Source organism: Microbacterium sp. NPDC086615 (genome assembly GCF_040686055.1).
GTDB lineage: Bacteria > Actinomycetota > Actinomycetes > Actinomycetales > Microbacteriaceae > Microbacterium.
The window spans coordinates 11,025-66,468 of the sequence record NZ_JBFBJJ010000003.1; the positions used below are offsets into that span (position 1 = coordinate 11,025).

The window sequence follows — 55,444 nt, forward strand, 5'->3', positions numbered from 1 at the left end:
GGTTCCGCCGAAGGCGCGGCGGAGGTCCTGGATCAGTTCGCCGGCGGGGTCGGCGTGCAGCACGCTCAGGTACGCCAGGCCCAGGGGCGCGAGGCCCGACACGAGAGCCTCGTAGGTCGCGCGGGTCTCGGCGTCGTCGGTCTCCCAAACATCCTGAATGTTGTGGGCCGGAGAGATCCGGATGCCGACGCGCTCCGCGCCGATCTCCATGGCGACAGGCGACGGTGCCGCGTGGACCTCGACCGCAGCTCACGTTCTCGTGTAGGAACGTGTACGGGGCCGGTACGCGTGCGCGCCGGCTCTTCGGCTCCGCGCCGATGCGTCCTCGGGGTGACTGCATCAACGGGAGCGTGAACACAGGGGGTGTGATGTCAGTAGAGATTGTTCCGTTTCGGCGCAGTATCCGACGCGATGGATTCCGGTGCGGCAAGCCCGATCTCGACGAATGGATCGACAGGTACGCCGGGCAGTCCGAACGGAGCGACACGACACGCACATTTCTCGCGCTCGCAGACGATGACGAGCTTGTCGGGTACTACGCGACCAAAGCGTACGAACTGGACCTCGACGACGCCGCGTCCGTGTACGGCGTCGGTCGGCGGCGCTACCCCGTTCCCGCGATGCTCATCGCGCGTCTCGCCGTGCACGAGGCCGTGCAAGGGAAGGGCATCGGGAGTCTGCTCTTGTTCGATGCTCTACAACGGCTTGTCGACGTCTCTCGTTCCATCGGATTCGAGGTCGTCGTGGTCGACGCGATCGATCACGACGCGTCCGTGTTCTATCGCCGGTACGGCTTCACGGCCTTCGAGGACGACGATCTGCACCTGTTCTTGACGACGAAGCAACTGAAGTTGACTTTCGACAACACGTGATGCACGCTGTACATACCAAGTGAGTACAAACCGTAAGGCTTATCGTGGACATCCAAGAGACGGGTCGCTCTGAGCGACTGAACATGCGCATCTCGCCGGAAGCGCTCGAGCTGCTGCGGGCGGCTGCCGCCAAACAGCAGCAGGATCTCTCCGCCTTCGTGTTGGGAACCGCGATGGAGCGTGCGCGTGCTGTGCTTCTCGAAGATCACGTCCTGCGTTTGAGTCCGCATGCCGTGCTGCAGCTCGAGAAGGCGTTGGATGAAGAAGCCGTGGTCGTGCCCCAGTTGGCTGAGCTTGTCCGCCGCGTGCGCGGCAACCGTTCTGACGCATCCTCACAGACCACGAACGACACGCTCGCGACACGCTGATCGGTGATCGTCCAGACCAGGGGTGATGTGAGAGCCCGCGGGCTGCCCACCATTCGGTCGTGAAAGCGGGGCCTCACGCGGATGTCGTCGACATCGGCGCGAGGCCCCGCTTCGCATCACGCCTGCAGCACCGGGTAATCCGTGTATCCGCGCTCGCCGCCGCCGTACACCGTGGCCTGGTCGACCTCGTTCTCCTCGGCGCCCTGCTCCCAGCGCGTGACGAGGTCGGGGTTGGCGATCGCGGGGCGGCCGACGGCGATGAGATCGGCGATGTCGTCCTCCACGACCGACACCGCTTCTTCGCGCGTGGTGACTTTCGAGAAGCCCGAGTTGACGATGAAGGTTCCGCCGAAGGCGCGGCGGAGGTCCTGGATCAGTTCGCCGGCGGGGTCGGCGTGCAGCACGCTCAGGTACGCCAGGCCCAGGGGCGCGAGGCCGGTCACGAGGGCCTCGTAGGTGGCGCGGGTCTCGGTGTCGTCGGTCTCCCAAACATCCTGGATGTTGTGGGCGGGAGAGATCCGGATGCCGACGCGCTCCGCGCCGATCTCCGCGGCCACGGCCCGCGCGACCTCGATGACGAAGCGGGCGCGGGCCTCGGGTGATCCGCCGTAGGCGTCGGTGCGCTGGTTGGAGGCGGGGGAGAGGAACTCGTGCAGCAGGTAGCCGTTGGCGCTGTGGAGCTCGACGCCGTCGAGTCCGGCATCCACGGCGCGGCGGGCGGCGGCGACGAACTCGTCGCGGACGGTGGCGAGCTCCGACGTCTCGAGCGCGTGCGGCACGGCGTAGTCGACCTTGGTGCCGTCGGCGAGACGGGTCTCGCCCTGGATCGCGATCGCCGAGGGGGCAACGATACGGTCGGTGCCGGTGATGTCGGGGTGCGTGACGCGTCCGCCGTTCATGAGCTGCATGAAGACGGTGCCGCCCTCGGCGTGCACGGCATCCGCGACCTTCGCCCACCCAGCAGCCTGCGCGTCGGTCACGATACCCGGCTGGCCCGGGTACGCCCGCGACTCGGCGCTCGGGAAGACACCCTCGGTGACCAGCAGGCCGATGCCCGCGCGCTGCGCGTAGTACTTTGCGACGATCGGGCCGGGGACGCCGTCGGCTCCTGCGCGGAGGCGGGTCATCGGCGCGAGCGAGACGCGGTTGCGGACCGCGGTGCTGCCGACGGTGGTGGGGCTGAAGAGGCTCATCGAGGAGTCCTTTCGTGGAGGGGGCAGTGCCACGCGGGTGCAACTCGGGGTGCTCGGTGAGCATTCCGCGGATGCACGTCTTCTCAGCCGCCATCGTGTTCACTGACGCCGTTCCTTCGCCACCTCCTGGGGGCGGGGGTGTTCCGGATCCTCGGGTCTCGGCACGTTTCCGGTGCGTAAATTCCGCGCCGAGCCATCGAACGCGGCATGCCGACGTGCGAGCATAGGTAATCGATTACCAGGAGGCGTTGTCATGCGAGTAGCAGTGGGCCAGGTCGAGCCGGCATTCGGTGATGTCGACGCGAACGTCGCTCTCACCGAGTCGGTCATTCGGGAGGCGGCCGCGAAGGGTGCCGACGTCGTCGTGCTGCCCGAGTTGGTCTCGTCGGGATACATGATGGCGTCGCGCGACGAAGCGTTCGGACTTGCCGAGGTCGCAGGTGCAGGCCCCGCCACGATCGCCTGGAAGAGTCTCGCTACCGAGCTCGGAGTGATCGTCGTCGCGGGCTTCCCCGAACGGCAGGGTTCACGGTTGTTCAACGCGGCGATCCTCTGCCTTCCCGACGGGCAGCACACGGTCTATCGCAAAGTTCACCTCTGGGACGAGGAGGCCCTCTTCTTCGAGCCCGGCGACCTGGGCTTTCCGATCGTCGATACCCGATTCGGTCGGCTGGGCATGATGATCTGCTACGACGGATGGTTCCCCGAAAGCTATCGCGCGCTCGCGCTCCAGGGTGCCGATCTGGTGTGCGTGCCGACCAACTGGGTGCCCATCCCCGGTCAAGCGGAGGGGCAGCCCGGCATGGCCACCATCCTCACGATGGGGGCGGCGCACGCGAACGGCATCGTCGTGGCCGCGGCCGACCGCGTCGGGGTCGAGCGCGGGCAGGAGTTCATCGGCCAGAGCCTCATCGTCAGCCACACGGGTTGGCCCGTGGCCGGCCCCGCTCCGGCGACCGGGTCCGCGCTGCTCGTCGCCGACATCGACCTCGCGGCAACGCGGCGTAGTCGCGCGTGGGGCGCGTTCAACAACCCGGTGCGCGACCGGCGTCCCGAGGCCTATCGGCTCGATCCCGTTCGATGACCCGGTCCTCGACTCCTGACGTCGTCGGGCTGACGCGAGATCTCATCCGCCTCGACACGGTCGACGGCAACGAGGACGCTGCCCTGTCCGTGCTCGCGCCGATCCTCTCCGACGCGGGACTCGACCTCGCGTGGGTGCCGTGGCATCCGGGGCGCTCCAACCTCGTCGCGACATGGCGCGGAGGAGGACCCCTGACCCTCAGCGGTCATCTCGACACGGTTCCGACGGGAGCGGCTCCGTGGGCCAGGAGCCCGTTCGGGGGAGAGGTCGACGGCGACCGGCTCTTCGGGCGGGGCGCCAGTGACATGAAAGGCGGGGTGGCGGCGATGACCGTCGCCGCGGCTCGCGCAGCTCGCGAGGGATCCGCGCCTTTCCGGCTCGTCTTCACATCGGCTGAAGAGACCGGATGCCACGGCGCCGCCGCCGTGGCCGCGCACGTCCCACTGCCGGAGAACGGCATCCTCGTCGTGGGGGAATCCACCGGAAACGAGGTGCGCTTCGGCCACAAGGGCGCGAGCTGGCTGCGACTCGACACGCGAGGACGAGCTGCGCACGGGTCGCGCCCGGAACTCGGGATGAACGCCATCGATGCCCTCGCCGACGCCGTGCATGCTCTGCGGGACGCGCCGCGGGGCGCGCGGCATCCGCACCTCGGCACGCGGACGACCAACGTCGGCACGATCGCCGGGGGCACCCAGACCAATCTCGTGCCCGACGCCGCGACCATGACCGTGGACGTGCGCGCCGTTCCCGGCGCCGGCGCCGAAGAGATCGTCGCGCTCCTGGCCGACCACGGCAGCGTCACCCGCGCCCTCGATGTGCCTTCGGTGTGGAGCGAGCCCGACTCGGCGGTGTCGCGGAAGGTGCTCGACATCGTGGCATCCGTACGCGGAGAACCCTCCGACGCCGGTGGCGTGAGCTACTTCACCGACGCGGCCGTGCTGGACCCGACCCGATCGCGCTCATACATCATCGGGCCGGGCGATGCCGATCAACCCCACACCACCGACGAGTCCGTGTCGGTGCGACGGCTCGAGGAGGCGGTCGAGGTGTACCACGCCCTCATCGCCGCGCGGTGGGGCTGAGCACTTCGGCTGAAGGGTCAGGCGCTGCCGCGGACGATCAACTCGACCGGGAGGAGGGTCTCGTCGGGTGCCGGCTGATCGTTGATGAGGGCGAGAAGCGTGGCGACCGACGTGGAGACGATCTCGGCAACAGGCTGTCGCACGGTGGTCAGAGTCGGCCGGCACGCCGTGGCGATCGAGATGTCGTCGAAGCCGGTGATCGCGAGGTCGCCGGGCACCGTTCGGCCGAGGTCCGATGCCGCGTCGAGGGCACCGAGAGCGATGAGATCGTTGGCGCACACCAGCGCGTCGATCTCACCGTCGCGCGACAGCAGTTCGAACGCTGCCGCCCGGCCCGATTCGCGGCTGAAGTCGCCATCGGCGACTCGGCGTGTGGCGGAGGCGTCGTGCGCCTGAGCCCACGTCGTGAAACCCTCGAGGCGGCGTCCACCCGACCAGTTCGTCGGGTCGGCACCGACGAACGCGAGACGCCGACGGCCGCTCGCGGTCAGGTGGCGGATCACCGCATCGATCCCCGTGGAGTCGTCGATACCGACGAACGGGGCCGCCACGGTCGGCACACGTTGATCGATCTGGACCAGGGGCACCGCCTCGCGCGCGGCCTCGAGCGCGGGGGCCGACGCCGTCTGCGAGCACGGGACGACGAGGATGCCATCGACCTGGCGCTCGATCAGAACGTCGAGGCGGCTGCTCTCGGTGTCGACGTCGTCGTCGGAGCTGCACAGGAACAGGGCGAGTGCGTGCGCCTGCAGGGCCCTCTCGACGCCGCTGACGACCTGGGGGAAGAAGGGATTGTCGATGCGCGGCACGACCATCCCGACCACGCCCGTGCGTGCCCGGCGCAGGGCGCGTGCGACCGAGTGCGGACGGTAGCCCAGCTGAGCCGCGACCGCCGCCACGCGCTCGCGGTGCTCGGGTTTGACGGCCCGTGCCCCCGACAGAGCGCGGGACACCGTGGCGACCGAGACACCCGCGGCGTCGGCTACGTCTCGTACCGTCGGACGCCGCGTCATGCCCCCCAGCCTATGACCGCGCACGCGTCGACATGCGGCGTCGCCGAGGCACGATGCTCGTCCGGCGCCAGGGCGTGCTCGCCGACTCCCACAGCGAGATCAGCAGGAACGCGAGCAGCCCGATCGAGGCGAGAACGATGATGGCCGCGTAGACGCCCGGGGTGTTGAAGCGACCCTGCATGGTCGAGAGATACACGCCGAGGCCTCCGGTCGTGGATGCCAACGACTCCGCCAGAATCGCGCCGGTCACCGAGAAGGTGGCCGACATCTTCAAGGCCGAGAACAGCGGCGTGTAGGTCGCGGGCAGCGTGATGACGACGAAGGTGCGCCAGGGCGACGCCCCCATCGCCCGAGCGAGGTTCTTCGTGTCGGGATCCACGGAGCGCAGTCCGTCGAGCACGTTCACGAGCACCGGGAAGAAGACGATCATCGCCACGACGACGAGCTTGGGTGCGAGTCCGAAGCCCAGCCAGATCACCAGGGCCGCACCGATCGCCACGACGGGGATCGCCTGGCTCACGATCATGATCGGGTACAGCAGCCGGAACAGCAGCGGTGACGCCGCCATGACCAGGGCCAGCGCGAAACCCAGCACCGCGCCGATGACGAAGCCCAGGGCGAACACCTGGCCGGTCGCGACGATGCCTCGGCTGATGGCATCCCTGTCCTCCGCGATCGCGGCGAAGGCGGCCCACGGTGAGGGCAGGACATACTGCGGGATCGCGAAGACCTGGACCGCGAGCGCCCAGACCGCGATGAGGGCCACGACCGACACGAGGGGAGTGACCAGGGTCACCCATCGGCGCGGCCCGGCGGGAGAGAGGGCATCGATGCTCATGCGGGAGACCGCCTTTCGTCGAGGGTGCCGGAGGCGCGCCCGTAGATGAGGTCGACCGCCCGCTTCTTCAGCGCCGTGAACCGCTCGGTCGTCAACACGTCGACGTCGCGCGGGCGGGGGAGATCGACCGTGAGGATCTCGCTGATCCGCCCCGGGCGCGGCGACATCACCACCACGCGATCGGCGAGGAAGATCGCCTCGTCGATGTCGTGCGTGATGAAGAGGACCGTCGAGCCGGTTTCCGTCCACACGCGCAGGAGCCACTGCTGCATGTCGAGGCGGGTCTGGCTGTCGAGCGCGCCGAACGGCTCATCGAGCAGCATCACGTCTTTCGCGAAGGCGAGGGTGCGCATCAGCGCCACGCGTTGCCGCATCCCTCCGCTCATCGCGTGGGGGAAGTGGTCGAGGAAGTCGCCGAGACCGTAGTGCGTCGCCATCTCGGCCGCCCGTTGCTTCGTCTCGCGCGTCACGCGGCCGGTGAGACGGGCTCCCAGAGTGATGTTCTCGAGGGCGCTCAGCGACGGGACCAGCAGATCCTTCTGCAGCATGTAGCCCACCTGCCCGGGCCGCCCGGTGGTGTCGCGACCGTCGATGCTCACCGACCCCCGCGTGGGTCGGAGGATGCCCGAGACGATGTTGAACAGCGTCGACTTTCCGCATCCGCTCGGCCCGATGACCGAGACGAACTCCCCCGGGGCGACGGTGAGATCGGTCGGGGCGAGCGCCTCGGTGGAACCGAAGCGCTGCGCCACGTCGCGGAGGACGATCTTCGCTTCGCTCATGAGATCACCGTCACCCTCGTCGGGCCGAACCACACGACATCCTCCCGCTTCACCCCGTAGAGGTGATTCCCGATGAAGGGCTCGACGGCCCACGCGCCCGTCATCACCGTCTCGTTGTAGGCGTCGATGTAGCCGTCGTCGTACGACGAGTCGTGCGAGAGCGAGTGGCCGATGTTCTGCAGCCGGTCGAGCAGCAGGAGATCGGTCTCGGCCAACAGCGCGTGGAAATGCGCGAACCAGTCGCACGCGCGCATTCCGGGACGGGCGGCAGCCAGGACGGAGGCGTGGATCCGCTCCACCGTCTCGAGGGCGCGCCGCTGCGGGACGTTGTCACCCCGGATGAGTGTGCGGGTGCAGTCGCCCCACCATCCGTCGGGTGTGACGGGGTGGACGTCGATCGTGCCCAGGTCGATGTTCCACAGCGGTCGCTCCGACGGCACGTCGGTGGGGAAGCAGCTGAGGGTGCCGACGCCGAAACCGACCACCGTCGGTGTCCATGTGCCGACTCCACCCAGCTCGATGACCCGCCGGTCGACCCGATCGCGCACCTCGCGCTCGGAGGCGCCGGGTTCGACCTCGCGCGCGAACTCCTCCGCAACCTGGATGGCCAGGCGCTGTGCCCGCACCAAGCCTTCGGGCGGTTCGTCCGACACCGTGCGCGGCGACGTCATGAGGTCTGCTCCGCGGCATCCTCGTCGGTGAGCCAGGCGGCGAGCTGGTTCCACAGCACCGCGTACCCCGGCCATTCGACGAAAGCCGTCGTCAACCAGTGCGGTCCCATGTCGGTGGCGACCGCCCCGACGCGCCCCGCTCCGTGGTGCCCCACCACGACGAGCGGGTGCTCGCCGACGGTGGCAACGACCTCGGCCCCGGCCGCGGGAACGAGCCGCTGGAACCCCAGGATGCCCGGCCATTCGCCCCCCAGGCCGCGCGTCACGGCGTGGTCGCCGTCGGAGAGCGGGGTGATCGCCTCGGGAGTCTCTTCGCGGTCGTCGCCCACCTCCATCACGACCGGGAGGACCTCGGCCAGCGCGGTCGCGCGGTAGTTCGCCTTGGCCTCGATGCCCTGGAACGACAGATATCCACCGACCATGAGCAAGGACCCTCCGCGCGCGACCCACGCGGCCAGCGAGGTGAGGCGGTTGGCGGGAGCCGGCCGGCCGCCGGTGAACACCGCGTTGGTCAGGAGCAGGGTGTTGGCGCCGATGTCGCTCAGCACCACCAGGTCGTACGGAGCGAGCTCTTCCTCGGTGTACGGGAACTTCTCGGCGGCGACGTGGTTGGGCTGGAACTCCACCGTCCATCCGCCCGCCTCGAGGGCGTGAATGAACGGCCAGGCACCCTCTTCGTAGGCCGAGGTGTGGAACGTGTCGAATCCCTTGGTGTGGACGGACGTCGTGCTCCACGACTCGCCGGCCAGCAGAATCCTTCCGCGGCTCACTGGCCGAGCCCCGCGTTCGTGTAGAGGTCGGAGACCGGGATGGCCTTGTCGATCAGCCCGTACTTCACGGCGACGTCGACCAGCGACTGCCAGGTGTCGGCCGACTGGGCGAGATCGTCGGCCGTGACATCGGTGCCCTCGTCGCCGAACAGCGCCGACGTCGCCTGCCACTGCAGGGTGGTGAACTCCTTCGTCTGCGCGTCGGGGTATGCCGTCATGAAGATGTCGACGGCTTCGTCGGGGTTCTGACGAGCCCAGTTGAGGCCCTCGATCGTGGCCGTCATGAATGCCGACGCCTGGTCGGGGTGCGACTGCAGCCACTGCGAGTTGCCAGCCAGCATGAGCACGGGAGCGTCGGGAGCGCCGTAGTCGCGGGAGTACGAGATGGAGTAGTCCTTGCCTAGCGACTGCAGCTCGCTGCCCTCGGCGTTGGTGATGCCGGTGATGGCATCGACTTTGCCGTCCACCAGCAGCGGCACGGTGCTCGAATCGGCCGTGACGAGGGTGACGTCGTTGATCGTCTTGCCCACGGAGCCGAGCATGATCGACAGCTGCGCGTTCGACCACGCGTCGTTGTACGTCCCGATGAGCTTGCCCGGCAGGTCGCTCGGGGCGATCGGCTCACCCGAGGTCGTCATGAGACCCCAGTTGTTGTTCTTGCCGTAGGTGCCGATGCCGACCACCGGCACCCCCTGCGAACGTGCCGTGACGATGTCGACGCTGGTCGTGAAGGCCAGATCGGCCTGCTGGGTGCCGAGGTACTGCATCGTGGCCGACGTGTTCGGCGGCGTGATGATGTCGACATCGAGGCCGGCATCTTTGTAGAAGCCCTTCTCCTTCGCGACGAGCCAGGGGATCCAGAAGCCGTCGGCGACCGGCCACTCCTGGACGAAACGGACGGTCGTCAGTGAGCCGTCGCTCGATTGCTCGGCGGCGCTTTCGCCGGCGCAGGCGGCGAGGCTGAGGGCGATCGCGGTGCCGCAGGCGGCGGCGACGACGCGACGGACGTGACGTGCTGCTGTGCTCATGGTGGTGTCCTTCGGGAGTCGGGTAATCGATTACCAAAGTATCCGCACGTCATCGCGATCTGTATAGCCCTCGTGTTACCGTCCCGTTAAAGATGAGGCGACTGTCGACCGACCGGAGACCCGCGCGATGACCGAGAACCCCCTCGCCCACCGGCTCGACTACACGCTCGACGAGCTCGACGACGCCGCGCTCGCGGCATCCCCTCTCGCTCTTCTCCAGCGGTGGCTGACCGACGCGGCCGACCTGCCCGAGCCGAACGCGATGGTCGTCTCGACGGTGGATGCCACGGGCTCGCCGACCTCGCGCACCGTGCTGCTGCGCGGGATCGACGACGACGGCGCCCTGTGGTTCTTCACCAACCGTCTCTCGCGCAAGGGCCGCGCGCTCGCGGAGAATCCGCGCGTCTCGATCCTGTTCCCCTGGTACGCGCTGCAGCGGCAGGTGATCGTGCTGGGCACCGCGACGCCGCTTCCGCCCGAGCGCGACGATGCGTACTTCGCCTCGCGTCCGCGCGGTTCGCAGCTGTCGGCGTGGGCGAGCCACCAGTCGGAGGCCGTGGCATCCCGAGCCGCCCTCGAGGAGCAGATGGCCGAGGTCACCGCGCGCTTCCCCGACGACCAGCCGGTGCCGAGGCCGCCGCACTGGGGCGGATACCGGGTGGATGCCACGGAGTTCGAGTTCTGGCAGGGCCGCCCGTCGCGACTGCACGACCGGATCGTGTTCCAGCGCGAGGGCGACGGCTGGGCGGGGATGCGGCGGCAGCCGTAGCGAGCCGGGCGGCCGCGGCCGCTCGTCAGATGAGTCGCGGTCCGCTCGACGACCGACGAACGAGCGTGGTGTCGAGGTAGTGGGCCAGCGGCGGGTCGTCGCCGTCGAGCATGCGGAGCAGGACGTGGGCGGCGGTTCGCCCCTTGAGGGTGAAAGGTTGCCGGATCGTCGTGAGTCCGGCGGTGTGTGCGCCGGCGACGTCGTCGAAGCCGGTGATCGAGAGGTGGCGCGGAACTTGGATGTGGTGCCGCTTCGCCCACTCGAGGGCGCCGAGCGCGTAGGTGTCGGCGATGCACGCGATGGCCGTCATGCGCGGGTCGCGGCGGAGAAGCTCGGCGGCGGCGTCTGCTCCGGAGGCGCTCGTCGTCTCCCATCTCTCCTCGACGGTGACAGGACGCCCGAGCCCCTGTTCGAGGCCCCGAATGCGATCGCGGGGGATCGTGAACCGCGAGCGGAGGACGCGATCCGGCGATGCCGGACCGTTGTGAGGCGCGGTGCCGAGCCGAGACGTGATGAAACCCACGTGGACGTGGCCGAGCTCGGCCAGGTGAGAGCCGATCAGGCGCATGGCCGCACTCTCGTCGAGCCCGATCCAGGGGACCGACGAAACGGGGCCGGGTTGATCGACCAGCACCGCCGGCGTGCCCCGCCGCTGGAGAAGACCGAGCGTGCGCTCGCCGAGCGGGAGGGAGTGGAACACGATCCCGTCGACCGCAGCGTGATCGATCGGTGCTCGCTGTCGCTTCTCGGGCGTGCCGGCGGGGAGGAGGACGAGATGGCTGCCGGTCTCGGACAGGGTTTCGGCGACTCCCGCGAGGAAGCCCGCAGAGGCCGGGTCGGTGAAGACGAACGGAAGGTCGTCGGTGAACACGACGCCGATCCCGCCCGTGCGCTGGCGGCGCAGGCTCCGCGCGAGCGGGTCGGGGCCGGGGTAGCCGAGCTCATCGGCGAGCGCCAGCACTCGCTCCCGCACCGCAGCAGACAACTTCTCGGGGCGGTTGTAGGCGTTCGAAACCGTTGAGACGGACACACCCGCCTCGGCGGCGAGCCGCGCCATCGTGATGTGCGAGCGAGACACCTGTCCAGGGTAGTAAATCGTTTGACTTCTGGATTCCGTCGGAGGACCCCGCCTTCCGGCGTCCGCTCCCGCGAGCGGCTCGAGGATGGGAAGCGATGCGCCCGATCCATGACGAGGAGAGACCGATGACCAAGGACACGACGTCCCTTCGACGGACCGAGGATGCGAGCCCGGAGCTGCCGCTCGCGCCCGAGCGTGACGGCTACGGCCCGCTGCCACGCGGAATCAACCACATCGGCATCACGGTGCCGGATGTGGAGGCGGCCACGATCTTTCTGCGGGCGGCGTTCGACGGCAGGGTCGCCTACGAGGGACTCACTCCGTCCGATCCCCCTCGTGAAGGGCCGGACACCGAGCGGCAACTCGGTCTGCCGTCGGGAGCGAAGATCGTTCGTCAGCGCATGGTGCAGATCGGTGTCGGTCCGGGACTCGAGGTGTTCGAGATCGTGGACTCCGCCCCGCGGCCCCCGGCGAAGCTGAGCGACCTCGGCCTGAACCACGTGTCCGTGTACGTCGACGACATCGACAGCGCCTTGAAGAGGGCGATCGCGGCCGGCGGCGAGGCCCTCTCGGAGCCGCACGAGAACTCTTCGCACGAAGACACGGAGGGCAACGCGAGCGTCTACGTCCGCGCGCCGTGGGGAACCCTGTTCGAGCTGCAGTCGATCCCGAACGGGCACTGGTACGACGAGACCGCCGAGGCGCGGGTGTGGACTCCGCCGGCCCGATGAACCGCATAGCCCACCGCATCGATGTCGACACCACGGTCTGCATCTCCGTCGCGGCCCGTCCCACGAGCATCGGCACCCGCTTCCACAACTACCTCTACGCGGAACTCGGCCTGAACTTCCTCTACAAGTCGTTCCGCACGACCGACATCGTCGGCGCCATCGCGGGTGTTCGCGCACTCGGCATCCGCGGCTGCTCCGTCTCGATGCCCCACAAAGAATCCGTCATCCCCCTGGTCGACGCGCTCGAGCCGTCGGCGGCGGCGATCGGGAGCGTCAACACGATCGTCAACGACGACGGGGTGCTCACCGCCTCCAACACCGACTACCTCGCCCTCGACGAGCTCATCGGGGAGCGGGGGATCGACCTCGCGCGCCCGGTGATCCTGCACGGGTCCGGCGGCATGGCCAAGGCCATCGCTGCCGTCCTCCACGCTCGCGGGGCGACCGACGTGACCGTCCTCTCACGGAACACCGTCACCGGCACGGCGCTCGCCGATCAGTACGGCTTCACCGCGGCATCCGAACTCCTCGCCCCGACCGGGGCGACCCTCATCAACGCCACGCCCATCGGCATGCGAGGGCCGCAGGCGAACGACCTGTCCTTCCCGCTCGAGCACATCCAGGTGGCACCGGCGGTCATGGACGTGGTCGCCTTCCCGGCGGAAACTCCGCTGCTCTCGGCAGCACGCGAAGCCGGCGCGACGGTGGTCGGAGGCGACGCCGTGATCGCCCTGCAGGCAGCCCGACAGTTCGTCGCCTACACGGGCGTCACCCCGACGTCCGATCAGATCGCGCGGGCATCGCGGTACTCACGGGAGGTGTGAGGGGGCTTCACCCTCATAGGCTCACCGCATGACCACCCTCCGCGAGGTCGCGCCCGGCGTGCTGGTCCGCACGAGCCGGGTCATGCAGACGAACACGACGGTGGTCGTGGCATCCGGACGCGCCCTGCTCATCGACCCCGCGTGGCTGCCCGACGAGCTCGCCGCGCTCGCCGACGAACTGCGCGATCGCGAGATCACCGTCGCCGAGGGCTTCGCGACCCACGCTCATCACGACCATGTGCTGTGGCATCCGGGATTGGGCAACGTGCCGCGCTTGGCATCGTCCCGCACCGCCAAGCTCGCCCGCACCGAGCGCGACGACCTCGTCGCGGCGCTCGGGCCGGAGTTCACCCCCGACCTCATCGACCTCATGGGGAGAGTGGATGCCGGCACCCCGGCGTTCGACGTCGAGCTCATCGTGCACGACGGACACGCCCCCGGGCACACGGCGGTGTGGCTCCCCGAGCCGCGCGTGCTGGTCGCGGGTGACATGCTCAGCGACGTCGAGCTTCCGCTGCCCTTCTGGCCGCACGACGTCGCCGCGTACGAGCGCGCGCTCGATCTGCTCGAGCCGTACGCCGACGCGGCGCGCGTCGTGATCCCGGGGCACGGGAACGTCGGCACCGACGCGCGTGCCCGCCTCGACGCCGACCGGCGGTATCTCGCCGACGTCCGCCGGACCGGCCGGTCGGACGACCCGCGGCGGACGAACGCGGGGATGGATGCCGAGTACGAGCTGTTGCGCGAGATCCTCGGGGCGTAAGCCTCGCCGTTGTCCAGGGGCGGCTCCGCGGCCGCCACGAATGCGACACTGACGGGGCGAGGCGAAACGAGGAGCGCGATGGCGAAGAAAGACCCGAGGAAACCCGCGTTCGACGAGAAAGCGTTCGTCGACGCGTCGTCGGAAGCGCGGTCGCGCTACGGGCGGTTCAACCTCGCAATCGTCGGCAGCTCCGGCGTGGGGAAGTCCTCGCTCGTCAACGCCGTCTTCGGGCGCGACTGGGCGAAGGTCGGGAAGGGCCTCCCGGTCACGCGGGGCGTGCAGTTCTACCACGACGAGTCCCTCGGGATCTGGGACGTCGAGGGCTTCGAGATCGGCTCACCCGTCCCGCCCGACCAGCAGCTGCGCGGTCACCTCGACGCGATCGCGGCGCACCCGGGCGACCACCAGATCTCGGTCGTCTGGTACTGCGTGAAAGCCAACGACGACCGGCTCACGCCCGCCGACATCGCGATGATCCGTGAGCTCGACGCGCGGGGGCTCCCCGTCATCCTCGTGCTCACCAAGGTCGACTGGATCAAGAACCCCATCACCGGGCAGCGCGGGATCGCGAAAGACCTCCAGGCGTTCGTCGACTGGTTGCACGAACCCGTGGATGCCACCGGCCAGCCGCTGCACGTGCCGTATCGCCGCGTGATCCTGACCTCCACCCGCGACCGGCACGGGAAGGGCAAGGGGCACGGCCTCGGTGACCTTGTCACGGAGACCCTGGCGCTCGCCCCCGAGAGCGACAAGGACGCCTTTCGCATCGCGCAGCGTCTCAACCTCCCCTGGAAGCGCGAGATGGCGCGGCCCGTCATCGCCGCCGCCACCGCGGCCGCCGCGGGAGCGGCGTCGGTTCCCCTCCCTGTCACGGACGCTGTCACGCTGGCGCCGATCCAGCTGACGATGATGGGGCGGATCGCGACGATCTACGACCTCGAGTTCAAGACGATGCTCTCGGCCGGTGCGCTCGCGCAGTTCGGCGTACAGGTCGCCGGGCGCGCGCTGGCGACGAGCTTCCTCAAGCTCATCCCGGGCGCCGGTGTCGTCGTGAACGCGGGGGTGGCCGGCGCGCTCACCGCGGCGACGGGAGAGAGCTGGATGAAGCTGTGCGAACTCATCCACACGGGCAAGATCGACGTCGCGAAGCTCGATAAGGAGTGGGCGAAGTACGCGCCGCACTTCGCCGACGTCGTCCGCAAGCTGATCGAGCAGCGGGCGGTCCGGCGGTAGCCGCGCGCCCGACCGTGTCGCGGGCGGAGGCCGGCGGCATCCGTCCCGCCCTGGTCGGGCGTCGAATTCGCCCTCGCTGGGAGAGTCGTCGCACCGGCCCCGGGTCTTTTGCGGCGTGCCACGCTGGGAGGAGCGAAGGGACCATCATGACCGAATCCGCCCCGTCCGATCGGCTGCGTGCAGCGCTCGCGCACCCGGACGCGTCCGCGCGCCTCGAAGCCGCGCTCGCCGCCGGCACACGACCCGATGACAGCTACATCGTCGAGCTCGTGGCGCGGTGCGCGGTCGAGCCGGACTTCTTCGTCCGCGACATGCTGACCTGGGCCCTCACCCGGCACGACCCGTCGCGCGCGGTCGAGGTGCTGCTGCCCGAGGTGACGTCCGAGATTCCGCAGGCGCGGAGCCAGGCGCTGCACACCCTCTCGAAGATCGGCGACCCGATCGCGTTCTCGGTCATCACGCCCGCGGTGCTGCGCGATCCGCACCCCGAGGTGGCGCGGGCGGCCTGGCGGACGGCATCCGGTCTCGTTCCCGAAGGAGCGCAGGAAGACCTCGCCGACGAGCTCGCCACCCAGTTCGGGCGCGGCGACCACGAGACCCAGCGGAGCTTGAGCCGTGCGTTCGCGGCCATCGGTTTCCGCGCAGAGGGGGCCATCGAGCGCGCGACGGTGTCTCCGTACGACGTCATCAGCGCGCACGCACGGGCGACGGCGATCGTGATGGGCGACCCCGACACCGACTTCGCCGAGGCGGCCGTCGAGGCGCGGCGCGTGGTCGCGAAGCGGGCGCTTCCGCGGGACTGAGCCGCGCTCTCGCGTGCGGCGGCGCGTGCGCGAGCGGGTCGAGGCCTCGAGCCCCGGGTACCTCAGGCGCGGAGCGGGTGTGCAGCGCGGGCAGAGCTGTGCAGGATGAACCAGGTCAGGCCGAGCATCGCGAAGATGCCCAGCAGAAGGGTTGCGGCGATCCCGAGATCGTTCGGCAGCGTCGTCACGGCGAGCACCGCCGCTGTGGCGGCACCCGCCCCGGCGACCGCGAGGCCCACCCATCGCACGACCGGCGACGCGACGAAGACGGCGACCACGAGGAGCACGCTGAGCAGGATCTCCGTGATCCCGGCGGCGAGCATCGGCGGCGACGCGAGGCCGAATCCCGTGAGAGCGACACCCACCGCCGCGAAGACCGCGGCGAAGAAGGGGGTGAGGATTCGCGTCCGGCGCGCGAGCTTCTCGGGCGGCATGGGTGCAGCGTTTCCGCTCATGGGTCGTCCTCGGGGTGAAGTTCGTCGGATGCCGAGTGGTCAGGCTATCCCGGAGCGCGGGCGCGCGTCAGACGCGCGGCACCCCCGCGGCCCCCGCGCGGAGGAGCGCGACGCCGCTCGCCGTGAGCCCCACGACGTCGGCGGTCTTGATGCCGCCGAGGCCCGTGGCATCCGGTCGTCCTTGCCTTGGGGGGGAGGAGATTCGGGGAGGGGAGGGGGGATGCCGCGGCGCTCGTCCTCCCGTGCCGGTTTCTCCTCCGCTCGCCACCGCCTTCCTCCGCCCGGCGCGTGACCGGGGGAGGGCGAGGGGCGAGGGGAGGAGGGATGCGGCGGGTTCGTCCTCCGCGGGCCCCTGGTCCTCCGCTCGGCACCGCCTTCCTTCGCGGTGCGTGACCGGGGGAGGGTGAGGGGCGAGGGGAGGAGGGATGCAGCGGGAGCGCCCTCCGTCCGTCCCAGGCCCTCCGCTCGTCACGCGTCGCGGCGCGAGCCCGGGCGCCCATTTTGTTGCGATCGCCAACTTAACTCTTGCGCTCCCCGGCGACCTGATCTACGTTTGCCATCGAAGCGCTTCCGAGAAGCGCTTCGACAGCCACGAAGGAGTCGCTATGGTCAAGATCGACGAGGTCGCCCGGGCTGCGGGCGTATCGATCAGCACCGTCTCCTACGCGCTCAGCGGCAAGCGTCCGGTCTCGGCCGAGACCCGCCTCCGCATCCAAGACGCCGTGCGCGAACTCGGCTACAGCCCGAACGCGGGTGCGCGCATGCTCGCCGGCAGCCAGACGAACATCTTCGCGCTGTCGGAACCGCTGCGCGCCGACTCGCACGCCCCGAGCCACATGTCGTTCATGCACGCGATGACCGTGGCCGCGCGCCGCAAGGAGTACGACATGCTCCTGCTCACCGACGAAGACGCCTCGGCCGGCATGAAGCGGGTCGCGCAGAGCGGACTCGTGGATGCCATCCTCGTGCTCGACGTCGCCCCCGACGACGCGCGGGTCGAGATCGCCCGTGCGAGCGCGACCCCGACGATCTTCGTCGGCATTCCCAACGACCACGACGACCTCGTCTGCGTCGACCTCGACTTCGAGCGTGCGACGATCGAGGCCGTCGACCGGCTCGCCGACGCGGGACACCGCGCGATCGGCCTCATCGGCGGATCGGAGCGCGCGTACGAGAAGTCGAACTTCCCCTCTCGCGTGCGCGCCGCCCTGTCGGAGCGCGCGACCGAGCGGAGGATGAGCGCCACGTCGGTGGCATCCGGTCCCGTCGTCACCGATCGCAGCCAGGTGCGTCGCGCGGTGCGGGCGTTCGTCGAGGCGGGTATCACCGGGATCGTGCTGCACGCGCCCGAAGAGGTGCTCCAGGTCGTACTCGTCGAGCTCGCGGCCCTCGGCAAGAGCGTTCCGGGCGACGTGTCGATCGTGTCGGTCGGCAGCAGCTTCGACACCGACGCCCAGCCCACCCCGATCGACTCGATCCCGCTCGTGCCGCAGAGCTCGTGCGAACTCGCCGTCGATCTCGCCATCGAGCTGATCGCCGGTCGGCCCGTGGCATCCGGTCTCCATCTCATCGCCCCGACCTATCTCGAGCGCGGCTCCGTGGCCGCGGCTCCCTGCGCCTGACCCTCCCAACTCCACATCTCGCTCTGCTTGCCCATCATCGAAGCGCTTCGACGATTTTGACGCCGGGCACGCAGCGCATCCGCCCCCGCTAGCGGACCCACCTAAACCAGCGGAACACAGTGAAAGGAGTGCCAACGATGGCACGCACGAACGCTCAACGACGCGCGACCGGAGCCCTCGCGGCCGTCGGCTCCATCGCCGTCGCCGCCCTCACCCTCTCGGCCTGCAGCGGGGGAGGCGGCGACGCCGGATCCACCGACGGTGCGGGCAAGACCCTCACGCTCTGGCATTACGAGGGTGCCGACAGCGCCATGGCGAAGGCCTGGAACGCGGCCATCCCGATCTTCGAGGAGAAGACGGGCGCGACGGTCAAGGTCGAGGAGAAGTCCTTCGAGCAGATCCAGAAGACCGCGAGCCAGGTGCTCGACACCGACGCCGCCCCCGACCTCATGGAGTTCAACAAGGGCAACGCGACCGCCGGCTTCCTCGCCAGCACCGGCCTGATCGCCGACATCGGCGTCGCCGTCAGCGAGTACGGATGGGATGCCAAGCTCGCCCCGTCGCTGCAGACCACCGCGAAGTACTCGTCCGACGGCGTCATGGGCGGCGACACCTGGTACGGCGTGCCGAACTACGGCGAGTTCGTCGGCGTCTACTACAACCTCGACGCCTTCAAAGCGGCGGGCATCGAGGTGCCGACCACCTACGACGAGTTCGTGAAGGCGCTCGACGCGTTCGTCGCGAAGGGCATCACGCCGCTCGCCGAGGCCGGCGCCGAGTACCCGCTCGGCCAGCTCTGGTACCAGCTCGCGCTCACGAAGGCCGACCGCTCGTGGGTCGACGACTACCAGCTGTACAAGAACCCCGTCGACTGGAACGGCTCCGAGGTCGATTACGCCTCCGAGACGCTCAAGGAGTACGTCGACAAGGGCTACATCGCCAAGGACGTCTCGTCGGTCAAGGCCGAGGACGCGGGCGTCTCATTCATCAACGGCACCTCGCCGATCTTCGTCTCGGGCTCGTGGTGGTACGGCCGATTCACCGAGGAGGCGGGCTTCGACTGGTCGCTCGCGACCTTCCCGAGCTCGAAGCTGTCGCTCGGATCGTCGGGCAACCTCTGGGTCGTCCCGGAGCGCTCGAAGAACAAGGACCTCGCGTACCAGTTCATCGACATCACGATGAGCCCCGAGATCCAGGCGATCATCGGCAACAACGGCGGCGTTCCCGTCGCGGCCGACACCGCCGACATCACGGATGCCAAGAGCAAGGAGCTGATCGACACGTTCAACGGCATCCTGGCCGACGACGGGCTGTCGTTCTACCCGGACTGGCCCGCCCCCGGCTTCTACGACGTGCTCGTCCAGGAGCTGCAGGGCCTGGTGACCGGGACGCAGGACCCCGCGACCACCAACGCCAACCTCGGGAAGAAGTACGACGAGGGCACCGCGGACTTCCGCTGACCCCGGTGGGGGCGGCGCATCCCGCCGCCCCCACCTCTTCCGATTCGAAAGACCCGCACATGGCCCTTCTGACCCGCCCGGCGCGCGTGGCCCTGCCACCCGAACAGCCGGCCATCCCCCAGCGCCGCGGTGGCACCGCCGGCTACTGGCTCTACCTGCTGCCCGGTTTCGTGCTGCTGCTGGTGATCGTGATCATCCCGCTGGTGTGGAACGTCTTCCTCACCTTCACGAAGTGGCGCGGCGTCGGCGACCCCGAGTTCATCGGTCTCGAGAACTGGTCGAAGCTCCTCGCCGACGAGGACTTCTGGACCTCGTTCGTCAACTCGGTGTGGATGATCCTCGCGATGGTCGTCGTCCCGACGGTCGTCGGCCTCACCGTCGCCGCCCTCCTCTTCGACGTGGTGGGGCGCAAGTTCGGAGGCAAGGTCGGCAGCTTCCTCCGCGCGACCTACTACCTGCCGCAGATCCTCCCCATCGCGGTGGCCGGCATCGTCATCGGCTGGATCGTCCGGCCCGGCGAGACCGGCGCGCTCAACCAGATCCTCGCGAGCCTCGGGCTGCCGTCGTACGACTGGCTCGGGCAGATGCCCTCGGCGCTGATCGTGCTGATGGTCGTGCTCGTCTGGGTGCAGATCGGCTACCCCGTCGTGGTGTTCATGGCGGCCCTCCAACGCGTCGACCCCGAGCTGTACGAGGCCGCCGAGCTCGACGGGGCGAACTGGTTCCAGCGCTTCACCGCGATCACGATGAGCATCATCCGCCCCGAGATCTTCGTCGTGACCCTCACGTGCACGATCGCGGCGCTGAAGGTCTTCGGTCCGGTCTACGTCATCACGCAGGGCGGCCCCGCGGGCTCCACGATCGTGCCCGCGTACTACGCCTACCTCGAGTTCTTCACCAAGCGGAACGTCGGCTACGGCGCGACGATCGCCACGGTGCTCACGATCGTCGTCGTCATCGTGTCGATCGTGTTCATCCGCGTGCAGGGCTCGCTCGAACGCAAGGAAAGGGCGGGACTCTGATGGCCTCGGCATCCGTTCTCACCACGACCGCCGCCGAACGCCCGCCGCGGCGCCGCGCCGGTGGCCCGGGTCGCGGCGGCCGCGGCGGCATGACCCGCCGTCGCCCGGTCGACTGGCTGCTGCTCGCGCTCGTCGTCGTCGGCGCGCTGCTCGTGCTCGCGCCGTTCTACCTCGTGCTCGTGAACTCGTTCAAGTCGCCGCTCGACTACGCGACCTCGGGGCCGCTCGCGCTGCCGCAGCAGCTGGACTTCGGCGGGATCGTCGACTTCTGGAACCGCGTCGACTTCCCGCGCAAGGTCGGCAACTCGATCCTCATCTCGGGTGTCGTCGCGGTGCTCGCGGTGCTCATCTCGGTGCTCAACGCCTTCGCGATCGGCATCGGCCGGGTGCGCGGCCGCACCGGCATCGTGCTGCTGTTCCTCATGGCGAACCTGCTCCCACAGGAGGCGCTGCTGTACCCGCTGTACTACATGTTCAAGTCGGTCGGCCTGTACGACAACGTCCTGTCGGTCATCATCGTCTTCACCGTGGTGCAGGCGGCGTTCGGCACCTACCTGCTGTCGTCGGTGTACGGCACGTTCCCGCGCGAGATCCTCGAGGCTGCCGCGATCGACGGCGCGACCCGCTGGCAGATCCTCTGGCGCGTGATCTTCCCGATCAGCCGCCCGACCCTCGCGGTGCTGCTCATCTTCTTCTTCATCTGGACGTGGAACGAGTTCCTCATCCCGCTGACGTTCCTGGCATCCAACGACAACCAGACCGTGCCGGTCGCGATCAGCGTCCTGCAGGGCGACCGTCTCATGGACGTCACCACCATCAGCGCGTCGGCGCTGCTCGGCATCATCCCGACGCTCATCTTCTTCCTCATCTTCCAACGCACGCTGACACGCGGCATCACGGCAGGAGCAGTCAAGTAATGAAGTTCACCGATGGTTTCTGGCTCATGCGTCACGGCGTGACCGTCGACTACGCGGCCGAGGCCTACGACATCAGCCGGACCGACGACACCCCGGACGGACCGGGGCTCGTCGTGCACGCGCCGACGAAGGTCATCGCGAAGCGCGGCGATGTGCTCAACCGGACGCTCCTGACCGTGACGCTGTCGTCGCCGCTCGAGGGGGTCGTGCGGGTGCGGATCGTGCACCACGACGGAGCCGGCCGCGGACGCGGGTTCGCGCTGCCGGGGGCCGTCGGCGGCGGCGGCGACGTCGATGTCGAGGCCGGCACCCTGAGCGCGGGGCGGCTCGTCGCGCGCATCGCGCCGGGCGCGCCGTGGGACCTCTCCTTCGAGCTCGACGGGCAGCGCGTGACCGGCAGCGGGCACCGGTCTCTCGGGCGGGTGAGTCTCGCGGCGGATGCCAACGTCGACGCCGGCGTGATCTCGAACCGAGGTGCGGACACCGGCATCCCGGCATCCCGTCACTTCATCCACGAACAGCTCGACCTCGGCGTCGGCGAGACGGTCTACGGGCTCGGCGAACGCTTCGGGCCGGTCGTGAAGAACGGTCAGACCGTCGAGATCTGGAACGCCGACGGCGGCACCTCGAGCGAGCAGGCCTACAAGAGCGTGCCGTTCTACGTCTCGTCGGGCGGGTACGGCGTGCTCGTCAACGACCCGGGACACGTGTCGTTCGAGGTCGCGTCCGAGAACGTCGAGCGCGTGCAGTTCTCGGTCTCGGGTGAAGCGCTGGAGTACTTCGTCATCGCCGGCCCCACCCCGAAGGACGTGCTCGAGCGCTACACCGCGCTCACCGGCCGCCCGCCGATCGTGCCGGCGTGGTCGTTCGGCACGTGGCTCACCACGTCGTTCACGACCGACTACGACGAGCAGACCGTCACGTCGTTCATCGACGGTATGGCCGAGCGCGACCTGCCGCTGTCGGTGTTCCACTTCGACTGCTTCTGGATGCGCGAGTTCTCCTGGACCGACTTCACCTGGGACGACCGGGTCTTCCCGGATCCGGATGCCATGCTCCAGCGCCTCCACGACCGGGGCCTGCGGGTGTCGGTGTGGATCAACCCCTACATCGCACAGCGTTCGGTGCTGTTCGCGGACGGGGTCGCGAACGGCTACTTCGTGCGCCGACCCGACGGGACGCCGTGGCAGTGGGACCTGTGGACGCCGGGCATGGCGCTCGTCGACTTCACGAACCCGGATGCCGTGCGCTGGTACCAGTCGCACCTGCGGCGTCTCATCGCGCAGGGCGTGGACTGCTTCAAGACCGACTTCGGCGAGCGGATCCCCACCGACGTCGTCTACTTCGACGGCACCGACCCCGAGCGCATGCACAACCTGTACGCGCAGCTGTACAACGCCGCGGTGCACGAGGTGCTGGTGGACGAGCGGGGCGCCGGCGAAGCCGTGCTCTTCGCGCGCTCGGCCACGGCGGGCGGGCAGACGATGCCGGTGCACTGGGGCGGTGACAACTCGTCGACGTTCGCGTCGATGGCGGAGACGCTCCGTGGCGGCCTGTCGCTCGCGTGGAGCGGCTTCTCGTTCTGGAGCCACGACATCGGCGGCTTCGAGGGCACGCCCGACCCGGCCGTGTTCAAGCGCTGGATCGCCTACGGGATGCTGTCGTCGCACAGCCGCTTCCACGGCTCGGACTCGTATCGGGTGCCATGGGCGTTCGACGAGGAGGCGGTCGACGTCACGCGCCTGTTCTCGCGCCTGAAGCTGCGGCTGATGCCGTATCTGTACGCGGCGGCACGGGAGGCTGCGGCCACGGGCGTTCCGGTGATGCGGCCGATGGCGCTCGAGTTCCCCGACGACCCCACGACCCTGTACCTCGACCGCCAGTACATGCTCGGCGGCGATCTTCTCGTGGCGCCGGTGTTCTCGGCATCCGGTGAGGTGTCGTTCTACCTGCCGGAGGGGGAGTGGACGCACCTGCTCACCGGGGAGCGGGTGGTCGGCGGCGGGTGGCGTCGCGAGACGCACGGCTTCGATTCGCTGCCCCTGTACGTGCGGCCGGGGGCCGTGCTGCCGTGGGGCGCGCGCGAGGACCGGCCCGACTACGACTACCTCGACGGGCTGTCGCTGCGGGTGTTCCCCGGCGGCTCGGGGGTGGCCGAAGTCACGGTGACGGCGCCGGACGGGCGGAGCGAGACGTTCCGGGTGGATCGGGCTGAGGTGACGGAGTAGGGGTCGCGGGGGCGCGGCGTCGCGGGGGCGCGGCTGCGGGCGGAGGGGGCTGAGCTTGTCGAAGCTCCCGGTCCCTTCGACAGGCTCAGGGACCTGGGGTGGGGTCAGGGACGTGCGTGCGCGACCGGGGTGCGGGGGAGGGGGCTGAGCTTGTCGAAGCTTCCGGTCCCTTCGACAGGCTCAGGGACCTGGGTGGGGCTCAGGGACCTGGGTGGGGCTCAGGGACCTGGGTGGGGCTCAGGGACCTGGGTGGGGCTCCGGGAGCGGGGTGGGGCTCAGGGAGCTGGGTGGGGCTCCGGGACCTGGCGCGTGACCGGGGGAGGGCGACGGACCAAGGGAGGACCGGTGCCTCGGGGTCGTCCTCCGTGCGTCCCTCGTCCTCCGTGGATCACGCAGGACCGGCCGCGGAGGGGATTCCGGGAGGGGAGGAAGGATGCCGCGGCCCTCGTCCTCCCGTCTCGGGATCTCCTCCGCTCGCCGGGCGCCCGCGGTTCTCGACGAACGTCTGATGCTCGCGCGGGAGCCGCGGAGTTGAGTGGTCGAGCCACGTTCGTGGCGAACTCGTCGAGACAAGGAAGCGGGCAACGTCATGGCATTCGTGACCACCGAAGATGGCGCAGAGATCTACTACAAGGACTGGGGCAACCCCGAGGCGCAGCCGATCGTGTTCCACCACGGCTGGCCCCTGTCGTCCGACGACTGGGACGCGCAGATGCTCTACTTCCTCGGCAAGGGCTTCCACGTGATCGCGAGCGACCGTCGCGGTCACGGACGCTCGTCGCAGATCGGCACGGGCCACGACATGGACCACTACGCCAGCGACGTCAGCGCCGTGGTCGAGCACCTCGACCTGCGCAACGCCGTACACATCGGCCACTCCACCGGCGGCGGCCAGGTCGCCCGCTACGTCGCGAAGCACGGCGAGCCCCAGGGGCGTGTCGCCAAGGCCGTCCTGGTCGCGGCCGTCCCCCCGCTCATGCTGCAGCGCGACGACAACCCCGAGGGCACCCCGCTGTCGGTGTTCGACGGGTTCCGTGAGGCGCTCGCGGCCAACCGTGCAGAATTCTTCGAGGCCGTGGCATCCGGACCCTTCTACGGATTCAACCGCGAGGGCGTCACCCCCTCGCAGCCGGTCATCGACAACTGGTGGCGCCAGGGCATGACGGGCAGCGCCGTCGCGCACTACGAGGGCATCAAGGCGTTCTCCGAGACCGACCAGGAAGCCGACCTCCGAGCCATCACCGTGCCCGTGCTCGTGCTGCAGGGCGACGACGACCAGGTCGTGCCGTACAAGGCCGCGGCGCTCCGCCAGCACGAGATGCTCGCCAACTCGACGCTGAAGATCTACGAGGGCTACCCGCACGGCATGCTCACCACGCACGCCGATGTGATCAACCCCGACATCCTGGCGTTCATCCAGTCGTGAAGCCCTGACGAGAGGCGCATTCCGGGGGATCGGGGTGCGCCTCTCGCGCGTCGTGGGAGCGGTACCGTGTGTGCGAGAGGGCCACGCTGCCGCGGGCCTCGCCGACGTAGCGTGTGAGGACCCCCACCGGAACGCACGCGAGGAGTCGGGATGTATCCGCCGCAGATCGTGGACCAACTCTCGACCATGCTCGGCCGCCGGGTACGTCTGCGCGAGACGACGTATCCGGCGGTCGCCGACCGCGAGGCCGTGTGCGTCGACGTCCCGTTCGGTCGGGGAGCGGCCTACCTGCGCATCGTCGGTGCCGTGCAGAGCGAGCTCGGCCCGTTCGAGTGGGCGGTGATCGACGCGGCGGCGTACCTGCTCGACCTCGGGGCGGGCCTGGCCGCGTCGCGTGACGCGGTGCTCATCCGACTGATGGATGCCGATGGCCAGACCCGTCGTGACGCTCTCGGCGAGGTGCGCGCCCGGCGGTGGATCGACGGTCGGGCCGACGATCTCGATGTGCTCGTGATCCGGCTCGACCCCGCCCGCGAGCTCGCGGTCACGGCATTCGGTCGGCGCCTCGCGCTCACCCTGCACGGAGCGGTGCACTTCGTCGGCATCCGCGAGGGATCCGCCGTCTTCCTCGCCGCGCCCGTGCGCGACATCGACGAGCTGACGGATGCCGTCTCCCGAGAGGCCGCCGTGCACGGGGTCGTGCCCCGGGGTCTCGGAATGGCGACGTGCGGCGCCGACGAGACCGACATCGACGCCGCCGTCGAGCGGGCGATCGCCTCCGCGCGGCTGCGCGCGACCCTGCCCGACCAGGTCGTGTCGGTGCGCGCCGAAGACCTCGGTGGGTGGGCGCTCATGCACACGGTGCCGCGCTCGCGTCCCCTGCTGCACCAGGCCTGCCCGGCCGCCTTCGACCTGCTGGCCCTCGACGATCCGACGCCGCGCGAGACGGTGGAGGCGTACCTGGATGCCGCCGGCCGTGTGCCCGTGGCCTGCGAGAGGCTGCACATCCACCGCACGACGCTGTACTACCGGCTCGACCACCTGCCTGAATCGGTGCGCGCGGCTCTCGCGGACGGCCTGCAGCGGACCACCCTGCACCTCGCGCTCAAGCTCCTGCGGCTGTGGGAGGAGGAAGCGGTCGAGGCGCCGGTGATCCCGCTGCGCGAGGAGGGGTTGCTGCGGGCGTGACGCGGTCGCCGTCGCGACGCAGTGCGGGGTGAGCGGAGGGCGTGGGGCGAGCGGAGGGCTGTGTCGCGGCATCCGTCCTCCCTGCGTCCCTCGCCCTCCGCTGACCACGGCCGAGGCGATCGCCAGGCCCGATCCTGCTACGCCCCGCCGAAACGCTCCGTCCGCACGCGCAGCGGCGGATGGCCGACGGCGACGACCGCATCGGCCGTGGCCTCGACGAACGCGGTCGGTCCGCAGATGAAGATGAGAGGCCGCTCCGCGGGCGGGATCGTCAGGCGCTCGAGCTCGGCCATCGAGACGCGGCCCGCGGCGCGCGGCGATCCGGGCGGGGCGAGACGCGTGTGGATCCATTCGGTCGGGATGCCGAGGGCCCCGAGTCGGTCGATCTCGTCGGCGTACATGGCATCCGGTGCCGAACGCACCGAGTACAGCAACCGGAAGGGCTGGGCGGTGCCCGCGGCCGCGCGCGCCCGGGCGATCGAGAGGAGCGGGACGATGCCGGAGCCGCCGGCGATGAGCTGCACGGGCGAGGGGTCGCTCTCGCGCCAGACGAAGTACTGGCCCAGTGGACCCTTCACCTCTAGGAAGTCGCCGGGACGCACCTCCTCGACGAGGTAGGGCGAGACCTCGCCGCCGTCGACCTCGTCGACCGCGAGCTCGACGCGCTCGCCGGGACCGAAGCTCGCGATCGAGTACGAGCGCTCGGCCTGGTAGCCGTCTTCGGCGGTGAGGCGGATGTCGAGGTGCTGACCGGGCAGGCTCCCGGTCCAGCCCGGGACGTCGAGCACGAGCGAGCGGGCGTGGGCGGTGAGGCGGGTCACCGACTCGACGTGGGCGGGCAGCCAGGGCGTCGCCGTCACCAGTACCGCTCTTCGCGCCACGGATCGCCGTGCATGTTGTAGCCGTTCTGCTCCCAGAAGCCGGGGTCGTCGCGCGGTTGCAGGACGAGGCCGCGGACCCACTTCGCGCTCTTCCAGAAGTAGAGGTGCGGGACGAGCAGGCGCGCGGGCCCGCCGTGCTCGGGGGCGAGGGGCTTGCCGTCGAACTCGAAGACGACCCACGCCTTGCCGCCCATCAGGTCTTTCACGGGCACGTTCGTCGTGTAGCCGCCGTACGAGTGCGCCATCACCGAGGGCGCGGCGCTGTCGATGTCGGCCAGCAGCGTGTCGACCGAGACCCCGCGCCACGAGGTGCCGAACTTCGACCACCGGGTCACGCAGTGGATGTCGGTGTGCACGTCCTCGATCGGCAGCTCGTGGATCTCATCCCACGTCCAGGTCGTCGTCGCGCCCGTCTCGGTGCGGATCGCGAACTGCCAGTCGTCGAGTCGGATGCGAGGGGTCGGGCCCGCGGACAGCACGGGGAAGTCGTCGGTGAGGTACTGCCCCGGGGGGAGCTGCGGGTCGGAGGCGCGTCGGCGGGCCCCGAAACCCCTGCTGAATTCGGCCATGACGCCTCCCTGGCCCCGACCCTACTCGCGGGGTCCGACACCCGGCTTCGACAAATGACGGACGGGTCAGGCGCCCTGCCACACCGAGGCGCGGGCCGAGTGCGCGGCGAGAGCCGCGAGACGCTCGTGCGGGACGCGGAGGCGACTCAGCTGGACGAGCCCCTGGGATGCGAGGACCGTGCGCTCGGCATGGGCGGCGGCCTCGTCGGCATCCAGGATCAGATCGTGCTCCGCCGCGGTGCGGAGGAACGTCTCCGCGAGCACGCGCTCCATTCGCGCGGTCGTCGCCGTGGAGATGTCGAGCACCTCGGGGAAGCGATCGCCGAGCTCGACGATCGTGTTGAGCATGAGGCATCCGCGTCGATCCGCGGACGAGCCGCACTCATCGACGACGCGCTGGAGGAACTGCCCGGCGACCACCGCCAGGTCGGTGCTGGGCGCGGAGGTCGCCTCGGCCACGAACGTCACGCGCCCCTCGCAGTACCGGCGGAAGACGCAGAGGAACAGCCCGAGCTTGCTCGCGTAGGCCGCGTACAGGCTGCTGGTGCCGACTCCGGATGCCACGGCCACGTCTTCCATCGAGGTGCGGTCGTACCCGCGCGACCAGAACAGCTCCTGCGCGGCATCCAGGAGCTGATCTTCGTCGTATCGCCGGGGTCGACCCACGCGGCCACGGTACCCGTTGCACCCCCGCCCTCTTCAACGGGCACGTCCGGTTCTCGCGCAATCGTGTCCGTTTGCGTCGCACGGTCGGACGGCGCCGCGCGGAGAATTGGAGCGACCGTTCCATTACTCGGCGGAGGATGCGCGTGACGACCTCGAGTGGCCCGCTGGCCGAGTTCCTGCGCGACCGACGCGAGTCGCTCACGCCCGCGCAGGTCGGGCTGTCGGACTCGTCGCGCCGCCGCGTCCGGGGCCTGCGTCGCACCGAGGTGGCCGAGCTCGCCGGGATCAGCGCCGACTACTACCTGCGCCTCGAGCAGGGGCGGGGCCACCGCCCCTCGGCAGAGGTGCTCAGCGCCCTCAGCCGCGCGCTCCTCCTCGACGTGTACGGCGACGAGCACCTGCACCGCGTCGCGAACCTGTCGGCGGGGCACGAGGCGCCGGCCGTCAGCGACGAGGTCCCCGCGGGCATCCGGGAGTTGCTCGACCTGCACCCCGAGACGCCGGCGTACCTGTCGAACGGCACCCTCGACGTCATCGGGGTCAACGAAGCGGGCCGTCTGCTCGCGCCCGGGGGTCTGCGCCCGGGACTCAACCTCGTGCTGTCGGTGTTCGAGCACTATCCCGACCCGCACTCGGAGTCGCACTGGCGCCGAACTGCGAGCAACCTCGTCGCGTCGCTGCGGTATCACGCGGACCCGCGCAGTCCCCGGTTGCGGCACATCGTCGACACGCTCAGCGCCACCGATCCGCGCTTCGTCGAGCTGTGGCAGCGGTGCGAGGTGCGACCGCACACGAGCTCGTGGCCGCTCGTGTACATCGAGTCCCACGGGTGGGTGGGGCTGCGCAGCGAGACGTTGGCGATCCCTGCATCCCGAGGCTGCACGATGACCCAGTTCTTCGCCGAACCGAACACTCCTGGAGTGGAGGCTCTGCGCGACCTGGTGCGGAGGGCGTACGGGCGGGAGCCGCGCGTCGAGCCGAGCGCGTGAGGGCCGGGGCGCGTGACGAGCGGCGTGAGGGCCGGCGCGTGACGAGCGGAGGGCGTGAGCGTCGGACCGCGTGCCGGCCTGAGCGCGTGATGGGCGGAGCGCGTGACGAGCGGAGGGTCAGGGACGGAGGAAGGGCGACAGTCCGCGCCTGATCCTCCCCTCGCCCCTGATCCTCCGCTCGTCCCCGCTCCGCCCGACGCGGACGCCCGCTGTGGCCGATCTACGCCGACAGCTCCTCGGCCTGCGGCGCGACCGTCGAGCGGAACCGCTGCTGATACCCCGACGGCGTCACGCGGTAGCGCGCGAGGAAAGCGCGGCGCAGGGCCGCGGGCGAGCCGAAGCCCGCCGCGGCGGCCGACTGTGCGATCGAGACCCCCGACTCGAGCAGGTTGACCGCGAGCTCCAACCGCAGCGACGCGATGTAGGCGGCCGGAGTGACGCCCAGCTCGTCGCGGATGACGCGGGTGAGGTGCCGCGGACTGACGTTCACGTGCGCCGCGAGCTCGGTGACGCTCGTCGGCCGGGTCGGATCGTCGGAGACGTAGTCGGCGACCGCGCGGGCGATGCTCGTGCGCGGGGCCGGCATCTTCAGCGCCGCGGAGAACTGCGACTGCCCGCCGGAGCGGCGCATGTACACGAGAAGGTGCTGGGCGACGCTGCGCGCGACCTCGGCGCCGAGGTCGTCTTCGACCAGTGAGAGCGCGAGGTCGATACCCGCGGCCACCCCCGCCGAGGTGTAGATGTCACCCTGCTTGGTGAAGATGCGCTCGGAGTCGACCGCGACCCTCGGGTAGCGGCTGGCCAGCGCGTCGGCGAATTTCCAGTGCGTCGTCGCGGGGTGACCGTCGAGGAGGCCCGTGGCGGCGAGACCGAACGCGCCGCTGCAGATCGACGCGATGCGTCGCGCCTGGCGCGCGAGGTCGGTGATCGCCCGCTGCAGGTCGGGGTTGTCGAACACGCCCGGTGCGCGTTCGCTCCCCGGGATGATCACCGTGTCGAGCGGCCCGCTCTCGGACGCGGCGCCGTCGACGCCGATCCGCAGGCCCATGAACGCCGTGACATCGGCGCCGGTGGGCGAGTAGAACCGGAGCTCGTAGGCATCCGTCGTCAGGTTCGTCTCGGAGAACACTTCGGCCGGCCCCACGAAATCGAGCGCCTTGACCCCGTCGAACAGCAGAATCCCGACTCGACGTCGTTGTCCCGTCATCCGCTGCTCCCCGTCTCGACCCTCCCTCCAGCCTGTCACCGATCCCGTCCCGACGGGGACCCGCTTTCGACATCTGTCGAGCGCGATTCTCGACGAATGCCCCTGCCGCCCCGGTGCCGCGCTGCCTAGCGTGGGCACCCACTCGCGGCGACTCGGCCGCGACGAGAGGAGTGGCATCCGATGTCCGAACAACCCACGATCGTCCTCGTCCATGGAGCCTTCGCGGATGCCGCGAGCTGGGCCCCCGTGACCCGCACGCTGCTCGACCAGGGGTACACCGTGCGGGTTCCCGCCGTGCCGAACCGCAGCCTGATCGGCGATGCGGCGTACATCCGCTCGGTCGTAGAGCAGATCGAGGGACCGGTGCTCCTCGCCGGGCACTCGTACGGCGGGGCCGTGATCACCGTGGCGGGCGTCGCCGAGAACGTCGTGGGTCTCGTCTACGTCTCGGGCTACGCGCTCGAAGAGGGTGAGAGCCTCGGGCAGTTGCAGGGCGGCTTCCCCGATTCCGACCTTGCGCAGCACCTCGTCTACACGCCGTTCCCGGTCGAGGGGGGTGAGCCGGGAACCGATGTGTCGGTCGAGGTCGCCGCGTTCCCCGAGGTCTTCGCGCGCGGTGTGCCGCTCGAACGGGCCGAGGTCCTCGCCGTGTCGCAGCGGCCGCTCGCCGCCCTCGCGTTCGGCGAGAACGCGCCGGTCGCGGCCTGGAAGACGAAGCCCGCCTGGGGCGTCGTCTCGAGCGCCGACCACACGATCAACCCCGACGTCGAGCGCTTCGGCTACCAGCGCGCGGGGCTGCGGTCGGTCATCGAACTCGACGCGCCGCACCTCGTGATGCAGAGCCACCCCGCCGAGGTCGTGAAGGTCATCACGGACGCCGTCGCCGAGCTCGCCTGATGACCACGGCCGAGCAGATCGACCGGGGCGTCCCCCCGAGCGGGACCGGATGCCAGGAGTGCGACGCGAGCGGAAGCTGGTGGGTGCACCTGCGCCGGTGCGCCGCGTGCGGACACGTCGGCTGCTGCGACTCGTCGTTGAACCGGCACGCGACGGCCCACTTCCACGCGACGGGGCACCGGTACATCCAGAGCTTCGAGCCGGGGGAGGTGTGGTGGTGGGACTACGAGACCTCGGCGGTCGTGCACGGCCCCCCGCTCGCCCCGCCGACGACCCACCCCGTCGACCAGACGGTCCCGGGGCCGGAGGAGCGGCTCCCCGCGGATTGGGAGGAGCAGCTCGCCGCTCGCCGAGGAGACGAATGACCGAGCCGTTCCCGCGCCTCGCGGTGGCCGATTGGCAGGCCACCCGGGACACGCTGCACATGTGGCTGCAGATCGTGGGCAAGATCCGCATGGTCTCGTCGCCTCCGGTCAACCACTACTGGCACGCGACGCTGCGTGTCTCGGCGCGCGGACTGAGCACCGGGGCCTTCGATGCCCGCGGCGGCCTGCTCGACATCGAGTTCGATCTGATCGCGCACCGGCTCGGCATCCGGTGCAGTGACGGACGCGAGATCGCGCTGCCCCTCGCGGGGCTCTCGGTCGCGGACTTCTACGCCGCCATTCTCGGAGCGCTCGGCGAGCTGGGGGTGCGCGCCGAGATCCACGCATGGCCCAACGAGGTCGAGGTGGCGCTGCCGTTCGCCACTGACACCGTGCACGCGACGTACGAGCCCGAGCACGCGCACGCGTTCTGGCGGCAGCTGGTCTACGCGCAGCGGCAGCTCGAGGCGTTTCGCGCCGGATTCCGAGGCAAATGCAGCCCGGTCCACTTCTTCTGGGGAGCGCTCGACCTCGCGGTCACGCGGTTCTCGGGCCGTCCGGCCCCGGTGCACCCGGGAGGCGTGCCGCACTGCCCCGACGAGGTGATGCGCGAGAGCTACTCCGACGAGCTGAGCAGTGCGGGCTTCTGGCCCGGCGGCGGTGACGAGGGGGCGTTCTCCTCGTACGGGTACCCCGTTCCGGCGGGGTTCGCGTCGGCGGTCGTGCCGTCGGAGGCGTTCTTCAGCGAAGGGCTCGGAGAGTTCCTGCTGCCGGCCGAGCGGGTGCGGACGGCGTCCGATCCCGACGCGCTCGTGCAGGAGTTCCTGCGCGCGACGGCGCGGGCGGCGGCGGAGAGGGGTGGGTGGCCCTGAGGGGCGAGGGAGGCGAGGGGAGGAAATGCGGTGACGGGAGGACGGATGCCGCGGGCTCGATCCTCCGCTCCCGGAATCTCCTCCGCCCGACACGCGGGTGCGCGTGATCAGCCCGAGAAGGGGGCTTCGGCCCCCACCCGCCACGCGCACACGTCGTTGCGTTCCGGAGGCGTCGGCCCCGCCCCACGCGCCGTTGGACGCATGGCATCCACGCTCGGAAAGCCTCGCTCAGTCCACCCGCCGGACCGCGCGTCGCGGCGGGCGCGCCACGAGCAACACCCCGACGAGCGACGCTCCGACCACCCCGACCGCGAGCAGGCCCTGGAGGTCCCACAGCGGGATCGTCTGCAGCCACGACCCGGGACTCCCGGCGAACCGCGACCACGCCACCACGTACGAGCCCATCGCGAGTCCCGCGCCGAGCCCGAGCGGCACCCCGAGGAGGAGGATCAGCGACCCCTGCGCGAGCGCGACCCGACGCAGGAACCGCGGGGTCGCGCCGACCGCGTACATCGTGGTCGCATCGCGCCGGGCCTGGGTGCGCGCAAGCAGCAGCGACACCGTGGTCGCGACGACGGCGAGGGCGGCCAGGGCCAGGACCGGTGCGAGGCCCGCGGCATCGCCCCACGGGTCCACGTTCTGCGGAATGGCGATCGTGACGAGCGAGGTGTGGGCGGTGACGATCTGGCGAGCGCGGTCCAGCTCGCCCGCGGTGAGCGGTCGCGAGGTCAGCACGTACTCGCCCACGAAGTCGAACTGGGTGATCCCGAGCGCGCGGGCCGTCTCGGGCGAGACCGTGAGCGGCGGAGCGAACCCGCGCAGGAAGGCGCCGGGAACGGGCGTGATCGATGAGGCACCCTCTTCGCCGGGGAACATGTCGGCCCCGACCGCGAGCCGTACCTCCCCCTCACCGCTGAGCTTCGTCGCATCGTTGACGATCGCCCCGCCCGCCTCCAGCACGTCGGCGGCGGCGTCTGCCCCGGCGATCCCCGACGCGCGGACCGCGCCCGGCGACAGGACGTAGGTGTTCGTGCCGCCCATCCACGCGAGGCTCATGCTCTGCGAGTAGCCGTCGACCGCGTCGCGGCAGGTCACGGCCTCGCCGGGGTCGAGCACCGCGGGCGCGTCCGGGGCGAGGCCGGCCGGGCAGGTCTTCCCAGGCGCGGGGAGCGCTTCGATGTGCTGCGAGCCGCCGACCGCAGTGGTCTCGATCGGGAGCGTGCCGGTCACGGGGAGCTCTTCGGCCAGCGCGCGGGTGGCGTCGGCGAACACCAGTCGGTCGAACGCGGGCGAGACGGGCACGAACGTGCCCAGCACGACGTGCCCGGCGCCGACCATTTGTCCCGTGGAGTCGCGGTTGTTCTGCGTTCCCGACCCGGTCACGACGAGCAGAGCGGATGCCGCGAGCACCGCGACCAGCACGCCCGCGGCCGCGGGGACCACACGTGTCGGGTGATCGAGACCGTCGCGCACGGCCAGTCGGAGCGCGAGGGGAGCGCGCCCCGCGGTGCGACCCGCGACGGAGAGGAGCGCCCGGATGCCGAGGACGAGAGCGCTCGCGCCCAGGACGACGGTCGCGGCGACCAGCAGGGCCGACGAGGGGTCGACCTGGCCGGGCGCGCGGTACTCGACGGGAAGCTGAGCGAGGTCGTCACGGAACGCTCCGGCCCGCGCGAACGCTCCGCACCCCGCGACCACGGCGAGCACCGCGAGCAGCACGGGAAGCACTGCTCGCGCGATGACGCGGGCGCGGCGCGGTGCGGTGGGCGCGGCGGCACGGTCTCGGACCACGTCGACCGGTTGAAGGCGTGCGGCGCGGCGAGCGGGACCCAGAGTGGCGACGAGCCCGATCACGACGGCGATGGCGACGCCCGCGAATGGCGCCCACCCCGGGAACCGGGTCCACATGTTCGCGTCGGGGTAGACCGCCGCGATGAGGAGCGCGCCACCCGCGATGCCGAGGCCGACGCCCACGAGGCCGCCAGCGGCGCCGACGAGGCCACCCTGCAAGAGGATCGTGCGTCGCAGATCGCGCGGGGTGGCCCCGGCGACGGCGGCGAGGCCGAGCATCCGGCGCGACTCGTCGGCCGCCACCGCGAACGCGGGGGTCACGAGGCCGAGGACGAGCAGTGCCCCCACGAAAGCGACGAGCACCGTCACCGCCGCGCGCTCCATGAGCGCCTTGGCATCCGTCTCGACGGGGTAGAGCGCGCTGGCGGGCGGGTAGTTCTCGAGCACGTCGCGCGAGACGGCGAACGTCTGCAGGGCGTTCAGCTCTTTCGCGTTCTCCCACGTGACCGGCGCCTCGCCCACCACGAGCCAGCGCCCGTCGATCCCGACGGGGTCGGCGGCGATGAGGCGCGACATCCAGCCCGCGGGAGCCCACGCCGTCTGCGCGGCGCCGGGTGCGATGCCGCTCACGCGGTAGCCGCGCTGCACGTTCTGGACGACCTCGCCGAGGCGCCCCTCCCCCGTGCTCCCGTACCACCCCGACCATGGCGGGGCCACGAGAGACACGTCGTCGCCGACGGTGAGGCCCAGGCGATCGGCGAAGGCTCGCGAGACGACCGCTTCGGTGTCGTCGGTGGGCATCCGCCCCTCGGCGAGGGCCGGGATCAGGATGCCGAGCCCCTCGGCATCCGCTTCGATCAGGCGCCCGGTCGACAGCGTCGAGACGTCGATGTCGGCCGACGCCACATCGGCTCCGGCAGTGCTTTCGACTCCGGGAGCGAGATCCAGCCCCGTCGTCGCGATGAGGTCGAGCGAACTCCAGAACGGGATGAGGCGGTCGCCCGGGGGAAGAGCGCGCGCGAGTTCGTCGGCCGTCGGGGGTGCGGTCTGGAGGTCGCCGTTCCAGGGGCCGGGGGCTCCCTCGGGGAGCTGGGGGAACGGCGGCGCCTCGCGCGGGAGCGTGGTCGCGGTGAGAACGGCCTGCGCGCCCGACGGGATGCTCGCGAGGGCCTGGTCGCGCGACGGCGTCGGGGCCTGCTGGACGGCTGCCCACGCCACGAGCGCGGCGACCGGCAGCGCGATGAGCAGGCACGACAGCACCGTGCGAAGCCCGTGTGCGCGCGTGTCGCGGAGAGCGAGCCGAAGAGTCGGTCGCCACGAGAGGACTCCGCGCATCAGACGACCCCGGATGCCTCGGCGAGCAGCGCGTCGGGATCGCTCGGCCCCGTCTGGTCGACGATGCGTCCGTCGCGCAGGAAGATCGTGCGGTCGGCCCACGCGGCGAAACGCGGTTCGTGCGTGACCATGAGCACCGCCGCCCCGCGATCGGCGCGGTCGCGCAGCACCTCCAGGACGGCGGTGCCGGTGGCCGAGTCCAGGGCGCCGGTCGGTTCGTCGGCGAGCACGAGTCGGCGTGCCCCGACGAGGGCGCGCGCGATCGCCACGCGTTGGGCCTGTCCACCCGACAGCTCGTCGGGGCGGCGGTCAGCGACATCGATCAGCCCGGTGTCGGCGAGGACGTCGAGCGCCGCTCGGCGCGCGCGGCGTGCGGAGTGGCCGTCGAGCTCGAGGGGGAACGCGACGTTCTCGGCGGCTGTCAGAGAGGGGAGGAGGTTGAAATCCTGGAAGACGTAGCCGACGCTCCGGCGGCGGAGGAGCGCGAGCTTCGTCGCGTCGAGACCGCCGATGTCGGTGCCTTCGAGGAGCACCTGCCCCGACGTCGGCCGGTCGAGTCCTCCGGCGAGGTGGAGCAGTGTCGACTTGCCCGATCCGGATGGCCCCATGACGGCGACGAACTCGCGCGGGCGGACGATCAGGTCGGCGTGGCGCAGGGCGGTGACCTCGCGGGCTCCCTGACCGTGAACCCGGGTCGCACCGCGCAGTTCGAGGACGGCGGTCATCGCGCGCTCCGCTCGCGCGGTGCGGCCGGGGTGGTCCGCGGGGCGTGGTGCGTGGCATCCGGAGTACGCCGCCGCGCGGCGGTCTCTTCGACATCGTCGAGCCAGCGCAGCTCGGCCTCGGTCAGGAAGACGTGGTTGTCGAGCACGAGACGTCCCGCGATGTCGTCGGCGTCGAGCCCACGGCGCAGGCGCGTGAGGTCGTGGAGCGTGCGGTGGGTGGCGCTGCGCTGCTTCTGCACGAGGTCGTGCACGTCGAGGTCGCCGAGGGCCACCGCGAGGGCGAACTTGATGACGATCTCGTCGCGCCCGCGCTGGGCCGGGGAGACGGGGTCGGCCCACCAGGCCTCGAGCTCGCGGTGCCCCTGGTCGGTGAGATGCCAGGGGCGGGCGTCGTCGTCATCGTGCGCGTCGCGCACGACCAGGCCGTCACGCTGCAGCCGTTGGAGGGTCGATGACACCTGGCCGATGTTCAACGGCCAGGAATTGCTCGTCGTCTCGTCGAAGTCCTTCCGCAGCTGGTACGTGGTCGAGGGCTGCCGCGAGAGCAGCGCGAGCAGAGCGAACTTGACGGACATCGAACCTCCAGGGTTACTGAGTAACCACAGCGTAGGGGGTTACTCGGTAACCGTCAAGGGAGCGGAAAGGTGCCGATGGTCGGACGTCAAGCCCCCACCCCTCCCAGGGATCTCTTCAAGACCGCCGTGTACCGTCTGTCCCGGTCTGCGCGACTCCACGTGCTCAGGTCGACTCCATAGGCGGTGTCGTCGACGGGCTCGGGATCGCGCTCGGTCACGACACGGGAGGCGATCACGATCAGCACGCTCACTGCCCCCGTCGCCGCCCCGATCGCGAAGAGCCCCGGCCCTCTCGACAAGGTCCGCAACCTGCCCTCCCTCACGGGACTGCGCTGGGCCACGGCGATGCTCATCTTCGGCCACCACCTCATGGCGGTCGAATACTTCGGGGGCGCGCCCGGCGTGATCTGGGGCACCCTCTTCGAGGCCGGGAAGACCGGCGTGACGCTGTTCTTCATCCTCTCGGGCTTCGTTCTCGCGTGGGGATACAAGCCGCAGCAGACCGCGCGGTCGTTCTGGTGGCACCGCATCGCGCGTATCTACCCGCTGCACCTCGTCGGGGTCGGGCTCGCGCTGATCGCCGCGGCCACCCTCGTCCCCGAGATCCGCACCGACGGAACCGCGCCGCTGGTCGCGAACGTGTTCCTCGTCAACGGCTGGGTGCCGGACTGGTGGCAGGCCGGCAACCCCGCGAGCTGGTCGCTCGTGTGCGAGGCGTTCTTCTACCTCACCTTCCCCTTCCTCATCCGCCCGCTCGCGCGCGCGTCGAACCGGGCACTCGGCGTCGTGGTCGTGGCATCCCTCGTCGTCGCCGCTCTCGCGCCGCAGATCGCGTCGATGTCGCCCCTCCCGATGTCGGCCGCGTCGACCCCGCTGCTGCGGATGCCCGAGTTCGTGATCGGCGTGAGCCTCGCGCTGCTGGTGAAGAAGAGCGCCTGGCAGCCCGTTCGGCTGGTCGTCGCGGTGCCGCTCGCGATCGCGGGATACGCGCTGTCCGAGGCGCCCACTCTCCCCGGCACCGAGATCCACCCGGGCCTCGCCGCGACCGTGGGGTTCTACGCGCTGCTCGTCGCCTCGCTCGCGAACGCCGACGCCCGGGCGAACTCGACCTTCCTCGCGCGGCCCCTCTGGCAAGAGCTCGGACGCGTGTCGTTCGCGTTCTATCTCGTGCACCTGCTCGTCATCGCCTCGGTCTCGTCGGCGTGGCCCGACGGACACCCGCAGCTGCCGTGGCGTCAGGCCGTGCCGCTCGCGCTCGCGGCCTTCGGGATCGCGCTCGCCCTCGCCTGGGCGATGCACAAGCTCATCGAGATCCCGGCGCAGCGGTGGCTGCTGCGCTACGACCGGTCGAGGTCCGCGGCCCGGCCTTCCTCGGTGCGCTCGGCCCCCCTCGTCGCGAATCGCTGACGCGCAGAGCTTCCGTCCCGGGCGCCGACTGGACCCGGATGCCGCTGTGACGGCATCCTGTGACGAGGACAGGGGGCGGACATGACGCAGCGCGCAACGAAGACGCACGGTACTCGGGTGATCGTGGGAGCCGCCGTCGTCGCGCTGGCCCTCGCGTTCGGGGGAGGAATCGGAGCGGCATCGGCGGCCGGGCCGGCCGGGTCGACGGCATCCGGAACCGTCGTGCGCGACAGCGGGCGGGTCGTCGTCTACTACCAAAAGCAGTTCGTCGACGGATCGACGGGCGCGTACATCTCGCCGCTGCCCCTCGTGACCGAGAACACCGGCGTTGACGTCGTCAACCTCGCCGCGGTGCACATGAACGCCGACGAACTGCGGCTCAACGATCTGCTGCCGGACGACCCCTCCTTCGACACGATGTGGAGCGAACTGGCCGAGATCCAGCGGTCGGGGGTCGCCGTCGTCGGGATGATCGGCGGCGCGCAGAACGCCACCTGGCAGAGCCTGACCGACGACTACGACGTGCAGTACGCGCGGCTCCGGGACTTCGTCGAGGCGCACGCGCTCGACGGCATCGATCTCGACGTCGAGACCGACACCGACATCTCGGTGGTCGAGAAGGTGGTCGCCGACCTGAGCGCCGACTTCGGCCCGTCGTTCCTCATCACGCTGTCGCCCGTGACCGCGGCGCTGGTGGGGGAGGACAACCTCTCGGGATTCGACTACGACGACCTGTACCGCAGCTCGGGGGACTCGATCGACTGGTTCAACACGCAGTTCTATTGCGGGTGGGGCGATCCCACCGCGGCGGACTAAGGCGAGATCGTCGACTACCAGAGCACGAAGGGCGCCGGGATCCCGGCGTCGAAGATCGTGATCGCCGCCCTCACGAACCCCGACAACTGCGGGGACGGATGGGTTCCGCTCGACGAGCTGACGGCGTCGATCCAGGAGATCAAGACCACGACCCCCACCTTCGGCGGAATCGCGGGATGGGAGTACTTCAACTCGCTCCCCGGCGGGACGGAGGCTCCGTGGAAGTGGGCAGCCGTGATGCGCGCGGCGATCGACGAGCCGCTGCCGACGCCGACGCCGACGCCGACGGCGAGCCCGACGACGACCCCGACCGCGGTGCCCGCCCCGGTTCCGACGGCGACCCCCACGCCCGCGTCCGGCGTCCTCGCCGCGAGCGGTCAGGACTCGTCGGGACTCGTCGCGGGCGGCATCATCGGGGCGATCGCCGTCCTCGTCGGAGCCGTCGCGCTGGCGGTGGCGGCCTTCCGCCGACGCGCGTCGGTGGAACGGTGGGTCCTGGAGTCTCGGCAGCCCCGCGACTAGGCTCGCCGGATGTTCTCAGCTGTCGGAGGCGCCCACCTGCTCATCCTTCTGCTCGGCTGGCTGGTCGCGCTCGCGGTCATCGGCCTGGTGACGTATTTCGTCGTGCGCGTGGCTGTGCTGCACGCGCTGAAGGCGCACACGCGCTGGGTCGACGGCGGCAAGCAGTAGGCCGCCCTCGCCGCAAGCCCTGAGAGCAGGGCTCGCGCCTGCAATGCGGTGATCGAGCGAATCCCGGGGCGGAGACCCATCCCGCGTCCAGCGAGCCCTCGGTACACTTCCCTGTGCCCGAAACACCCCCCAGCCCCGATCGTGACGCCGATCGCGTCACCGCGCCGGATGCCGCCGCGCCGCTGACCGGTGCGGATCCGGATGCCACGGACCCCGGTGCCGAGCCGGACGTCGAGCGCGTGGCATCCATCGATCCGACCGAGCTCGAGATCGCGTTGCGCGTCATCGACGCGGCATCGTCGCTCGATCGCGAAGACCCCGCGTACATCGCGCTGCGCCGCCAGACCGGCAAGCTCTACAAGGACGTCAAGCGTCAGTCGCGACGCGAGAAGCGCCAGCGCATCGCCGACGCCGACCGCGCGGTGGTGGCCGCCACGGCGACCGGTGCCGCCGACCGCATCGACGACGAGACGCGCGGGATCCCGCTCGCGACCCGCACGACCACGCCGTTCGCCGGAGAGCTGATCAAAGCCCGCGCCTGCTACATCTGCAAAGAGGACTACACCCTCGTCGACGCGTTCTACCACCAGCTCTGCCCCGACTGCGCGGCGATGAGCCACGCCAAGCGCGACGCTCGCACCGACCTCACCGGCAAACGTGCGCTGCTCACCGGCGGCCGCGCGAAGATCGGCATGTACATCGCGCTGCGGCTGCTGCGCGACGGCGCCCACACCACGATCACGACCCGCTTCCCGCGCGACGCTGTGCGGCGGTTCTCATCGCTGCCCGACAGCGCCGACTGGCTGCACCGGCTCAAGGTCGTGGGCATCGACCTGCGTGATCCCGCCCAGGTGATCGGACTCGCCGAGTCGGTGGCATCCGATGGTCCGCTCGACATCCTCATCAACAACGCAGCTCAAACCGTGCGGCGCTCGCCGGGGGCGTACAAACCCCTGGTGGATGCCGAACTCGCACCACTCCCGGACGGACCGCTGCCCGAGCTGGTCACCTTCGGCCACACGAACGACGCGCACCCGCTCGCTCTCGCGCAGTCGGTGTCGGCGCATCCGATCCTCGCGTCGGCCGCGCGCACGGCGGAGGAGCTGACCGCCGAGGCGATGGCGGCGGGTTCGTCGTCGCTCGAGCGCCTGGCGGCGGGCACCGCGATCGACGCGGGCGGGCTCGTGCCCGACGAGGACCGCATCAACAGCTGGACGCAGCACGTCGACCAGGTCGAGCCCCTCGAGATGCTCGAGGTGCAGCTGGCCAACATGACCGCGCCGTTCCTGCTCGTGAGCCGCCTGCGCCCCGCGATGGCGGCGTCGACGGCGCGGCGGAAGTACATCGTCAACGTCTCGGCGATGGAGGGCGTGTTCGGCCGCGGCTACAAGGGCCCCGGTCACCCGCACACCAACATGGCCAAGGCCGCGCTGAATATGCTCACGCGGACGAGCGCGCGCGAGATGTTCGAGTCCGACGGCATCTTGATGACCGCCGTCGACACGGGCTGGATCACCGACGAGCGCCCGCACTTCACCAAGGTCCGCCTGGCCGAAGAGGGCTTCCACGCCCCGCTCGACCTCGTCGACGGCGCCGCCCGCGTGTACGACCCGATCGTGCGCGGCGAGGCCGGCGAAGACCTTTTCGGCATCTTCCTGAAGGACTACCGCAAGAGCTCCTGGTGAGCGTGTCGAGGTTCCGGGGTTGCGTGAGGTCCCTGAGCTTGTCGTAGGTCCCTGAGCTCGTCGTAGGTCCCTGAGCTTGTCGTAGGTCCCTGAGCTTGTCGTAGGTCCCTGAGCTTGTCGAAGGGACCGGAGGCTTCGACAAGCTCAGCCACCTGTGTTCAGCCCTTGGTCAGTGGCCGCAGCACCCCTTCGTGGTTTCGCGAGGCCCCTGAGCTTGTCGAAGGTCCCTGAGCCTGTCGAAGGGACCGGAGGCTTCGACAAGCTCAGCCACCTGTGTTCAGCCCTTGGTCAGTGGCCGCAGCACCCCTTCGTCGACGGGGAACGCCACGTCGTAGAACAACTGCGGCGCACCGACGGCGCCCCAGTCGTCTTTCTTGACCCGGATGCCGGAGGTCGAGACCTCGGCGATGCGTACCCGCAGCCACGACCCGTCGGCGAGGCGCAGCTCGTACATGTCGGCGAGGTAGCCGATCCCGCGCTCCTCGAGCGTCTCCTCAGCGGTCAGCCAGTCGACCGCCTCGGGCGAGCGCCGGCCAAGCAGGTCGATGACGACGAAGCCGTCGCCGTTCGGCTCCATCCACCCGAGCACCTCGCCGTCGGGGCGTCGGTGCGTGATCCAGTCGCTGCGCATGGCGTCGAGCCTACGGCCGGTGCCTCGGCTGGTCGACTGTCCAAGACACGCCGCATTGGGCGCGGCGGTTACGGCGTGTCTCGGACACTCAACGGGTTTGGTGACATCCCGTGCCGGCCCGGCGCCCGGCGCCCGACGCGCCGCGCGCCCGGTGCCGTGCCGGCCCTGGTCGACCGTCCAAGACGCGCCGTAATGCGAGGGGGAGTTGCGGCGCGTCTTGGACACTCGACCGCGATGAGAACGCCGACCCGTAGACAACTCGATTACCGAGCCGTAATCTAACTCCATTACTGATCGGTAACTCAACGAGGAGTTGTCATGACGCAGGGCTACCGCGAACTCGTCGCCGAGCTGCGCGAGCGGCGAGAGACGATCGCGAGGGGCGGACCGGATGCCGCGCGCGAACGCCACGTCGCCCGCGGCAAGATGCTCGCCCGGGACCGCATCGACGAGCTACTCGACGTCGGGAGCCCGTTCCTCGAGGTCGCGCCGCTCGCGGCCTACGGGATGTACGGTGGCGACTGCCCCGCCGGCGGCGTGGTCGCGGGCATCGGGCTCGTCCACGGCCGGCACGTGATGGTGGTCGCCAACGACGCGACCGTGAAGGGCGGCAGCTACTTCCCGATCACGGTGAAGAAGCACCTGCGCGCGCAGGAGATCGCCGCCGAGAACCGCCTGCCGTGCGTGTACCTCGTCGACTCGGGCGGTGCCTTCCTCCCGATGCAGGACGAGGTCTTCCCCGACCGCGACCACTTCGGCCGCATCTTCTACAACCAGGCCCGCATGTCGCGCGACGGCATCCCGCAGATCGCGGCGGTGCTCGGCTCGTCGACCGCGGGCGGCGCGTACGTCCCGGCGATGAGCGACGAGACCGTGATCGTGCGGAACCAGGGCACGATCTTCCTCGGCGGACCGCCGCTGGTCAAAGCCGCGACCGGCGAGGTCGTCACCGCCGAAGACCTCGGCGGCGGCGTCGTGCACACTCGCGTCTCGGGCGTCGCCGACCACCTCGCCGAGGACGACGCCCACGCGCTCGAGATCGTGCGCGACATCGTCGCGACGCTGCCTCCCCCCGAACAGCGGATGCCGGAACCCGCCGCCGACCCCGAGAAAGACCCGCGAGAGCTCGAGGACATCGTGCCGGTCGAACTCACGACCCCCTACGACGCCCGCGAGATCCTCACGCGGATCGTCGACGCCGGCAGCATCCACGAGTTCAAGCGTGAGTACGGGGAGACCCTCGTCACCGCCTTCGCCCGGATCGAGGGGCACCGGGTCGGGATCATCGCGAACAACGGCGTCCTCTTCGGCGAATCGGCCCTCAAGGGGGCGCACTTCATCGAGCTGTGCGACCAGCGCGGCATCCCCCTGGTGTTCCTGCAGAACATCACCGGATTCATGGTCGGCCGCGAGTACGAGTCGGGCGGCATCGCCAAGCACGGCGCGAAGATGGTCAACGCCGTCGCGTGCGCCTCGGTGCCCAAGCTCACGGTCGTCGTCGGCGGGTCCTTCGGCGCCGGCACCTACTCGATGTGCGGACGCGCGTACTCGCCGCGCTTCCTCTGGCTCTGGCCGGGTGCGCGCGTCTCGGTCATGGGTGGTCCGCAGGCGGCATCCGTCCTCTCCACCGTCCGCCGCGACCAGATCGAGGCCGGCGGCGGCGAGTGGTCGGCCGAGGAGCAGGCCGCCTTCGAGGCGCCGGTCCGCGAGCAGTACGAGCGGCAGGGGAGCCCGTACTACTCCACGGCCCGGCTGTGGGATGACGGGATCATCGAGCCGTCGCAGACCCGCGACGTTCTCGCCCTCGCCCTCGACGTGATCACCCGTTCGCCCCTCGACGCGCCGGGCTACGGCGTCTTCCGGATGTGAGGAGCCACCCCATGTTTCACACCGTCCTCATTGCCAACCGCGGCGAGATCGCCTGCCGCATCATCCGCACGCTCCGCCGTCTCGGCATCCGTTCCGTCGCCGTCTACAGCGATGCGGATGCCGGGGCCCGCCACGTCCACCTCGCCGATGTCGCGGTGCGCCTGGGACCGGCGCCGGCGGCGCGGAGCTACCTCGACGTCGACGCCGTGATCCGCGCGGCGCGGGAGACCGGGGCGGAGGCGATCCATCCCGCGTACGGATTCCTCTCCGAGAACGCCGCCTTCGCGCAGGCCTGCGAGGAGGCCGGGATCGTCTTCATCGGGCCGGGCGCCGAGGCGATCCGGGTGATGGGCGACAAGATCTCGGCGAAACACGCGGTCGAGGCGCGCGGGGTGCCGACCGTCCCCGGGGTCGCGCGCGCGGGCATGACCGACGACGAGCTGATCGCCGCCGGCGACGGCGTCGGCTACCCGCTCCTCATCAAGCCCTCGGCGGGCGGCGGGGGCAAGGGCATGCACGTCGTGGAGGCGCCCGAGGCGCTGGCGGGGGCGATCGCCGCCGCCCGACGCGAAGCAGCGGCGAGCTTCGGCGACGACACCCTGTTCCTCGAGCGCTACGTCCGCGCCCCGCGCCACATCGAGGTGCAGGTGCTCGCCGACGCGCACGGCGCGGTCGTGCACCTGGGCGAGCGCGAGTGCTCGCTGCAGCGCCGTCACCAGAAGGTCATCGAAGAGGCGCCGTCGCCCCTCCTCGACGCCGAGACCCGCGCGCGCATCGGCCAGGCCGCGTGCGAGACCGCGCGCAGCGTCGACTACCGCGGCGCGGGGACGGTGGAGTTCATCGTGTCGGCCGAGGCTCCGGGGGAGTTCTTCTTCATGGAGATGAACACGCGCCTGCAGGTCGAGCATCCGGTCACCGAAGAGGTCACCGGCCTCGACCTCGTCGAGCAGCAGCTCCGGATCGCTGCCGGTGAGCCCCTCGGCTTCGATCAGGATGCCGTCGCCCTCACCGGCCACGCGATCGAGGCGCGCGTGTACGCCGAGGATCCGGCATCCGGGTTCCTGCCGACGGGTGGTCGGGTGTCGCGCGTGGTGCACCCCGCGGGGGAGGGGATCCGCGTCGACACGGCGCTCGAGGACGGCCTCGACGTCTCGGTCGACTACGACCCGATGCTCGCGAAGGTCATCGCGTGGGGGCCCGACCGCGAGAGCGCGCGACGGCGGCTCGTCGCCGCGCTGGGCGACACGGCGGTCTTCGGCTTCGCGACCAACGTCGAGTTCCTGCGGCGGTTGCTCGAGGTGCCCGCGGTCGTCGACGGAGAGATCGACACCGGGCTCATCGCTCGGGAACTCGAGGGGCTCACGACCGAGGAGGTCGATGAGCGAGCTCTCGCGGAGGCGGCTCTGATCCTGGATGCCGCGGCCTCGCGCGCGCGGGAGCCGTGGCGACGCCGCGACGGCTGGCGGCTGGGGGCACCCGCGCCGCGCCGCTACCGTCTCGCGCTCGGCGGAGAGCCGGGAACGGTCGAGGTGGGCGGGGCGGGCGAGACGCTTGCGGTCGCGGGGCCGGTGCGCAGCGCGGTCGAGGCGACCGCGGCGGGAGAGACGATTGCGGCGGCCGCGCCCACGCGAGCCGGTGAGCGGGAGCCCGCGCGGATCGTCCGGCACGACGACGGTCTCGTGTCGGTCACCCTCGACGGCCGTACGCGGACCCTCGCGGCCGAGGTCGACGCCGACGGCGCGTGGATCGCGCGGGGCGGGGCGGTGCGACGGGTCGAGGTCGTGCGAGCGGTGCACCGCGCCGACGCGGCGGCGGACGCCGACCCGCAGCTCGTGTCGCCGATGCCGGGCACCGTGGTGATGGTGCACGTCGCCGACGGGGCGACGGTGGAGGTCGGCGACGCGGTCCTCGCCGTGGAGGCGATGAAGATGGAACACGTCGTGCGATCGAGCGTCGCGGGGACGGTGCGGCTGCAGGCGGCGGTCGGCGACGTGGTCGCGCGCGGGCAGACGCTCGCGGTGGTCGCGCCCGGCGGCGGCGAGCCGGGTGGAGCAGGAGCGGGCGCGGAGACACCTCGCGAACCCGGCACGGACGACGGAAGGGGCGGGGAGTGAGTGGCATCCGGATCATCCAGAGAGGGCTCTACTTCGACGAGATCGAAGAGGGCGCGACCTACGTGCACAGCCCCGGCCGCACGGTGACCGAGGCCGACAACGTCCTCTTCACGACACTGACGATGAACACGCAGTCACTGCACCTGGATGCCGCGTGGTCGGCGTCGACCGAGTTCGGCGAGCGTCTCGTGAACAGCATGTTCACCCTGTCGACGATGGTCGGGCTCTCGGTCGCGCAGCTCACCCAGGGCACGATCGTCGCCAACCTCGGCTTCAGTGACGTGCGCTTCCCCGCTCCCGTGCGCGTCGGTGACACGCTGTACGCCGAGACGCTCATCGCGGGTAAACGCCTATCGACCTCGCGGCCGGGCCAGGGGATCGTGGAGTTCGCCCACACGATGCGCAACCAGAATGGGGTGGTGGTCGCCGAAGCGCGCCGCTCGACCCTCATGCTCGTAAGCCCTGCGATCGCGCCCGACCCCGACCGGGCCCCGGGCCCTGACCGTGGCCCGGGCCCTGACCACAGCCCCGAGGAGGCGCCCTGATGCACGGCCCCGCCCTGCTGTTCTGCCCCGCCGACCGCCCCGACCGGTACGCCAAGGCGGCCGCGGCGGCCGACACCGTGATCCTCGACCTCGAGGATGCCGTGGCTCCCGCCGACAAGGTACGCGCGCGTGAGGCGCTCGCCGCTCATCCTCTCGACCCGGAGCGGGTGATCGTCCGGCTCAACGCGGCGGGATCGCCCGACCACGCGCTCGACCTCACCGCCGTCCGGGCGAGCGGGTACACGACCGTGATGCTCGCGAAGGCCGAGTCGTCCGCCGACGTCGAGGCGACGGACGGGTTCGAGGTCATCGCGCTGTGCGAGACGGCGCGCGGCATCGTGCGCGCCGCCGAGATCGCCGCGCACCCCGCGACGGTCGGGCTGATGTGGGGAGCCGAAGACCTCATCGCGAGCATGAACGGACGCTCGAGCCGCTTCGCCGACGGCCGCTACCGCGACGTCGCCCGCACCGCGCGCGCGAACGTTCTGCTCGCCGCCCGCGCCCACGGCAAGGACGCGATCGACGCGGTACACCTCGACATCGCCGACCTCGAGGGCCTGCGCGCCGAGTGCGAGGATGCCGCGGCCTCGGGGTTCACCGCGACGGCGTGCATTCACCCGACCCAGGTGGAGACGATCCGCGCGGCCTACGCGAGCTCGGACGCTGAGCGTGAGTGGGCCCGGGCCGTGCTCGCCGAGGCGGAGGGACAGCCCGGGGTGTTCCGTTTCCGCGGGCGCATGATCGATGAGCCGGTGCTGCGGCAGGCACGCGAGATGCTGCGGTGACGGCAACCTGGCGCGCGACGCAGAAAGCCAACCGCCGGGCGTCGCTGATGCGTTCGGCGGCGGCACTGTTCGCCGAGCGGGGCTTCGCGGCCGTTTCGACGGTGGAGTTGGGCGAGGCCGTGGGCATGAGCGGCCCCGCGCTGTACAACTACTTCCCGAGCAAAGAGGCGCTCCTCGCCGAGCTGCTGATCGACGCCAGCCGCCGCCTGCTCGAGGGGGGTCGCGCTCTGGTGGCCGAGGCCGGGTCCCCCGACGAGGTTCTGTCGCGGCTCGTCCGCTTCCACCTCGACTTCGCGACGGCCGACCCCGACACGATCCGTATCCAGGACCGCGAGCTCGCCCAACTGCCCGCCGACGCGAATCACCAGGTGCGCAGTCTGCAGCGGCGATACGTGCAGGAATGGGATGCCGTCCTGGCATCCGTCCGTCCCGAACTCGATGCGGCCGAGCGCCAGACGCGCCTCCTCGGCACCTTCGGCCTGCTCAACTCGACCCCGCACAGCGCCGAATCGTCCGGCGACCGCGCGGCGGAGATCCTGGCCGCGATGGCCCTGCGCGCGCTGGTGGGGGCTGCCGGAGGCTGACGTCGCTGAGCGGGGCCGGGGCTGTGGTTCCGGGCCGCGGGCCGGGGCCGTGGCATCCTGTGCCGTTGTGCGGAGTTCGTGGGTGACGCGCCGTGTGGCGGCCGTGGACGGCGGCGTGTCGGGCCTGGAGTCCGCGTGACGGTACGCGGGGTGGTGCCGGGGCTGTGGTTCCGGGCCGCGGGCCGGGGCCGTGGCATCCTGTGCCGTCGTGCGGAGTTCGTGGGTGACACGCCGTGTGGCGGCCGTGGGTGGCGGCGTGTCGGGCCTGGAGTCCGCGTGAGGGTACGCCGGCCGGTGCCGCCGGGGCGGTGGCATCCTGTGCCGTCGTGCGGAGTCCGTGGGCGACGCGCCGTGTGGCGGCCGTGGCTGGCGGTGTGTCGGCCCTGAACTCCGCCCGAGGGTTCGGCCCGTGGCGCCCGAGCGACGCCCCGTCACTCCGGCAGGAAATACTCCCGCGCCAGCGGGGCGATCTCGATTCCGGATGCCGTCGCGGCGGTGACCCAGCGAAGTTCCACGATCTCGGCATCCAGGACCGGCTCCTGGTCACCGATGTCGACACGGAACACGTCCGCAACCACTTCGAAGCCGGGTTCGTTCGCCGCCGCGGCCGCGAACTCGCCCAGCGGCTCGAGGGCGGCGGGACCGACGTCGAGGTTGATCTCCTCGGCGAGCTCGCGGGCGAGGGTCTCGGCCGCCGTCTCGCCCGCCTCGGGCTTGCCGCCGGGCTGCATGAAGGCGGTGGTCCCCGCCTTCCGCACGAGCAGCAGGCGTCCCTCGGCGTCGGTGATCACCGCGGCGGAAACGCGGATTCGGCGCGGGGTCGTGGCATCCGTCTTCACCCCCGCACGCTAACACCCGCGCGGGGCCACCTCGTAACAGCGTTGAGTGTCCAAGACACGCCGCAACCGCGCGGGCGGAAACGGCGTGTCTTGGACACTCAACGGGGACGGGGACGGAGGTGCAGCGTCAGACCGTGCCGCGGCGGATGCCCGTCACGATCGGACGCGTTGACGCGAGGGCCGCGGCGACCAGCCCGAAGCCCGCGACGAAAGTCACGGCGATCGTCGCCACCGACAGCGGGGCCATCACGAGACCGATCCCCACGATCGGGAACGACAGCACCCCGCCCAGGGCGGCACCGCCCACCGCGGCCCACCGCAGGGGAACCATGACCGTGAGCCGGCGGGCGCGGCGGAGTTCGGCATCCGGGATGCCGAGCCGGTCGAGGCCGACGATGAGGTCGCGCTCCTCGAGCGCCGACGCCGCCTGCGTGACCCCCACCGCGCACGCGAGCAGGACGAAGGCGATACCGAGCGTGAGGAGAACGCCGGTGCGGATGTCGGTCAGAAGCGTCACGCCCTCGGCACCCTCGGCCGCGTTGACGACGGCCAGGCCGCACCCGGCGACCACCGCGATGAACGACACGATCGCCATGCCCGACACCCGGCGCCAGGACGGACCCGCGTGAGCCGCGAGCTCACGACCCGCGACGAGCTGCGCCGCACCTTTCGCGTGGCGGGCCATGGCGCGGCCACGGGCCGCGATGATCGGCGCGCCCACGAGGTTGAGCAGGGCCATGCCGCCCACGAACAGGCCGAGGAGCACCGCCACGGCGAGGGCGGATCCGACGAGGCTACCGACGACGCTGAAGTTGGCGATTAGAAGGATCACCGCGGCGAGGCCGACGAGACCGGCGATCAGCGCGCCGCGACGCGACGGCGGCGCGGCGCTGCGCGTCCGCACGCCCAGCGGGGTCACGGTGACCTTCCGCAGGCTCGCGGCGGCGCTGATCGCGGCGATGACGACCACGCCCACCAGCACGCCCGCCCCCAGGAGAGGGGTGATCGCGACGGCCGCGACCCCGACCGGGCCGCCGAAGAACGGGAGCAGGCCGACCAGCGGCAGGAGCGCGGCGTACAGCGCCACGCCCGCGACGGCGCCCGCGGCAGCGACGAGCGTGGCCTCGAGCACCGTGAGCGCCCAGATCTCGCGTCCGCTCGCGCCCAGCAGACGCAGGGTGGCGAGCCGGTCGTTGCGGCGGCGGCTCGACAGGCGCGCGGCCGCCGCTCCGAGCGTCACGAGCGGGACGGCCAGCAGCAGCAGGGCGAGCGAGGCCAGGATGCCGTAGACCCCGTCGCCGCTCTGCGTTCGAGGATCCACGAGGAACATGTGCGCGCCACCGGCGACGGTGAGGAGCAGAGCCGTGGTCACCGCGAAGGCGACCGCGGGGAGGACGAGCGCCGCGCGACCCTGGCGGCTGGGTCGCGACAGCAGACGGGCCAGGGGGAGGACGGTGCTCACCGCAGGACCCCCGCGGTGTCGTCGACGACCTGGCCGTCGCGCAGGCGCACGATGCGCGAGCAGCGGCGGGCGACCTCGGCGTCGTGCGTGACCATGACGAGCGTCCGGCCCTGGCCGGTGGTGGCGTGCAGGAGCGCGCTCAGCACGTCGGTCGAGGTGGCCGAATCCAGCGCACCGGTGGGCTCGTCGGCGAAGACGACCGGTGCCCCGGTCACCTGCGCGCGGGCGATCGCGACGCGTTGCGCCTGCCCGCCCGAGAGCTGACCGATGCGGCGGGACTCCATTCCCGCGAGTCCCAGGGCGGCGAGCCAGCCGGCGGCGTGGCGCTCGGCATCCGGTCGCCTCATCCCGGTGAGCAGCAGCGGCAGGGCCGCGTTCTCGACGGCGGTCAGCTCGGGCAGCAGCAGGTGCTCCTGGAAGACGAAGCCCAGGAGCGTGCGGCGGACGCGCGCGCGTTCGCCCTCGCTGAGGCCGACGAGCTCGATCGGCTGAGCGCCCGGTGGCGAGAGCACGACGGAGCCGGAGTCGGGTGCGATCACGGCGGCGAGGGTGTGCAGCAGGGTGGTCTTGCCCGACCCCGACGCCCCCATGACGGCGACGGACTCGCCGGCGCGGATGGTCAGGGACACGGAGTCGAGCGCCGACAGCTCGCCGTAGCGCTTGACGAGTCCGGTGGCGGTGAGGACGGGAGAAGAGGTCATGCCTCCATCCCAGCCGCGGGGGTCGGCCGTGTCGTCCGTCCCGGAGCGTATCCGCATCCGCCGCGGGAGGGACCCCGATCATCCGACGAGGATGCGCGCCCGTCCACCCACGTGGGTCGAGGTGATGGGCACGCCGTAGACCTTCGAGACCCGCTCCGACGACAGGGCCGCGTCGGGGGCGCCGTCGGCGAGGACCCGCCCGTGCTGCAGCAGGACGACCCGCGTGCAGTACGCGGCAGCGAGATCGAGGTCGTGGAGGGTCAGCACGGCGGTGGCGGCGGTGTCGCGCAAGTGCGCGAGAAGAGCGTGCTGGTGACGCAGGTCGAGATGGTTCGTGGGCTCGTCCAGCAGGACCACTTCCGCCTGCTGCGCGAAGGCGCGCGCCAGAAGCACGCGCCTTCGCTCGCCACCCGACAGGGCGTCGAGGGTGCGATCCAGCAGCCCCGTCAGCTCCCACCGCTCGGCCACCGCCGAGACCACCGCGTGATCGTCGCCGTCGTAGCGATGCCAGTCGCCGCGGCCCGCCGCGCGCCCGAGCAGCAGCACGTCGCGCGCCCGGTACGGCAGATCGGTGTGCTCGTCCTGCGCGACGAAGGCGAGGTGCCGCGCGCGGTCGCGGTCCCGCAGGCGCGTCAGGTCACGACCGTGGAGGAGCACGCGCCCGCCGGCCGGGCGGGTGAGCCCGGCCAGCGCGCGCAGCAGAGAGGTCTTCCCCGCACCGTTGGGGCCGACGATCGCGACGCGCTCACCCGGGTGCAGGGTGAAGGAGAGATCCTCGATCACGCGGTGGCGTCCGTGCGCGACGGCGACCCCGTCGGCCTCGAGCAGTGCGGGGGTGTCAGCCATCGGTGCCCGCGGTGATGGTCTCCAGGCCCGCGATCGCCGCGGGCGCCGGGCTCGACGTGTCGGCACCGACCATGACGATGCGGCCGGCCTTCACGGCATCCAGTTCTCCGATCCCGGGCTCGGCGAGCAGCTTCTCGCGCGCCTGTTCCTCGGTCTCTCCGTACAGACCGTGCGTGAGCACGATCCAGGTCGGCTGCGCCGCCAGGAGGCTCTCGGTCGAGACGGTGAGGTACACGTCGCTCTGGTCGCCGTACACGTTGTCGAGTCCGGCCGCGGTCAGGACCGCCGCGGGCATGCCCGCTCCGCCGTATGCCGAGATCGGGTCCTCCGACGAGAAGTAGTACACCCAGGCCGCCGAGTCTCCGGTCGCGGGGCGCGTCGCCGCGGCGATCCGCTGGTCGAGGGCGTCGGCCGCGGGGTCGGCGGTCGCGCTCGTGTCGAAGACCGTGCCCAGGCGCCGGACATCGGCGGTGATCGTGTGCAGGTCGACGGCCCCGCTCGCGGTGGTGGCGTCGTGCCCGCATTCGCCCTGCACGGTCAGGATCGGGATGCCGGCTGCCTTCACCTGCGCCGGGTCGGCCGAGAAGAGCCCGTAGCCGAACACCAGGTCGGGCGTCGCCCCCACGATGGTCTCGGTCGTCGGGTCGGCGGGGTCGAGGATGAGGTCGTCGGAGGGCGGGTCGGTGATCGAGGCCGCGAGCGCCGCTCCGAACTCGGCGGTGCGGGCGGTGACGGCGTCTCCGGCGCCCGCGGCGGCGAGCAGCTCGACGGCGGCGGTCCCCACGGTCAGCACCCGCTCGGGGCGTGCGTCGATCTGCACGTCGGTTCCGCAGTCGGTGACGGTCACGGGGTACGTCTCTCCGGAGTTCGCGGAGGGAGCGGCGGCGCCGGGGGAGGAGCATCCGGCGAGGGCAGTGGCACCGACCAGGAGGAGGGAGGTGGCGAGGGTGGGACGCGAGCGCATCGATTTCCTTTCGGGTGGGGCTGTCACGCGTCGCGGCTGCGACGGGCGATCAGCAGGAGGAGCAGGGGAGTGCCGAGCAGGGCGGTCAGGATGCCGAGCGGGATCTCCCGCGGAGCCAGCACGGTGCGCGCGAGCGTGTCGGCGGCCACGAGGAGCAGCCCGCCGAGTAGCGCGCTCGTGGGCAGGAGGAGGCGATGTGTCGCTCCGACGAGTCCTCGGGCGAGGTGGGGGACGACGAGACCGACGAATCCGATGGACCCGCTCACCGCGACCGCGGCGGCGATGGCCACCGCGGTGACGATGGCGACGTTTCGGCGGAGGCGGTCGGGGTCGCTCCCGAGGCTCCGGGCCACGTCGTCGCCGAGGCCGATGGCATCCAACCGGCGTCCCCAGACGGTGAGGATGCCCACCGTGGTCACGAGGGCGAGAGCGACGAGTGGCAGGTCGGTCCACGACGCCTGCCCCAGGGAGCCGAGCATCCAGAAGGTGATCGCGCGGATCGCGTCGCGGTTGTCCGAGAGCACCACGACGAGATTCGTCACGGCCGAGAGGGCGTACCCGACGGCGAGTCCGGCGAGCACCAGTCGACCCGAACCGAGCCGACGGCGCGGACCGACGAGCACGAGCACGACGACGAGCGCGAGCAACGCCCCCACGAAGGCTCCGCCCGAGGTCGAGAGCGTGCCCGCGAGCGCGCCGACGCCCAGCGCGATCACGGCGGCTGCGCCGAGCGAGGCGCCGGAGGTGATCCCCAGCAGATAGGGGTCGGCGAGGTCGTTGCGAACGACCGCCTGCAATGCCGCGCCGCTGGCCGCGAGGATCGCGCCCACGCAGAACCCGAGCAGCACGCGCGGCGCGCGCAGCTGTCCGACGACGGTGTCGGCCAGACGTGTGGCATCGGTGCTCCCCGCCGTTCCCGTCAGTGCGCGCCAGGCTGCGTCGACGACCTCGGCCGGGGTGAGCGCGATCTGGCCGACGGCGACGGCGAGCACCATGACGACCGGAACGGCAGTGGCGAGCAGAACGACGACGGCGACGGCCGGTCGGCGGCGTCGAACGGTCGTCGCCGACTTGACGTCGGTCGTGAGCTCTCCTACGGTCATGGCCTAATGATAACCATTCTCAATAAGGTGAAATGACATGGCTCACCTTCGACTCCTCCGCCTCTGGCGTGGGCATACGGGGGCGCTTCTTGCGCTCATCGGCGTCGGTGTGGCGATCTCGGCAACGTGGGCGACGCAGGCCGTCGTGCTGTCGCAGCTGTTCGCGGGTCTGCTCGCGGGCCGCTCGCTCGTCGACTCCGCGCTCCTGCCCCTGATCGTCGTGGTGGCCGCGGTCCTGCTCCTGCGCCCCGGGCTCACTCTGCTGCGCGCCGCGATCGCACACCGGGCGATGGATGCCGTCAAGCGCGACCTGCGTCGGCACGCCGTCGCCGCGCTGATCGAGCGCACGGCGCGCACGCCCGGTGAGGGACGCACCGGCGCGGACCAGGCCACCGTGACCGACGGCGTCGAGAACCTCGACGCGTACCTCTCGGCCTACGTGCCGCAGCTGGCGGTGACGGGTGTCGTGTTCGCCGCCGTCGGAACGGGCCTCGTGCTCGTGGACCCCGTGATCGGGGCCGTGGCGATCGTCGCCGCCGTCGTTCTTCCGCTCGCCCCTCGCCTGTGGGACCGGGTGCTCGCTGCCCGGGGCGGTGACCACTGGGACGCCTACCAGCACCTGCACGCCGAGTTCGTCGACTCGATGCACGGGATGACGACCCTCGTCGCGTTCGGGCAGGAAGAACGGCGCGAGCGCGAACTGGCCGCGGCTTCCGACACGCTGCTTCGGCGGACGCTGCGCCAGTTGAGCGTGTCGCTCGTGGAGTCGGGACTGTCGCAGTTCGCCCTGCTCGCCGTTCCGGCGCTCGTGCTCGTGCTCATCGCCGTGCGGGGTGGGGAGCTGAGCGCATTCGAGATGTTCGCCGCCGTCCTGCTGTCGATCGAGCTGGTCCGCCCCCTGCGCGAACTCGCTGCGGCCTGGCACGCGGGCTACCTCGGAACCTTCTCGGGACCACTCGTGCTCGACCTCGTCGAGGCGGACCGCGGGCGTCGTGACACGGAGCCGGTCGCGCGCGGCGAGGTCGCGCTGCCCTTGGAGGCCCGGGATCTGAGCCTGCGGCATCCGAACTCCTCGGCACCGGTCGTGCGGGGAGCGTCCTTCCGTGTGGATGCCGGACTCACCGCGATCGTCGGTCCCACCGGCGCCGGCAAGTCATCGATCGCGGCGGCCCTGGCGGGTCTGCTCGAGCCCGAGCAGGGCACGATCTCGCTCGGCGGTCGGACCATGGGCGTCGATGAGCTGCGGGCGCGCGTGAGCCTGGTCGCCCAGGACCCGGCGCTGCTCGCGGGCGATGTGGCCGCCGAGAT

General features: G+C 70.8%; 55 protein-coding genes and 1 pseudogene (1 of these 56 running past the window's edge). 32 read left to right on the forward strand and 24 right to left on the reverse strand.

Annotated features, from left to right (window positions below; translation table 11 throughout):
- A pseudogene (locus AB0O24_RS04160) lies at positions 1-216 on the reverse strand (alkene reductase); the annotation flags it as partial.
- Between the two features lie 152 nt (positions 217-368).
- Between AB0O24_RS04160 and AB0O24_RS04165 the strand changes: the two are divergent.
- Entirely contained in the window at positions 369-872 is a 504-nt protein-coding gene (locus AB0O24_RS04165; protein WP_363372760.1) for a GNAT family N-acetyltransferase, read from the forward strand.
- A gap of 44 nt (positions 873-916) precedes the next feature.
- Positions 917-1,240: a DUF1778 domain-containing protein gene (locus AB0O24_RS04170; protein WP_363372762.1), complete on the forward strand. Its 324-nt coding sequence runs from the start codon at positions 917-919 to the stop codon at positions 1,238-1,240.
- Between the two features lie 116 nt (positions 1,241-1,356).
- Here AB0O24_RS04170 and AB0O24_RS04175 read toward each other — a convergent pair whose 3' ends face one another.
- Positions 1,357-2,433: an alkene reductase gene (locus AB0O24_RS04175; RefSeq protein ID WP_363372765.1), complete on the reverse strand. Its 1,077-nt coding sequence runs from the start codon at positions 2,431-2,433 to the stop codon at positions 1,357-1,359.
- A gap of 253 nt (positions 2,434-2,686) precedes the next feature.
- Between AB0O24_RS04175 and AB0O24_RS04180 the strand changes: the two genes are divergently transcribed.
- Positions 2,687-3,517 carry a nitrilase family protein gene (locus tag AB0O24_RS04180; RefSeq protein WP_275801861.1) on the forward strand — a complete coding sequence of 277 codons (831 nt, stop codon included), beginning with the start codon at positions 2,687-2,689 and terminating at the stop codon, positions 3,515-3,517.
- Positions 3,514-4,602 carry a M20/M25/M40 family metallo-hydrolase gene (locus tag AB0O24_RS04185; protein WP_363372767.1) on the forward strand — a complete coding sequence of 363 codons (1,089 nt, stop codon included), beginning with the start codon at positions 3,514-3,516 and terminating at the stop codon, positions 4,600-4,602. Before AB0O24_RS04180 ends, AB0O24_RS04185 begins: the two co-directional genes overlap by 4 nt.
- A 17-nt stretch (positions 4,603-4,619) precedes the next feature.
- On the opposite strand, the gene AB0O24_RS04190 is transcribed toward AB0O24_RS04185, so the two are convergent.
- The 6 genes from AB0O24_RS04190 to AB0O24_RS04215 are packed head-to-tail and all read right to left on the reverse strand — an operon-like array spanning position 4,620 to position 9,704.
- Entirely contained in the window at positions 4,620-5,615 is a 996-nt protein-coding gene (locus AB0O24_RS04190; RefSeq protein WP_275801863.1) for a LacI family DNA-binding transcriptional regulator, read from the reverse strand.
- A gap of 10 nt (positions 5,616-5,625) precedes the next feature.
- Entirely contained in the window at positions 5,626-6,453 is an 828-nt protein-coding gene (locus AB0O24_RS04195) for an ABC transporter permease (RefSeq protein WP_275801864.1), read from the reverse strand.
- A complete protein-coding gene (locus tag AB0O24_RS04200; RefSeq protein ID WP_275801865.1) occupies positions 6,450-7,235 on the reverse strand; it encodes an ABC transporter ATP-binding protein in 786 nt (261 codons plus the stop codon). Before AB0O24_RS04200 ends, AB0O24_RS04195 begins: the two co-directional genes overlap by 4 nt.
- A complete protein-coding gene (locus AB0O24_RS04205; protein ID WP_275801867.1) occupies positions 7,232-7,906 on the reverse strand; it encodes a M24 family metallopeptidase in 675 nt (224 codons plus the stop codon). Before AB0O24_RS04205 ends, AB0O24_RS04200 begins: the two co-directional genes overlap by 4 nt.
- Positions 7,903-8,676, reverse strand: a complete 774-nt coding sequence (locus AB0O24_RS04210; RefSeq protein ID WP_275801868.1) for a glutamine amidotransferase — start codon at positions 8,674-8,676, stop codon at positions 7,903-7,905. The genes AB0O24_RS04205 and AB0O24_RS04210 overlap by 4 nt, the downstream gene beginning before the upstream one ends.
- A complete protein-coding gene (locus tag AB0O24_RS04215) occupies positions 8,673-9,704 on the reverse strand; it encodes an ABC transporter substrate-binding protein (RefSeq protein WP_363372773.1) in 1,032 nt (343 codons plus the stop codon). The genes AB0O24_RS04210 and AB0O24_RS04215 overlap by 4 nt, the downstream gene beginning before the upstream one ends.
- 127 nt (positions 9,705-9,831) lie before the next feature.
- On the opposite strand from AB0O24_RS04215, the gene pdxH reads away from it, so the two are divergent.
- Positions 9,832-10,473 carry a pyridoxamine 5'-phosphate oxidase gene (pdxH, locus tag AB0O24_RS04220; protein ID WP_363372775.1) on the forward strand — a complete coding sequence of 214 codons (642 nt, stop codon included), beginning with the start codon at positions 9,832-9,834 and terminating at the stop codon, positions 10,471-10,473.
- Between the two features lie 25 nt (positions 10,474-10,498).
- Here the strand turns inward: pdxH and AB0O24_RS04225 are convergent, their stop codons facing one another.
- Positions 10,499-11,551: a LacI family DNA-binding transcriptional regulator gene (locus AB0O24_RS04225; RefSeq protein ID WP_275801871.1), complete on the reverse strand. Its 1,053-nt coding sequence runs from the start codon at positions 11,549-11,551 to the stop codon at positions 10,499-10,501.
- A gap of 125 nt (positions 11,552-11,676) precedes the next feature.
- Between AB0O24_RS04225 and AB0O24_RS04230 the strand changes: the two genes are divergently transcribed.
- From AB0O24_RS04230 to AB0O24_RS04250, 5 genes are all read left to right on the forward strand, one after another.
- The gene (locus AB0O24_RS04230; RefSeq protein WP_363372777.1) at positions 11,677-12,282 is read left to right on the forward strand and encodes a VOC family protein; all 606 of its coding nucleotides are present in this window, start codon (positions 11,677-11,679) and stop codon (positions 12,280-12,282) included.
- A complete protein-coding gene (locus AB0O24_RS04235; RefSeq protein ID WP_363372780.1) occupies positions 12,279-13,106 on the forward strand; it encodes a shikimate 5-dehydrogenase in 828 nt (275 codons plus the stop codon). The genes AB0O24_RS04230 and AB0O24_RS04235 overlap by 4 nt, the downstream gene beginning before the upstream one ends.
- 28 nt (positions 13,107-13,134) lie before the next feature.
- Positions 13,135-13,869, forward strand: coding sequence for an MBL fold metallo-hydrolase (locus AB0O24_RS04240; protein WP_363372783.1), 735 nt, complete (start codon positions 13,135-13,137; stop codon positions 13,867-13,869).
- A 78-nt stretch (positions 13,870-13,947) separates the two neighbouring features.
- Entirely contained in the window at positions 13,948-15,102 is a 1,155-nt protein-coding gene (locus tag AB0O24_RS04245; protein ID WP_307384001.1) for a DUF697 domain-containing protein, read from the forward strand.
- Positions 15,103-15,248: 146 nt separating this feature from the next.
- The gene (locus AB0O24_RS04250; protein WP_363372785.1) at positions 15,249-15,905 is read left to right on the forward strand and encodes a HEAT repeat domain-containing protein; all 657 of its coding nucleotides are present in this window, start codon (positions 15,249-15,251) and stop codon (positions 15,903-15,905) included.
- Positions 15,906-15,967: 62 nt separating this feature from the next.
- Here the strand turns inward: AB0O24_RS04250 and AB0O24_RS04255 are convergent, their stop codons facing one another.
- Positions 15,968-16,360: a hypothetical protein gene (locus AB0O24_RS04255; RefSeq protein ID WP_363372788.1), complete on the reverse strand. Its 393-nt coding sequence runs from the start codon at positions 16,358-16,360 to the stop codon at positions 15,968-15,970.
- A 605-nt stretch (positions 16,361-16,965) separates the two neighbouring features.
- Here AB0O24_RS04255 and AB0O24_RS04260 point away from each other — a divergent pair.
- The 7 genes from AB0O24_RS04260 (at position 16,966) to AB0O24_RS04290 (ending at position 26,223) form a co-directional block, all read left to right on the forward strand.
- A complete protein-coding gene (locus AB0O24_RS04260; RefSeq protein WP_275801877.1) occupies positions 16,966-17,982 on the forward strand; it encodes a LacI family DNA-binding transcriptional regulator in 1,017 nt (338 codons plus the stop codon).
- 137 nt (positions 17,983-18,119) lie between these two features.
- Complete coding sequence (locus AB0O24_RS04265) at positions 18,120-19,442, forward strand: extracellular solute-binding protein (RefSeq protein ID WP_363372791.1); 1,323 nt, start codon at positions 18,120-18,122, stop codon at positions 19,440-19,442.
- Between the two features lie 59 nt (positions 19,443-19,501).
- Positions 19,502-20,464 carry a sugar ABC transporter permease gene (locus AB0O24_RS04270; RefSeq protein WP_363372794.1) on the forward strand — a complete coding sequence of 321 codons (963 nt, stop codon included), beginning with the start codon at positions 19,502-19,504 and terminating at the stop codon, positions 20,462-20,464.
- The gene (locus tag AB0O24_RS04275) at positions 20,464-21,381 is read left to right on the forward strand and encodes a carbohydrate ABC transporter permease (RefSeq protein WP_363372797.1); all 918 of its coding nucleotides are present in this window, start codon (positions 20,464-20,466) and stop codon (positions 21,379-21,381) included. Before AB0O24_RS04270 ends, AB0O24_RS04275 begins: the two co-directional genes overlap by 1 nt.
- Positions 21,381-23,609 carry an alpha-xylosidase gene (gene yicI, locus AB0O24_RS04280; protein WP_363372799.1) on the forward strand — a complete coding sequence of 743 codons (2,229 nt, stop codon included), beginning with the start codon at positions 21,381-21,383 and terminating at the stop codon, positions 23,607-23,609. The genes AB0O24_RS04275 and yicI overlap by 1 nt, the downstream gene beginning before the upstream one ends.
- Positions 23,610-24,198: 589 nt before the next feature.
- On the forward strand, positions 24,199-25,035 hold the full coding sequence (locus AB0O24_RS04285) for an alpha/beta hydrolase (RefSeq protein WP_363372801.1): 837 nt from the start codon (positions 24,199-24,201) through the stop codon (positions 25,033-25,035).
- Between the two features lie 150 nt (positions 25,036-25,185).
- Positions 25,186-26,223 carry a helix-turn-helix domain-containing protein gene (locus AB0O24_RS04290; RefSeq protein WP_363372803.1) on the forward strand — a complete coding sequence of 346 codons (1,038 nt, stop codon included), beginning with the start codon at positions 25,186-25,188 and terminating at the stop codon, positions 26,221-26,223.
- A gap of 137 nt (positions 26,224-26,360) precedes the next feature.
- Here AB0O24_RS04290 and AB0O24_RS04295 read toward each other — a convergent pair whose 3' ends face one another.
- From AB0O24_RS04295 to AB0O24_RS04305, 3 genes are all read right to left on the reverse strand, one after another.
- Positions 26,361-27,083 carry an FAD-binding oxidoreductase gene (locus AB0O24_RS04295; protein WP_275801009.1) on the reverse strand — a complete coding sequence of 241 codons (723 nt, stop codon included), beginning with the start codon at positions 27,081-27,083 and terminating at the stop codon, positions 26,361-26,363.
- A complete protein-coding gene (locus tag AB0O24_RS04300) occupies positions 27,080-27,673 on the reverse strand; it encodes a molybdopterin-dependent oxidoreductase (protein WP_275801010.1) in 594 nt (197 codons plus the stop codon). Before AB0O24_RS04300 ends, AB0O24_RS04295 begins: the two co-directional genes overlap by 4 nt.
- Positions 27,674-27,739: 66 nt before the next feature.
- Positions 27,740-28,339: a TetR/AcrR family transcriptional regulator gene (locus AB0O24_RS04305; protein ID WP_275801011.1), complete on the reverse strand. Its 600-nt coding sequence runs from the start codon at positions 28,337-28,339 to the stop codon at positions 27,740-27,742.
- A gap of 143 nt (positions 28,340-28,482) precedes the next feature.
- Between AB0O24_RS04305 and AB0O24_RS04310 the strand changes: the two genes are divergently transcribed.
- Positions 28,483-29,328 carry a helix-turn-helix transcriptional regulator gene (locus AB0O24_RS04310; protein WP_363372808.1) on the forward strand — a complete coding sequence of 282 codons (846 nt, stop codon included), beginning with the start codon at positions 28,483-28,485 and terminating at the stop codon, positions 29,326-29,328.
- Positions 29,329-29,548: 220 nt separating this feature from the next.
- Here AB0O24_RS04310 and AB0O24_RS04315 read toward each other — a convergent pair whose 3' ends face one another.
- The gene (locus AB0O24_RS04315) at positions 29,549-30,535 is read right to left on the reverse strand and encodes a DJ-1/PfpI family protein (RefSeq protein ID WP_363372810.1); all 987 of its coding nucleotides are present in this window, start codon (positions 30,533-30,535) and stop codon (positions 29,549-29,551) included.
- Between the two features lie 180 nt (positions 30,536-30,715).
- Here AB0O24_RS04315 and AB0O24_RS04320 point away from each other — a divergent pair, with 180 nt between their 5' ends.
- From AB0O24_RS04320 to AB0O24_RS04330, 3 genes are read left to right on the forward strand one after another with little or no spacing between them, the layout of a single operon-like run.
- On the forward strand, positions 30,716-31,432 hold the full coding sequence (locus tag AB0O24_RS04320; RefSeq protein WP_363372813.1) for an alpha/beta hydrolase: 717 nt from the start codon (positions 30,716-30,718) through the stop codon (positions 31,430-31,432).
- Positions 31,432-31,797: a UBP-type zinc finger domain-containing protein gene (locus AB0O24_RS04325; protein WP_275801016.1), complete on the forward strand. Its 366-nt coding sequence runs from the start codon at positions 31,432-31,434 to the stop codon at positions 31,795-31,797. Before AB0O24_RS04320 ends, AB0O24_RS04325 begins: the two co-directional genes overlap by 1 nt.
- Positions 31,794-32,669, forward strand: a complete 876-nt coding sequence (locus tag AB0O24_RS04330; RefSeq protein WP_275801017.1) for a DUF5996 family protein — start codon at positions 31,794-31,796, stop codon at positions 32,667-32,669. Before AB0O24_RS04325 ends, AB0O24_RS04330 begins: the two co-directional genes overlap by 4 nt.
- Before the next feature lie 228 nt (positions 32,670-32,897).
- Here AB0O24_RS04330 and AB0O24_RS04335 read toward each other — a convergent pair whose 3' ends face one another.
- From AB0O24_RS04335 to AB0O24_RS04345, 3 genes are read right to left on the reverse strand one after another with little or no spacing between them, the layout of a single operon-like run.
- Complete coding sequence (locus AB0O24_RS04335; RefSeq protein ID WP_275801019.1) at positions 32,898-35,795, reverse strand: ABC transporter permease; 2,898 nt, start codon at positions 35,793-35,795, stop codon at positions 32,898-32,900.
- Positions 35,795-36,520 carry an ABC transporter ATP-binding protein gene (locus tag AB0O24_RS04340; RefSeq protein ID WP_275801020.1) on the reverse strand — a complete coding sequence of 242 codons (726 nt, stop codon included), beginning with the start codon at positions 36,518-36,520 and terminating at the stop codon, positions 35,795-35,797. Before AB0O24_RS04340 ends, AB0O24_RS04335 begins: the two co-directional genes overlap by 1 nt.
- Complete coding sequence (locus AB0O24_RS04345) at positions 36,517-37,095, reverse strand: PadR family transcriptional regulator (RefSeq protein WP_363372818.1); 579 nt, start codon at positions 37,093-37,095, stop codon at positions 36,517-36,519. Before AB0O24_RS04345 ends, AB0O24_RS04340 begins: the two co-directional genes overlap by 4 nt.
- A gap of 183 nt (positions 37,096-37,278) precedes the next feature.
- Between AB0O24_RS04345 and AB0O24_RS04350 the strand changes: the two genes are divergently transcribed.
- From AB0O24_RS04350 to AB0O24_RS04370, 5 genes are all read left to right on the forward strand, one after another.
- Positions 37,279-38,502, forward strand: coding sequence for an acyltransferase (locus AB0O24_RS04350; protein WP_363372821.1), 1,224 nt, complete (start codon positions 37,279-37,281; stop codon positions 38,500-38,502).
- A gap of 81 nt (positions 38,503-38,583) precedes the next feature.
- A complete protein-coding gene (locus AB0O24_RS04355; RefSeq protein ID WP_363372824.1) occupies positions 38,584-39,318 on the forward strand; it encodes a glycosyl hydrolase family 18 protein in 735 nt (244 codons plus the stop codon).
- A gap of 57 nt (positions 39,319-39,375) precedes the next feature.
- The gene (locus tag AB0O24_RS04360) at positions 39,376-39,840 is read left to right on the forward strand and encodes a hypothetical protein (protein ID WP_363372827.1); all 465 of its coding nucleotides are present in this window, start codon (positions 39,376-39,378) and stop codon (positions 39,838-39,840) included.
- Positions 39,841-39,849: 9 nt separating this feature from the next.
- Complete coding sequence (locus AB0O24_RS04365) at positions 39,850-40,008, forward strand: hypothetical protein (RefSeq protein WP_363372829.1); 159 nt, start codon at positions 39,850-39,852, stop codon at positions 40,006-40,008.
- 239 nt (positions 40,009-40,247) lie between these two features.
- On the forward strand, positions 40,248-41,693 hold the full coding sequence (locus tag AB0O24_RS04370; RefSeq protein ID WP_275801028.1) for an SDR family oxidoreductase: 1,446 nt from the start codon (positions 40,248-40,250) through the stop codon (positions 41,691-41,693).
- 277 nt (positions 41,694-41,970) lie between these two features.
- Here the strand turns inward: AB0O24_RS04370 and AB0O24_RS04375 are convergent, their stop codons facing one another.
- Positions 41,971-42,324: a hypothetical protein gene (locus AB0O24_RS04375; protein ID WP_307384072.1), complete on the reverse strand. Its 354-nt coding sequence runs from the start codon at positions 42,322-42,324 to the stop codon at positions 41,971-41,973.
- Between the two features lie 318 nt (positions 42,325-42,642).
- Between AB0O24_RS04375 and AB0O24_RS04380 the strand changes: the two genes are divergently transcribed.
- Genes AB0O24_RS04380 through AB0O24_RS04400 form a run of 5 tightly spaced genes read left to right on the forward strand, consistent with a single transcriptional unit; the run spans position 42,643 to position 48,221 of the window.
- On the forward strand, positions 42,643-44,193 hold the full coding sequence (locus tag AB0O24_RS04380) for a carboxyl transferase domain-containing protein (RefSeq protein WP_363372833.1): 1,551 nt from the start codon (positions 42,643-42,645) through the stop codon (positions 44,191-44,193).
- An 11-nt stretch (positions 44,194-44,204) separates the two neighbouring features.
- Positions 44,205-46,307, forward strand: coding sequence for a biotin carboxylase N-terminal domain-containing protein (locus AB0O24_RS04385; RefSeq protein WP_363372836.1), 2,103 nt, complete (start codon positions 44,205-44,207; stop codon positions 46,305-46,307).
- Entirely contained in the window at positions 46,304-46,852 is a 549-nt protein-coding gene (locus AB0O24_RS04390; protein ID WP_363372839.1) for a MaoC/PaaZ C-terminal domain-containing protein, read from the forward strand. Before AB0O24_RS04385 ends, AB0O24_RS04390 begins: the two co-directional genes overlap by 4 nt.
- Positions 46,852-47,637: a CoA ester lyase gene (locus AB0O24_RS04395; RefSeq protein WP_363372842.1), complete on the forward strand. Its 786-nt coding sequence runs from the start codon at positions 46,852-46,854 to the stop codon at positions 47,635-47,637. Before AB0O24_RS04390 ends, AB0O24_RS04395 begins: the two co-directional genes overlap by 1 nt.
- Positions 47,634-48,221: a TetR/AcrR family transcriptional regulator gene (locus tag AB0O24_RS04400; protein WP_363372846.1), complete on the forward strand. Its 588-nt coding sequence runs from the start codon at positions 47,634-47,636 to the stop codon at positions 48,219-48,221. The genes AB0O24_RS04395 and AB0O24_RS04400 overlap by 4 nt, the downstream gene beginning before the upstream one ends.
- 431 nt (positions 48,222-48,652) lie before the next feature.
- Here AB0O24_RS04400 and AB0O24_RS04405 read toward each other — a convergent pair whose 3' ends face one another.
- From AB0O24_RS04405 to AB0O24_RS04430, 6 genes are all read right to left on the reverse strand, one after another.
- Complete coding sequence (locus tag AB0O24_RS04405) at positions 48,653-49,060, reverse strand: NUDIX domain-containing protein (protein WP_363372848.1); 408 nt, start codon at positions 49,058-49,060, stop codon at positions 48,653-48,655.
- 127 nt (positions 49,061-49,187) lie between these two features.
- Positions 49,188-50,522 (reverse strand): FtsX-like permease family protein, encoded by a 1,335-nt coding sequence (locus tag AB0O24_RS04410; protein ID WP_275798472.1) that lies wholly within the window; start codon positions 50,520-50,522, stop codon positions 49,188-49,190.
- Positions 50,519-51,223 (reverse strand): ABC transporter ATP-binding protein, encoded by a 705-nt coding sequence (locus tag AB0O24_RS04415; protein ID WP_275798474.1) that lies wholly within the window; start codon positions 51,221-51,223, stop codon positions 50,519-50,521. Before AB0O24_RS04415 ends, AB0O24_RS04410 begins: the two co-directional genes overlap by 4 nt.
- 78 nt (positions 51,224-51,301) lie before the next feature.
- Complete coding sequence (locus AB0O24_RS04420) at positions 51,302-52,069, reverse strand: ABC transporter ATP-binding protein (protein WP_275798475.1); 768 nt, start codon at positions 52,067-52,069, stop codon at positions 51,302-51,304.
- A complete protein-coding gene (locus AB0O24_RS04425) occupies positions 52,062-53,033 on the reverse strand; it encodes an ABC transporter substrate-binding protein (RefSeq protein ID WP_275798477.1) in 972 nt (323 codons plus the stop codon). Before AB0O24_RS04425 ends, AB0O24_RS04420 begins: the two co-directional genes overlap by 8 nt.
- A gap of 23 nt (positions 53,034-53,056) precedes the next feature.
- A complete protein-coding gene (locus AB0O24_RS04430) occupies positions 53,057-54,136 on the reverse strand; it encodes an iron ABC transporter permease (RefSeq protein WP_363372853.1) in 1,080 nt (359 codons plus the stop codon).
- A 37-nt stretch (positions 54,137-54,173) separates the two neighbouring features.
- Between AB0O24_RS04430 and AB0O24_RS04435 the strand changes: the two genes are divergently transcribed.
- On the forward strand, positions 54,174-55,444 hold the 5' portion of the coding sequence (locus AB0O24_RS04435; RefSeq protein WP_363372854.1) for an ATP-binding cassette domain-containing protein. It continues 454 nt past the right edge of the window; 1,271 of the gene's 1,725 nt are visible here — the first part of the coding sequence; the start codon lies at positions 54,174-54,176; the stop codon falls past the right edge of the window.

Excerpts from the sequence above, each read along its gene's own strand:
- AB0O24_RS04250 (WP_363372785.1), top strand. The coding sequence starts at position 15,249 with ATGACCGAATCCGCCCCGTCCGATCGGCTGCGTGCAGCGCTCGCGCAC.
- AB0O24_RS04345 (WP_363372818.1), bottom strand. The coding sequence starts at position 37,095 with ATGTCCGTCAAGTTCGCTCTGCTCGCGCTGCTCTCGCGGCAGCCCTCG.
- pdxH (WP_363372775.1), top strand. The coding sequence starts at position 9,832 with ATGACCGAGAACCCCCTCGCCCACCGGCTCGACTACACGCTCGACGAG.
- AB0O24_RS04335 (WP_275801019.1), bottom strand. The coding sequence starts at position 35,795 with ATGCGCGGAGTCCTCTCGTGGCGACCGACTCTTCGGCTCGCTCTCCGC.
- AB0O24_RS04430 (WP_363372853.1), bottom strand. The coding sequence starts at position 54,136 with ATGACCGTAGGAGAGCTCACGACCGACGTCAAGTCGGCGACGACCGTT.
- AB0O24_RS04315 (WP_363372810.1), bottom strand. The coding sequence starts at position 30,535 with ATGACGGGACAACGACGTCGAGTCGGGATTCTGCTGTTCGACGGGGTC.
- AB0O24_RS04180 (WP_275801861.1), top strand. The coding sequence starts at position 2,687 with ATGCGAGTAGCAGTGGGCCAGGTCGAGCCGGCATTCGGTGATGTCGAC.
- AB0O24_RS04200 (WP_275801865.1), bottom strand. The coding sequence starts at position 7,235 with ATGAGCGAAGCGAAGATCGTCCTCCGCGACGTGGCGCAGCGCTTCGGT.
- AB0O24_RS04265 (WP_363372791.1), top strand. The coding sequence starts at position 18,120 with ATGGCACGCACGAACGCTCAACGACGCGCGACCGGAGCCCTCGCGGCC.
- AB0O24_RS04380 (WP_363372833.1), top strand. The coding sequence starts at position 42,643 with ATGACGCAGGGCTACCGCGAACTCGTCGCCGAGCTGCGCGAGCGGCGA.
- AB0O24_RS04355 (WP_363372824.1), top strand. The coding sequence starts at position 38,584 with ATGACGCAGCGCGCAACGAAGACGCACGGTACTCGGGTGATCGTGGGA.
- AB0O24_RS04365 (WP_363372829.1), top strand. The coding sequence starts at position 39,850 with ATGTTCTCAGCTGTCGGAGGCGCCCACCTGCTCATCCTTCTGCTCGGC.
- AB0O24_RS04195 (WP_275801864.1), bottom strand. The coding sequence starts at position 6,453 with ATGAGCATCGATGCCCTCTCTCCCGCCGGGCCGCGCCGATGGGTGACC.
- AB0O24_RS04215 (WP_363372773.1), bottom strand. The coding sequence starts at position 9,704 with ATGAGCACAGCAGCACGTCACGTCCGTCGCGTCGTCGCCGCCGCCTGC.
- AB0O24_RS04175 (WP_363372765.1), bottom strand. The coding sequence starts at position 2,433 with ATGAGCCTCTTCAGCCCCACCACCGTCGGCAGCACCGCGGTCCGCAAC.
- AB0O24_RS04330 (WP_275801017.1), top strand. The coding sequence starts at position 31,794 with ATGACCGAGCCGTTCCCGCGCCTCGCGGTGGCCGATTGGCAGGCCACC.
- AB0O24_RS04245 (WP_307384001.1), top strand. The coding sequence starts at position 13,948 with ATGGCGAAGAAAGACCCGAGGAAACCCGCGTTCGACGAGAAAGCGTTC.
- AB0O24_RS04420 (WP_275798475.1), bottom strand. The coding sequence starts at position 52,069 with ATGGCTGACACCCCCGCACTGCTCGAGGCCGACGGGGTCGCCGTCGCG.
- AB0O24_RS04185 (WP_363372767.1), top strand. The coding sequence starts at position 3,514 with ATGACCCGGTCCTCGACTCCTGACGTCGTCGGGCTGACGCGAGATCTC.
- AB0O24_RS04230 (WP_363372777.1), top strand. The coding sequence starts at position 11,677 with ATGACCAAGGACACGACGTCCCTTCGACGGACCGAGGATGCGAGCCCG.
- AB0O24_RS04260 (WP_275801877.1), top strand. The coding sequence starts at position 16,966 with ATGGTCAAGATCGACGAGGTCGCCCGGGCTGCGGGCGTATCGATCAGC.
- AB0O24_RS04325 (WP_275801016.1), top strand. The coding sequence starts at position 31,432 with ATGACCACGGCCGAGCAGATCGACCGGGGCGTCCCCCCGAGCGGGACC.
- AB0O24_RS04375 (WP_307384072.1), bottom strand. The coding sequence starts at position 42,324 with ATGCGCAGCGACTGGATCACGCACCGACGCCCCGACGGCGAGGTGCTC.
- AB0O24_RS04270 (WP_363372794.1), top strand. The coding sequence starts at position 19,502 with ATGGCCCTTCTGACCCGCCCGGCGCGCGTGGCCCTGCCACCCGAACAG.
- AB0O24_RS04395 (WP_363372842.1), top strand. The coding sequence starts at position 46,852 with ATGCACGGCCCCGCCCTGCTGTTCTGCCCCGCCGACCGCCCCGACCGG.
- AB0O24_RS04385 (WP_363372836.1), top strand. The coding sequence starts at position 44,205 with ATGTTTCACACCGTCCTCATTGCCAACCGCGGCGAGATCGCCTGCCGC.
- AB0O24_RS04275 (WP_363372797.1), top strand. The coding sequence starts at position 20,464 with ATGGCCTCGGCATCCGTTCTCACCACGACCGCCGCCGAACGCCCGCCG.
- AB0O24_RS04235 (WP_363372780.1), top strand. The coding sequence starts at position 12,279 with ATGAACCGCATAGCCCACCGCATCGATGTCGACACCACGGTCTGCATC.
- AB0O24_RS04255 (WP_363372788.1), bottom strand. The coding sequence starts at position 16,360 with ATGAGCGGAAACGCTGCACCCATGCCGCCCGAGAAGCTCGCGCGCCGG.
- AB0O24_RS04320 (WP_363372813.1), top strand. The coding sequence starts at position 30,716 with ATGTCCGAACAACCCACGATCGTCCTCGTCCATGGAGCCTTCGCGGAT.
- AB0O24_RS04415 (WP_275798474.1), bottom strand. The coding sequence starts at position 51,223 with ATGACCTCTTCTCCCGTCCTCACCGCCACCGGACTCGTCAAGCGCTAC.
- AB0O24_RS04285 (WP_363372801.1), top strand. The coding sequence starts at position 24,199 with ATGGCATTCGTGACCACCGAAGATGGCGCAGAGATCTACTACAAGGAC.
- AB0O24_RS04300 (WP_275801010.1), bottom strand. The coding sequence starts at position 27,673 with ATGGCCGAATTCAGCAGGGGTTTCGGGGCCCGCCGACGCGCCTCCGAC.
- AB0O24_RS04190 (WP_275801863.1), bottom strand. The coding sequence starts at position 5,615 with ATGACGCGGCGTCCGACGGTACGAGACGTAGCCGACGCCGCGGGTGTC.
- yicI (WP_363372799.1), top strand. The coding sequence starts at position 21,381 with ATGAAGTTCACCGATGGTTTCTGGCTCATGCGTCACGGCGTGACCGTC.
- AB0O24_RS04340 (WP_275801020.1), bottom strand. The coding sequence starts at position 36,520 with ATGACCGCCGTCCTCGAACTGCGCGGTGCGACCCGGGTTCACGGTCAG.
- AB0O24_RS04165 (WP_363372760.1), top strand. The coding sequence starts at position 369 with ATGTCAGTAGAGATTGTTCCGTTTCGGCGCAGTATCCGACGCGATGGA.
- AB0O24_RS04290 (WP_363372803.1), top strand. The coding sequence starts at position 25,186 with ATGTATCCGCCGCAGATCGTGGACCAACTCTCGACCATGCTCGGCCGC.
- AB0O24_RS04205 (WP_275801867.1), bottom strand. The coding sequence starts at position 7,906 with ATGACGTCGCCGCGCACGGTGTCGGACGAACCGCCCGAAGGCTTGGTG.
- AB0O24_RS04425 (WP_275798477.1), bottom strand. The coding sequence starts at position 53,033 with ATGCGCTCGCGTCCCACCCTCGCCACCTCCCTCCTCCTGGTCGGTGCC.
- AB0O24_RS04240 (WP_363372783.1), top strand. The coding sequence starts at position 13,135 with ATGACCACCCTCCGCGAGGTCGCGCCCGGCGTGCTGGTCCGCACGAGC.